The following is a 55851-nucleotide window of genomic DNA, read 5'->3' as shown; positions in this document are numbered from 1 at the left end:
CTCGCGGGCCTGCTCGACGGTCGGCGCCACGTAGACGCTGCGCGCCACCACCAGCTCGGCGCCGCCCGCGTGCCCCGCCTGGGCGGCGGTCTCCTGCCAGGTCTCGGCCGCCTTGACGACCTTGCGGAACGTCGCCGCCGGGTCGGCCAGGATGGGCAGCCCGCGCTCGCCGTACATGGTGACGGTCTCGGGGGAGACGGCGGCGACATGGATCGGCGGGTGCGGCGTCTGGAGGGGGCGCGGCGTCAGCGACACCTCGGCGCCGGTCTTGTAGAACTTGCCCTCGTGCTGGAACGCCTCCTGGGTCCACAGGCCCAGGATCACCTCCAGCGCCTCGTTGAACCGGTCGCGCGCCTCGGCCAGGTCGATGCCGAAACCCTCGAACTCGAAGCTCTGGTAGCCGCGCCCGATCCCGAGATCCAGCCGTCCGCCCGAGAGCACGTCCACCAGCGCGGCCTCCTCGGCCACGTGGATCGGGTTGTGCAGGGGCAGCACCACGATGCCCGTGCCCAGGCGGATGCGCGAGGTGCGGGCGGCCGCGTGGGCGAGCAACGTGAACAGGTTCGGCACGACGCCGTAGTCACGGAAGTGGTGCTCGGCCAGCCGTACCCCGTCGAACCCCAGTTCCTCGGCCAGCTCGATGAGCTCCAGGTGGTAGTCGTAGACGTCCTTGAAGCTCTGGCCGTCGAACCGGTGGAAGAGGTGGAAGGTCGAGAACTTCATGCGGCGGCCCCTCAGTGGTAAACCAAGCGCTCGCTTGGGACATTACCACGGGCCGCGTTTCCTAGGCGAGGGCCGTGAGCAGCCCCATCGTCAGTGCGGTGCGCTCGGGAATGTGCTCGACCAGCACGTGCTCGTGCCGCGCGTGCGCGCCGTCGCCGACCGCGCCCATGCCGTCGAGCACCGGCCGCCCCAGCGCGGAGATGAAGTTGCCGTCGCTGGCCCCGCCGACCGCCGTCTGCTCCAGTTCCCAGCCGAACCCGGCCGCGACCGCCCGCGCCTCCTTGAACAGCCACTGCGACAGCGGGTTGGGCGTCATGGGTGGCCGGTTCCAGCCGCCGGTGACCGTGACCGACACCCGCGGGTCCGAGGCGCGCAGGCCGGCGAACACCTCGTCGATGCGCGCCATCTCCGGCGCCCGCGCGACCCGGACGTCGATGCCGCAGGTGGCGCGGCCCGCGGCGACGTTGCGCCCGGTGCCACCGCTGATCAGCCCGACGTTCAGCGTGGTGCCGAGCTCCCGCGCGCCGGATCCGGCGAGCCGGGTGACGAGCTCGGCCAGCGCGTGAATGGCGCTCGCGCCCGAGTCGGGGTCGAGCCCGGCGTGCGCCTCGACGCCGGTGACCGTCACCTCGAACAGCCCGACGCCCTTGCGCGAGGTCTTGAGCACGCCGTCCAGCGACGCCTCGAAGACCAGGCTCGCCAGCGCGTCCGCGCTGGCGGCCTCGATGTGCCGCCGGGAGAACAGGCTGCCGATCTCCTCGTCGCCGTTGAACAGGTATGTCACGTTCGGGTGCGGCAGGTCGAGCTCGCGCAGCCCCCGCAGGGCCCAGATCGTCTGCACGAGCCCGGTCTTCATGTCGAACACGCCCGGCCCGGTGATCCTGCCGTCCGCTATGGCGAACGGCCACTCCGCGAGCGTCCCGATCGGCCAGACGGTGTCGTAGTGGCTGAGCATGAGCACGGTGCCGGGCGCGGTGCCCCGGTAGGTCAGCTCCAGGACGTCGCCGTACTGGCCGCCGTCGTGCGCGACCGCCTGGTCCGGTACGCCGAGCCGCTCCTCCACCAGGGCCCGGATGGCACCGAGCCCCTGGGTGAGCATGGCCTTGTCGTAGCTGTAGGTCTCCAGCTCGACGACCGTCCTGAGGTCGTCGAGCATCGCGGGCAGGGCTTGACGGGTCCAGCGTGTGATGGGCACGTAAATCCTTTATCCAGGGGACGAGACCCTGACACGCGAGACGAATATGAAAGTTGCCACGTCCCTGGCCCTTTACGCGGCCGGGGACGCGACCGCCACGGACTCGCGCAGCGGTAGCCGTACCTCGAACCAGGTGTCGCCGGGCGCCGACCGCGCCTTGAGCTCGCCGCCGTGCCGCCCGGCCACGATCCGGTAGGAGATGTCGAGCCCGAGACCGGTGCCCTGGCCGACGCTCTTCGTGGTGAAGAACGGCTCGAAGATCCGGTCCTTGATCGCGTCCGGCACGCCGGGGCCGGTGTCGCCGATCTCGACGATCGCCTCGTCCTCGTCGTGGGCGGTGCGGATGGTCAGCGTGCCCTCCTCGCCCATCGCGTCGAGGGCGTTGTGGATGAGGTTCGTCCACACCTGGTTGAGCTCGCCGGCGTAGGCGGGGATCGGCGGCAGCGTCCGGTCGTAGTCGGTGACCACGGTGATGCCGGGCGGGATCTTGCCGCGGAAGATGGCGATCGTGCTGTCCAGCAGGTCGTGCACGTCGCACACCTGGAACGGCGCGCGGTCCATCTGCGAGTACTGCTTGGCCGAGGCGAGCAGCGAGGTGATCCGCTCGGTCGCCTCGGTCACCTCGCCGAGCATCTGCGAGATCTCGATGGCCTCGGCCAGCCAGTGCAGCGCGGCGCCCGTGTGCTCCTCGCCCACCTTCTTGTGCACCTTCTCCAGGTGCACGCGGCCGAATCCGGCGTTGACCAGCGCCGGAGCCAGCTCCCACGCGTCCTCCACACCGAGTTCGTCCAGGGCCTCGCCCAGGTCGTCCTCCGCGTCGGAGATCTCCATCGGCGTGCGCGGGGGCAGCTTGCCGACGGCCGCGGTGCAGTTCTCCTGCATCTCGATCAGGGCCCGCAGCCGCTCCGGCGGTATGCCGTCCTCGGCGAGCTGGGCCAGCTGCATGCGGGAGGTCCTGATGAGCTTGCGCAGCTCGCTCACCGCCCGCACGGCCGCCGCCGACGGGTTGTTCAGCTCGTGGGTGAGCCCGGCGGTGATCGTGCCGAGCGCGGTCAGCCGCTGGCGCCGGTCGATGATCTCCCGCTGCAGGCGGCCGCCCGACATCATGCCGTCGAGCAGGTGCATCGCCATCGGGAACCACTCGGTCACGATGTGCGCGAACTTCTTGGCCGGCAGCAGGAACATCCGGGTGGGCGCGGTGGCCCGCAGGCTGTGCTGGTAGCGCTCCGGTGCCCGATCGCCGAGATAGGCGCTGGTGGCCCCGCCGTACACGCCCGGCTGGGAGCTCCGCGGCATGGCGACCATCCCGGCCGTGACCGTCTCCTGGATCATCTGGATCTCGCCCTCGACCATCACGGCGAAGCACTCCGCCGGGTCGCCCTGCCGGAGGATGGTCTCGTCCTGCGCGTAGGACCGTATGTCACCGCTGAGGGCCAGCTTGGTGAGTTGCTCGTCCGTCAGGCGCTCGAACAGGAAGAGCTTGCGGAGTTCGTCGATGTCGATGGTCATTGCTTCTCCAGATAGCGATGCACGAGCGCGACTGCCATCGCGCCTTCACCGACGGCGGAGGCCACCCGCTTGATCGACTCGGCCCGCACGTCACCCGCCGCCAGCACTCCCGGCACGTTCGTCTCCAGGAAGTACGGCTCGCGCCTGAGCGTCCAGTTGCGTGGCCGCTTGCCGCCCTGCACCAGGTCCGGCCCGGTCAGCACGAACCCCTTGGCGTCGCGTTCGACCGTGTCGCCGAGCCAGGAGGTGAAGGGCTCGGCGCCGATGAACACGAACAGCCACTGCGTCTCGACCACCTGCTCCTCGCCCTTCGTGGCGAGCGTGAGGCGCTCCAGGTGCCCTTCGCCGGCGGCGCCGGTGATCTGCGTCTGGTAGTGCACCTCGATGTTCGGCAGCGCGGTGATCTGCTCGATGAGGTAGTGCGACATGGACTTCTCCAAACCGTCACTCCTCACCAACAAATGGACCTTGCTCGCAAATCCCGCCAGGTAGACCGCTGCCTGACCGGCCGAGTTGGCCGCACCGACGATGTAGACCTCGTTGTCCTTGCACGAGGGCGCCTCGGTCAGCGCCGCGCCGTAGAAGACGCCCCGGCCGACGAATTCGTCCAGGCCCGGCGCGTCCAGGCGGCGGTAGGTGACACCGGTCGCCAGGATCACCGCGTGCGCGGCGATCTCGCCGCCCTCCTTGAACCCGACCACCCTGGCCTGCCCCCGGGGCTCCAGATGGCTGACCTTCTGCGCGCTCAGCAGCTCGGCCCCGAACTTCAGCGCCTGCCTGCGCGCCCGGTCGGTCAGTTGCTGGCCGGACACGCCGTCGGGGAAGCCCAGGTAGTTCTCGATCCTCGAGCTCTGGCCCGCCTGCCCGCCGGAGGCGTGCGCCTCGATCAGCACGGTGTTGAGCCCCTCGGAGGCGCCGTACACCGCCGCGCCCAGCCCGGCCGGGCCGCCGCCGATGACGATCAGGTCGTAGAAGTCGGTGGCCGGCGTGGTCGACAGGCCCACGGCCGCCGCGAGCGACGCCTGGTCGGGCGCCTGCATCGAGACGCCCGCGGCGGTGACCACGAGCGGCAGCCGGCAGTCCGTGCCGACCGCCGCCACGAGCTCGGCGCCCTCCGGCTCCTCGGCCAGCATCCACTGGTACGGCACATGGCTGCGGGCCAGGAATTCCCGCACCTTGTACGACGGCGCCGACCACCGGTCGCCCACCACACGCAGTTCGGCGACCTCGATGCGATCGGTGCGGTGCCAGGCGTCGAGCTGGCCGTCGATCACCGGATAGAACTTCTCCTCCGGCGGATCCCACGGCTTGAGCAAGTAGTGGTCCAGGTCCACCACGTTGATCGCCTGGATGGCGGCGTCGGTGTCCGCGTAGGCGGTCAAGAGCACCCGGCGCGCATAGGGATACATGTCCATCGCGGCCTCAAGGAACTCCACCCCGTTCATCTGCGGCATCCGGTAGTCGGCCAGGATCGCGGCCACGTCGTCGCCGCGCAGCCGCATTTCCTTCACGGCCTCCATGCCCTGGTCCGCGGCCTCCGCCCGGACGATTCTGTATTGCTGGCCGTAGCGGCGTCTCAGGTCACGGGCGACCGCCCGCGATACGCCTGGGTCGTCGTCCACCGTCACGATGACCGGCTTGTCCATGGCCCTGCCTTCCCCACGTTTGTCTCTAAAAAGAAGGATGTCATGTGCTGCCAAGTCAGTAAGCGCTCACTAATAAGATGCGCCCATGAACACGCGCGATCGCATCATCGACGCCGCCGAGCAGGCCATCCACGAGTACGGCCTGGCGGGGGCGACCACGAAACGCATCGCGTCGCAGGCCGGTTGCTCCGAGGCGCTGCTCTACAAGCACTTCCCCGGGAAGGAGGCGCTGGTGCTGGCGGTCCTGCTCGAACGGCTGCCCGCGCTCGCCCCGGCGCTGGCCGCGCTGCGGGAGCGCGTCGGGCAGGGCGACCTGGCGGACAACCTCACCGAGTTCGCGCTGGCGGCCGTCGACTTCTACAGCCGGGCCGCCGGCATCGCCTCGGGGATGATGTCCGATCCGTCGCTGCTGAGCGGCTTCAAGAGCATGCTGGCCAAGGGGGCCACCGGCCCGCAGGTGCCGATCGAGGCGCTGGCCGAGGCCCTGCGAGCCGAGCAGCGGCTCGGCCGGCTCGACGGCGCGATCGACGCCGGGGCCGCCGCCTCGCTGCTGATGGGCGCCTGCTTCCACCGCGCCAACCTGGCCTTCTTCACCGACCTCACGCAGCCGGCCGACGCGTGGGCCGCCGCGGTCGTGGCGACCCTGATCAGGCGATGACGTGGCTCTCGCCGCCGTCGACCAGCATCGAGATCCCGTTCACGAACGAGGCCCGCTCGCTGGCCAGGAACGCCACCACGTCCCCCACCTCCTCGGGCCGCCCGACACGCCCCACCGGCACCCCGCCGCCCCGCGCGGCCAGGCCCTCGTTGCCGCCCGCGAGCTCGCGTAGCCGCTCGGTGTCGATCGGGCCCGGCAGCACGTTGTTGACCAGCACCCCGTCGCCGCCGACCTCCCGGGCCAGCGTCCGTACGATCCCGGCGACGGCCGAGCGGGTCGCGTTGGACAGGGCCAGGCCGTCGATCGCCTCGCGCACCGACCGGCTGGTGATCGTGACGATTCGGCCCCAGCCGCGGGCGCGCATCTCCGGCAGCACGGCGTGCAGCAGGCGTACGGTGCCGAGCAGGTTGCGCTGCACCGCGATGTCCCAGTCGTCCAGGCGGACGTCGACGAACCGGCCCACGGGCGGTCCGCCCGCGTTGGCCACCAGGATGTCCACGGGGCCCAGCACGTCACGCGTCTCGGCGACCACCCGGACGGCGGCGTCGTGCTCCTCCACGTCCGCGAGCACGGCATGCACCACGCCACCGAACTCCTGCAGCTCGACCACCGCGTCGGCCAGCCGTTCCGGATTGCGCGCGCTGACGCAGACGGCGCAGCCCTCCCGCGCCAGGCTCTTGGCCGCGGCGAGCCCGATGCCCGCGCTGCCTCCGGTGACGAGTGCGACTCTGCCCTTGATGCCCAGATCCATGAAGGTGACTATAGGTCGTCAGGCGGTCCGTACCCGTGAGAGCTTGTCCGGGTTGAGCAGACCGTACAGGCCGTGGATGCGGCCGTCGCGGATCTCGATCGCGACGAGCTGCTCGTTGCCCGCGACGCTGGTCAGGACCGCGGGGTGGCCGTTGACCTCGACCAGCTTCGCCTCGCCGAAGTCGTAGTGCGACACCAGCCCGCTGACGAACGCCGCCACCTTCTCGCGGCCGATGATCGGGCGGAGCGCGGCGCGGACCTTGCCGCCGCCGTCGTTCCACGCCACGACGTCCTCGTGCAGCAGATCGGTGAGCGCGGCCAGGTCGCCGCCCGACGCCGCCGCCACGAACTTGAGCAGCAGCTCGGCATGCTGCTCCGAGGTCGGCTGGAACCGGTCACGACCCTCCGCCAGCCGCTGCGCGGCCCGGTGGTGCATCTGGCGGGCGTTGGCGAGCGAGGAGCCGACGATCTCCGCGATCTGGTCGTAGGGCAGCTCGAAGGCCTCCCGCAGCACGAACACCGCGCGCTCGGGCGGCGACAGGCGCTCCATCAGGTGCAGCGTGGCGTACGAGACGGTGTCGCGCAGCTCGGCCGTGTCGAGCGGCCCGGCCTCGGCCGTCGCGACCGGCTCGGGCAGCCAGGGGCCGACGTAGCTCTCGCGCTTGACCCTGGCCGAGCGGAGCTGGTCGAGCGCCAGCCGGGACACCACGGTCAGCAGGAACGCGCGCGGCTCCCTGATCTCGGCGTGATCCGTGGCCTGCCAGCGCAGCCATGCCTCCTGCACCACGTCTTCCGCGTCCCACATGCTGCCGAGCAGGCGATAGGCCAGCCCGAGCAGCATGGGGCGGTGTTCCTCGAAGTCCACCACGGCATCATGCCGCGACGTCGAAGACGGACGGATGCCGGGGCCGCCAGTTGAGCGCGAGCCGGGCGCGGCTGTTGTCGGCGCCACGCAGCCTGGTCATGTACGCGACGCCGAAGGGGCCGACGGCCAGCCGGGCCAGGAACGCCGGCACCCGCTTGGGCGCCGGAGCGCCCAGCGCGGCGGCGTAGGCGGGCAGCCAGTCGCCCATCCTGACCGGCGCGTCGTCCACCACGTTGAGCACGCCGGTGACGTCCCGGTCGAGCGCGGCGATGATCGCGGTGGCGGCGTCGTGCGCGCTGGTGAACGACAGCACCGAGCCGCTGTCGCCGACGATCGGCATCTTTCCCGCCCTGACCGCCTCGGTGGTGGCGCCGTCCTCGTCGTACGCCGAGCCGGGGCCGGTGAGATGCCCGAAACGGAGCACCAGCCCCCCGGCGTCGGCGGTCTGCCGCTCCAGCTCGCGCAGCGCCCGGACGACGGGCCCGTACGGTTTGGGCGGGTCCTGCCACAGCGGCGCGTCCTCGTCGGCCAGTCCCGGAGCCGGGTCGTAGGCGTAGGCGAGGCCCTGCGCGATGAACCTGGCGTTCGGTGCCGCGTCGATGAGGTTGCGGGTGCCCTCGACGCGCAGCCGGTTCGTCAGCTCGAACTGCTTGTCGATCCGCTTCGGGTCGATCGTCCGGGGGATCGCGGTCAGCAGGTGCACGATCGCGTCGGGGGCGGTCTCCCGGACGAACCGCCGGGTCGCCTCGCGGTCGAGCGCGTCGGCGTTCTTCGACCGGGACAGCTCGATCGCCTCATGGCCCACGGCGGCGAGCAGGGGGACCAGCCGGCGGCCGATGACACCCGTGGCGCCGGCGACGAGAACTCTCATGATGACTCCATTTCTCTCGTCATCAGGACGGGACACCCCCTGGCGATGTGACAGTCCGCGGGTAGAAATGCCGCGACAAGCATGATGAGGTTGGGGCGTGGCGAGAAATCTGATTCTTTCGGGAGGCTTGTTCCATGACTTCGAGGCCACATCGGCGGCACTCGCCGAGGTGCTCGCCGGGGTTGGGGTCGAATCCGAGATCACCGAGGACATCGCGGGCGCGCTGAGCGAGCCGTCGGAGGTCCAGCTCATCACCGTCAACGCGCTGCGCTGGCAGATGGACCACGACCGCTTCGACGACCTGCGTGACGAGTGGCGCTTCGAACTACCCGCCCAGGCCCGCACCACCCTGCTCGACCACCTCGACCGGGGTGGCGGGCTGCTCTGCATGCACTCGGCGTCGATCTGCTTCGACGACTGGCAGGGGTGGCCGCGCGTGCTGGGCGGCTGCTGGACCTGGCCCAAGTCCCACCACCCGCCGCTGGGCTGGACCGGGGTACGCGTGCACGGCGACCACCCGATCGTGGACGGTCTGCGCGACTTCGACCTGGTGGACGAGGTCTACAGCGACCTCGACGTGCTGCCGGACGTACAACCGCTCGCGTCGTCGGCCTCCGGGCAGCCACTGGTGTGGGCGCGGCCGGTGCGGCGGGGGCGGGTCGTGTACGACGCGCTGGGGCACGACGTCAGGTCCTACGAGAACGAGATCCACCGCACGTTGCTGCAGCGCTCCGCCCTGTGGCTGTTGAAACGCCCGGTGGCCGTGACCGACTGAGCCTTATGGGGCCTCGCCGGCCACGAAACTGCGGATGGCTTCGGCGAGTTCCTCCGGGACGTCCTCGGCCAGGTGGTGGCCGCTGTCCAGCGCGTGGCCGCGTACGTCGGACGCCCACGCGTGCCAGACCGCCAGCGGGTCGCCGTACAGGTCCTCCATGTCATCCCTGGTCGCCCAGAGGAAGAGCACCGGGCAGGCGACGCGCCGCCCGGCCGCCCGGTCCGCGTCGTCGGCCGCGCGGTCGACGCCCAGCCCTGCCCGGTAGTCCTCGCACATCGCGTGTACGGTCTCGGGGTCGTGGATCGCCCGGCGGAAGTCCTCGTACGCCTCGGCGCCCATCTGCTCGGCCCCCGTGCGGTACCAGGCGTCGGGGTCGGCGTTGATCACCCGCTCCGCGGGCTTGGCGGTCTGGCCGAGGAAGAACCAGTGCCACCACAGGGCGGCGAACCTGGCGTCACAACGGGCCAGGGCCTCCCCGATGGGCACGCTGTCGAGCACGACCAGCCGCGTGACCGCGCCGGGATGGTCGAGGGCCAGCCGCTGGGCCACGTACGCCCCGCGGTCGTGGCCGACGACGGCGAACCGGTCGTGGCCGAGCGAGCGCATCAGGGCGATCATGTCCCTGGCCATCACCCGCTTGGAGTACGGCGTGTGATCGGCGGTCGTCGGTGGCTTGGACGAGCGCCCGTACCCCCTGGTGTCGGGGCACACCACGGTGTGGTCGGGGGCGAGCAAGGGGGCCACCCGGTGCCAGGTGGCGTGGGTGCGCGGGTGGCCGTGCAGCAGCAGCACGGGCGGGCCGGTGCCGCCGTGCCGGACGAACAGCTCGGCCTCGCCCACATCGATCCGGTCGGTCGCGAAATCGTCGAACATCCGCCCGCGCCTACCCGGCCTGATCACTTCCACTCGGTTCTTCGCGGGCGGTGTCGTCGGAGCCGCCGAACCGGCGCGCCGACTCCGACTCGTGGGCCAGGCGGCGGAGGGCGTCGAACGCCTTCCCGTACAGGACCGTGCCCAGCACCAGCGCCTCGACGGCGGCCTCGCGCGGCCCGTCGAACGGCACCGTGTCCATCTCCGCCTCGGTCACCAGCTTCTGGGCCGTCTGGGCATAGACCATCAGATCGGTGGACATGCCGAGCTGGCCCATCCTGACGATGGTCTGGGTGAGCTCGTCCCGCGTGGGAGCATCGGGGCTGACGCCCCAGCCCAGCTTCGCGATGAGCACGTCGACCTGGCCACGAGCCGCGTCCCACTCCTCACCGGGCTCCGGCTCGATGGTCGGCCCGAGGGCGTACTGGGCGGTGCCGAGCATGAGGTGCACCGAGAGCGACTCGTCGTCCACCGCCTCGATGACCTTCTTGATGGAGGCGACGGGCAACCGGCCCACCTCGAGCAGCGCTCGGATGAGGCGGAGCCTGCGCAGGTGAGAATCGTCGTACTCGGCTCTGGTGGCCGCGATCTGCCGGCCCTGGTGCAGCAGGCCCTCGCGGAGGTAGTACTTGATCGTCGCGATCGCCACACCGGACTCGACACTCAGCTCCGAAACACGCATCGCTAGATAATAGCGCTATCCAGATCGCGCGAGATGCCGGGCCGCGTGCACCAGATCGTCCACGTCGGCCTGACGGTTCCAGAGAAACACCACCTCAAGGGGCGGGATCTCTTCGGCGACGGGGATGAACATGAGGCGTTCCGGCACGGGCAGGCCGCCGCGCACGCAGAGCGTGTAGCCGGCGCCCGACTCGACCAGGGCGACGGCCGCGTCGTGGGTGGCCGCCCCGGGCCCGAGGCGAGGATGCAGGCCGAGCCGGACGAACCCCTCCAGGAACCGCCGCGCGCCCGCCACCGCGTCGGACTCCGGCATCACGAGCGGCTCCGTCGCCAGATCGGCGAGCCGCAGCCTCTCGGACGAGGCCAGCCGGTGGTCGCGGGGGAGCAGGGCGAGTACCGGGGCCCGCTGGACGAGCATACGGGCCACGCCCCTGGGCAGCGAGCCGGGAGCGTACCCCAGCCCGGCCTGAAGGGTTCCGTCCGTGATGGAGATGATCTGCTCGGCCGTGCACATGGGCGCCACCCGGAGCCGCGCGCCCTGAACCTGCGACAGGAGACGGGCCACCACGTCCCCCAGTCCGTCGGCGACCCCCAGGCGTACCGTCTGTCCCTTCCCCCGGGCGGCGGTCACGGCCCGTTCGAAGGCGTCGACCGCCACCGTGGCCTGGGCCAGGAACACCTCACCCGCCTCGGTGAGCCGCATCCCGCTGGACGAGCGGGTGAACAGCTCGACGCCGATCTCCTTCTCCAGCGCCCTGAGCTGCTCGGACAGGGTGGGCTGGGCGATGTGGAGCACGGCGGAGGCGCGGCGCAGGCTGCCTGCGCGGGCGATGGTGATCGCGTTGCGTACGTGGCGTAGATCCATCGCTCACCTCGAGGTGATGGGGATGGGCTATCGGATGATCGCACCTCCGTATTACAAAACGGACTATCTGCTGTGAAGGGGTTCAGTTGCCGCAGGGTGACGATTTCCGTCGCGGCCTGCCGCCGGAAGGTCCACACGGCCCGCCGAAAGGTCCACACGGCCCGCCGGGAAGTCCACACGGCCCGCCGGGAAGTCCGCGCGGCCCGCCGGGAAGTCCGCGCGGCCCGCCGGGAAGTCCGCGCGGCGGCGCGCCGAGCAAGCGCTTGTGTATACCGCGTCGTCGCGTTAGCGTGACGGACGAACACCACATGCGTCACCCGCCGGGGTGGATCGCGCCCTGCCCCGGCGAGTGACCCGGCACCCGTGACCACGAACCCGTCCGTCCGTCCGTCCGTTCGTGAGGGCCTGGCAGGAGGTGGGCATGCAGCCCTTCGCCGGCAGGGCGGCCGTGGCCGGTGTCGGCATGACCGCGCTGACGCGAGAGTCCGGCCGCACCGAGCTGGACCTGGCGGTCGAGGCCTGTCGTACGGCGTGCGCCGACGCGGCCATCTCGCCCGCAGAGGTGGACGCGGTGCTGAGCTACCACATGAACGACTCGGCCCCCGTGACCCAGGTCGCCCGCGCGCTCCACATCGACCGCCTGGGCTGGCACAACGACATAGCCGGAGGCGGCACCCAGGCGGCCTCGATCCTGGGCGACGCAGCCATGCTGATCCACGCCGGTTTAGCCCGAAATATCCTGATTTACCGAGCGCTTAACGGCCGCTCAGGCAAGCGCATGAACACCGCCTCCACCGGCCCGCAGGAGCAGTTCACGTACGGCATGGCCGGCCCGATCCCGCTCTTCGCCCTGGCCGCGACCCGCTACCTGCACGACACCGGCCTCGGCCCCGAACACCTCCACGCCGTCGTCGCCCAGTCCAGGGACAACGCCAAGACCAACCCCCGGGCACTGCGCCGCGAGCCGCTGTCGTTCGAGGACTACCTGGCCAGACCGTACGTCTGCACACCACTCCGTACCGTCGACTGCTGCCAGGAGACCGACGGCGCATGCGCGTTGCTGGTCAGCGGCGTGCTCGACGGCCCGCGCATCCAGGCCGTGGTCCGCGGCGGCGGCCCCGGCTGCTCCTCGATGGACCGTGCCCCGAACGTGACCGCCATCTTCTCGGAGTACGTGGCCCCCATGCTGTGGGCGGCGTCCGGCATGCGCCCGTCCGACGTGAAGACGGCACTGCCGTACGACGCGTATTCATGGCTGGTCCCCCGCCAGTTGACGGACTTCGGCCTGGTCCGTAGCGAGGACCTGGGCCCGTACCTCCTGGAACGACGCCACGCCTGGCTCAACCCACACGGTGGCCTGCTCTCAGAGGGCTACGTACACGGCCTGAACAACGTGGCACAGGCCGTCCGGGAAGTACGGGGCGGCCGAGAGGTGGCACTGGTGACGGGCTTCGGCGGCAGCTACGGCAGCGCGGCGCTGCTGGTGGGGTGAACCGCCCAGCCTGAGTACGGTGAATCGCGCGGACTGGGTGCGGTGACCCGCCGGACAGAACGGCCCAGAACCGCAGCACCATCACGAAGCGCCGTCCCCGCGTAGCGAAGCGCCGTCCCCGCGTAGCGAAGCATCGTCCCGGCGTCACGAAGCGCCGTCTCCGCGTAGCGAAGGAGCGTCCCGCGACACGAAGCGCGGATGGCGCTGTTCGGCCTCTTGCGGGCTGAGGTACGCGCGAGCGGCCAGCCAGGCCGCCGCTCCCGCGCCGTCTCCGGCAATGCTCACCGTTTCGTCCCGTAGGAGTGCCAAGACGGCCTGCCGTACGGGGCCTTCTGTGGTGAGGACGCTACCCGCGAGCACGATGGGGAGGCCGGGCACATGCACCTCCATCACCGTCCTGACCAGCCGGATGGCGGCCTCGTTCACGATCTCCAGCGCCACCGGATCGCCGTCCGCCGCGGCCTCACTCACGAGAGGCGCCAACTCGGCCAGCGCGAGCGGCGCCTGTCCCTGCACCACAGCCGCCAGCTGCCCAACCGGATCGTCAAATGGCCCGTCGGATAACAGATGACAGATGACAAGCTCTGTCAGCCGCCCTTTTTGGGGGCTGGGTGTGTGCGGGGAGTGGGCGGCGTTGGTCGGATCGGGGGTGGGTGGGGCTGGGGAGCGAGTGGGGATGGGTTGGTTGCGGGCGGAGGTGTTCAGGGCGCGGATGGTGGCGCGGGCGGCGGCCCGGCCGAGCCAGAATGCTGAACCCTCGTCGCCCAGTTGCCACCCGTAGCCGTCTGCTGTGGCCACCTGGACGTGGTCGGTAATTTTTGCCGCGATCGCCCCCGTGCCTGAGATCAGCACCGTGCCCGATGGCGATGCCGTGCCTGCGGCGAATGCCGTGACGACGTCTCCAAGCGTGCGGGTCACGTCCGCATGCGTGTGGATCGCCGGCCCCTGTACGCCATTGTCGGCCGATCCGCCGAACACACGCTCCACCACGGCCTCACGCATCGACGCGTTCCCCGCCAGACCGACGACCACCGCCCGGACCAGCGCCTCAGCCGAATAGGCCGCCCCCGCCTCCGGCGAAGGCGCCGCCCCTGCTGGAGACGCCGCAGCTCCGTCCGCTGCCGTCGGAACGGCGTTCCCTGGCGCACCGGCCGCCACCTCACCGCTCGCCAGGACGCCGTCTGCCGCCATCAGCGCCCGCCGCACCGCTGTCGCCAAGTTGGCGCAAGCCGTCGGGAAGCCGACTGCGACCGCGTTGGCGCCGCCCGCGACCCCATAACCGACCCGCGTGCCCGCCAGCGTGAAGAGCGCGGCGCGCGACGAGGTGCCCCCCGCGTCGATGCCCAGTACCAGCTCCATGTCAAAAATTATTCCCCAACATCCTTGACGACGCCAGAATCTGAGCATAATTTTCACCGCGTGGAACTACTAGCCCGGATCAGGACCGAGCAGCACGACATGCCCGAGGCGCTACGAAAAGTGGCGGACGCGATTCTCGGCAGCCCGGCCGAGGCCGCGCGGCTGACAATCGTTGATCTGGCCGAGCGGAGCGGCACCTCCACCGCCACGATCACGAGGTTCTGCCGGGCGATGGGATTCACCGGGTACGCCGAGTTGCGCGTCGCCATCGCGACCGAGACCGGGCGGGTGGCGCAGCAGACCTGGCAGACCGACATCGGGCAGGAGATCCTGCCCGACGACAGCCTCGAACGGGTGCTGGGCGTCGTCTCCGGGAACGACATCCGGCTGATCCAGGAGACCGGCGACCAGCTCGACCTGGCCGTGGTGGGCAAGGTCGCGCAGGCCGTCGCGCGGGCCGGGAGGGTGCTGCTGTTCGGGGTCTCGAGCAGCGCGGCCGTCGCCAGCGAGATGGAATACCGGCTGCAGCGGATGCGCGTACCCACCTGGAGCAGGTCCGACGCGCACAGCGCGCTGACCGACGCGGCGCTGCTCGGGCACGGTGACGTGGCCATCGGCATCTCCCACAGCGGCCGGACGCGCGAGGTCATCGAGGTGCTCGCCGAGGCGGGCAGCCACGGCGCGATCACCGTCGCCGTGACCTCGCATCCCAGGTCGCCGCTCGCCGAGGTGGCCGAGCTGGTGCTGACCACGGCCAGCCGCGAGACGACGTTCCGGTCGGACGGGTTCGCGGCGATCCATTCGCAGTTGCTCGTGCTGGACGTGGTCTACGTCTCGGTCGCGCAGAAGACCTACGAACGTACCAAGGAGGCCTTCGACGTGACAGTCAGAGCGGTAGCCGGACACCGACTCCCAGAAGGAGATATATGACGTTAAATGCTGAGGACTACGTCGCCCACATCGCCACGCTCATCCAGGACATTCCGAAAGATCCGGAGATCGCCAGGGCCGCCACACTGTTCACGGCGGCGATCACTAAGGGCGGCGTCATCCAGGCGTTCGGTTCGGGCCACTCCGAGGCGGTCGCGATGGAGATCGCCGGGCGGGCGGGCGGTCTGGTGCCCACGAACCGGCTCGCGCTCAGGGACATCGTCCTGTACGGCGGAGCGCCACGCGACCAGCTTGACCGCTACGACCTGGAACGCGACCCGGCCGTCGCCCACACCATCCTCGACCATGCCCCCGTCCACGACGACGACCTGTTCGTGATCATCTCCAACTCCGGCGTGAACGGCGTGGTCGTCGAGCTCGCCACCCTCGTCAAGCAGCGCGGTCACGACCTGGTCGCGATCACCTCGCGCGCCCACAGTGACGCGGTCACCTCCCGCCATCCCTCGGGCCGCAAGCTGAGCGACCTCGCCGACGTGGTGCTCGACAACCGGGCACCGTACGGCGACGCGATACTCGCCCTGCCCGACGGAGGCGCCACCGGGGCCGTCTCCACCATCACCTCGGCCCTGCTCGCCCAGCTCGTCGTGACCGCGACAGTGGGCAACCTGCTCGACGCGGGCCAGGTCCCACCGGTCTACCTCTCGGCCAACGTCCCCGAGGGCGACGCCCACAACCTCAAGCTCGAAGCGCTGTACGCGGGCCGCATCCGCCGAGGCGCCTGAGCACCTTCCTGAGCACATCCCTGAGCACATCAGAGCACGACAGCACTGTTCGGCATGCAGGAAATTCGGGGGCCGTCGAAACAAGGAGAACCCCGCCATGACGCGAAATGCCGTGAGGATCCTCTTCAGCCTGACCCTTCCCCTCATCCTGGTAGCCCTGGCGATGACCGCCCCGGCCAACGCCCAGCAGGCCGTACGCCTCCAGTACAAGACCAGCTCCCCGGGCGCCACCACCGCCCAGGCCGAGCCCTGGTTCCAGCTCTACAACGACGGCACCACGTCGATCCCGCTCAACCAGGTCAAGATCCGCTACTACCTGACCGGCACGGAGACCTACCGCTTCGCCTGCTCCTGGGCAGTGGTGAGCTGTTCGACGGTGACGGGGCAGTTCGTCCGCCAGTCGGGTGCCGACCAGTACCTGGAGGTCGCCTTCACCTCCGGCACGCTCGCACCCGGCTCGAACACCGGCGACATGCAGCTCCGCTTCTACCGCGCCGACTGGCAGAACTTCACCCAGAGCGACGACTACTCCTACGGCTCCCAGACCACGTACGGCAACTGGGACAAGGTGACCGTCTACGTCAACGGCCAGCTCGCCTGGGGCCGGCCGACAGGCAGCGACCCGACGCCCACCCCGACGCCGACCGTCACCCCGCCCGGTTCGAAGGGCGTGCTGTTCGACGACTTCACCTACACCAACTCGGCCGACCCGCGCCTGTCCCAGCGCGGCTGGACGGTCCGCTCCAGCTCCGGCGGCCCCGGCGTGCCCGGTGCCACCTGGTCGCCGTCGGCGATCACGTTCCCCGGCGGCCTGCTCACGCTCGACTCCTCGACCAACGGCACCGCCTCGGGCACCGTCCAGACAGAGCTGTCCACCGCCGCCCGCAAGTTCCACGAGGGCACGTACGCGGCCAGGGTGCGTTTCAGCGACGCCCCGACGAGCGGCCCGGACGGCGAGCACCTGGTGCAGACGTTCTTCACGATCACCCCGCTCAACTTCAACCTGGACCCCAATTACGGCGAGCTGGACTTCGAGTACCTGCCCAACGGCGGCTGGGGCGAGCCGGGCAACATCCTCTACACCACGAGCTGGGAGACCTACCAGGCCGACCCCTGGCAGGCCGTGAACACCCACACCGAGGAGCGGACGAGCTTCAACGGCTGGCACGACCTGGTCATCCAGGTCAGCGGCGGGCGCATCAAGTACTACGTCGACGGGCGCCTGTTCGCCGACCACGGTGACATCTACTACCCCGAGACGCCCATGTGGATCATGTTCAACCAGTGGTTCATCGATCTGCAGGGCGGCACCACCCCGCGTAGCTACCGGCAGCAGGTCGACTGGGTCTTCCACAGCAAGAACGAGGTCGTCTCGCCCACCGACGTGCTCAGCCGGGTCAGCGCCTTCCGCACCGCCGGAACCGCTTTCCAGGACACGGTCCCCAACTCCTGACACCCCGCAACGAGGTACGGCCGGCGCCGCGCGTGCCGGCCGTACCGACACATACCCCCCACCAGAAGGTGAACGACGATGAAGTACCGCATCCTGGCTCTGGCGGCCGTCTTCGCGCTGGGCGCGTGCGGCTCCGATGCCAAGCCGACAGGCGGAGCGCCCGCGAGCAGCGGCCCGACCAAGCTGACCGTCTGGATCATGGACGGCAGCGTCACGAAGGAACTGCTGAAGAAGTTCGAGACCGGCTACGAGGCCGCGCACCAGGGGACGGACCTCGACATCCAGATCCAGGCCTGGGACGGCATCGGGGAGCGCGTGACCGCCGCGCTGGCCAGCACCGACGCCCCCGACGTGATCGAGGTCGGCAACACCCAGGTCGCCCAGTACGCGGCCAGCGGCGGCGTCCAGGACCTGACCGGCAAGGTGGCCGACCTCAAGGGCGAGGACTGGCTGCCGGGCCTGGCCCAGCCGGGCAACATCGACGGCAAGCAGTACGGCATCCCCTGGTACGCCGCCAACCGCGTCGTCGTCTACAACAAGGACATATTCGCCAAAGCCGGTATCAAAGCCCCAAAAACCAGGGACGAATGGCTAAATATCACGGCAAAGCTTAATAAAGGCCAGGACCAGGGCATCTACCTCACCGGCCAGACCTGGTACGCCCTGGCCGGATTCGTCTGGGACGAGGGCGGCGACCTGGCGATCCAGGAGGGCGGCAAGTGGAAGGGCGCCCTCGACACCCCGCAGGCCCTGGCCGGCATGGACTTCTACAAGCGCCTCCAAGCCCTCGGCAAGGGCCCCAAGGACGCCGACGAGGCCAACCCGCCGCAGCACGAGGTGTTCGCCCAGGGCAAGGTCGCCCAGATCATCGCCGTCCCCGGCATCGCCTCCCGGGTCCTGGAGGTCGAGCCGAAGATGAAGGACAAGATGGGCTTCTTCCCCATCCCCGGCAAGACGGCCGACAAGCCGGGCACCGTGTTCACCGGCGGCTCCGACCTGATCATCCCGGTCGCCTCGCAGCGCCAGGAGCAGGCGTACGAGGTCGTCAAGGCGCTGGCCGGCGAACAGTTCCAGACGGAGCTGGCCAAGGCGATGAGCTTCGTGCCCAACCGCACCTCGCTCGCCGGGGTGCTGGCCGGCGAGGAGGGCACCGCCGCCATGGCCACCGCCGCCGCCAACGGCCGGGCCACCCCCAACACCCCCAACTGGGCCGCCGTCGAGGCCACCTCGGTCATCAAGCAGTACATGACCGCCGTACTCACCGGCGCCGACCCGGCGGCCGAGGCGAAGAAGGTCTCCGAGAACATCACGACGACCCTGAACAGCAAGTGAGGTCGCGTTCGCTCTGGCCCTACCTGCTCATCGCGCCCACGGTGGCCGGTGGGGCCTTCCTCCTGCTCTATCCCCTGCTCAAGGCGGCCCTGATCTCGTTCCAGCACTTCCGCATGGGCGAGCTCATCAGGGGCGGGGCCGCGTTCGCCGGCCTGGAGAACTACCGGGAGCTCCTGACCGGCGCGGAGTTCTGGCAGGTGCTGCTGCGCACCCTCGTGTGGACCGCGATCAACGTGGTGCTCATCGTGGTCCTGTCGACCGGCGTCGCCCTGATGCTGGTCCGGCTCCGCCGTGGCCTGCGCCTGGCCGTGATGAGCGGGCTCGCCCTGGCCTGGGCCACCCCGGTCATCGCGGCCACCACGATCTTCCAGTGGCTCTTCCAGTCGGAGCTCGGCGTGGTCAACTGGCTGCTGGTCACGCTGGGCCTCGACTCCTTCCGCGGCTACACCTGGTTCGCGGACGGCACCGCCACGTTCGCCGTACTCGTCGTCCTGGTCGTCTGGCAGTCGGTGCCGTTCGCCGCGCTGACCCTCTACGCGGGGCTGACCACGATCCCGGCCGAGCTGTACGAATCCGCCAGGATCGACGGCGGCACCGGCTGGCAGGTCTTCTGGAAGGTCACGGTGCCCATCCTGCGGCAGCTCTTCGCGCTGATCACCTCCCTGGAGGTGATCTGGGTGGCCAAGTGCTTCCCGCAGATCTGGGTCCTCAGCCAGGGCGGGCCCGGCGGCGCCACCACCACCCTGCCCGTCTACGCGTTCAAGATCGCCAGAGTCCTGCACAGGTACGACCTGGGCTCCGCGGTCGCCATGCTCACCGTCGTCATCCTCGCCATCGCCCTGATCAGCAATCTGCGCAGAATGGTCCGCTCATGAAACGGCTCGCGCTCAACGCGGCGGCGCTGGCCGTACTCGGGATGACGATCTTTCCCGTGTACTGGATGTTCCTCACCGCGTTCAAGCCGACCAGCGACATTCAGGCGGCCACGCCCACGTTCTGGCCGGTGCACCCCACTCTCGAACACTTCGCCACGGCCATCTCCGCGCCCGGCTTCTGGACCTACTGGCGCAACAGCCTGGTCGTGACCGTGGTGGCCGTACTGCTCGCGCTGGTCGTGGCGCTGCTGGCGGCGTTCGCGGTGACCAGGATGCGCTGGCGGGGCAAGGGAGCCTTCGTGCTCGCCGTGTTCGCCGCCCAGATGGCGCCGTGGGAGGCGCTGCTGGTGCCGGTGTTCATCATCGCCAGGGACACCGAGCTGCTCGACTCGCTGACCATGCTGACCGGCGTCTACTTCATGATCACGCTGCCGTTCACGATCGTGACGCTGCGCGGGTTCCTGCAGGCGATCCCGCTGGAGCTGGAGGAGGCGGCGCAGGTCGACGGGTGCGGCCGGCTCATGGCGTTCCGGCGGGTGGTGTTCCCGCTGCTCGCACCGGGGCTGATGGCGACCTCGCTGTTCGGCTTCATCACGGCGTGGAACGAGTTCGCGTTCGTCAACGTGCTGATCATCAAGGATCAGGACCGGCGGACGCTGCCGGTGTGGCTGTCGTCCTTCCGCGACGTGTTCGGCACCGACTGGGGCGCGACGATGGCCGCGGCCAGCCTGTTCGCGCTGCCCGCGCTGCTGCTGTTCCTGTTCCTGCAGCGCCGCGTCGGCACCGGGATGACAGCGGGCGCCGTCAAGGGCTGAGCGTGAACGCCGCGTGCAGCGCCCGCCGGTCGGCCGCCGGCAGCAGGTCGCGCGCCGCCAGCCAGGCCGCCGCCCCCGCCGCGTCCCGCGCCGTGGCCACGGTCTCCCCGCCCAGCAGCTCCCGTACGGCCTGCCGTACCGGCCCCTCGCTCGTCAGCACGCTCCCCGCCAGCACCACCGGCCCTGACCGGTGCACCCGCCGGACCGTGGCGACGAGCTGCTCGGCGGCCTGGCGGGTGATGCCGAGCGCGAGCGGGTCACCCGCCTCGGCGGCCTGACTGACCAGCGTCGACAGGGCGGCCAGGCGCATGTGGTCGGCCTGCGCGAGCCGGACGATCCGATCGGCGTCCTTGCGCGGCGTGGGACCGCGCTCAGCCCCCAGGAAGTGCTCGACGACCAGCTCGACCAGCACACCCTCCGACGTGCCGCGATCCAGCGCGGCGACGACGGCCTTGGCGCCCGCGCGCCCGATCCAGAAGCCCGACCCCGCGTCGGCCAGCAGCCACCCGAGCCCGTCGGCGATCACGTCCAGCTCGTAGCCGGCGATCCTGGCCGCCACCGCCCCCGTCCCGGAGAGCAGCAGCGAGCCGTCCGGCTCGGGCGACCCGGCGACGTACGCGATCACCACGTCTCCCATGAGCCGCGGCCCCGAGGCGATGCCATGCCCCGCCCACACCTTGCCCAGCTCCGGCTCCATCGCGTCGACGACGCCCGAGACCCCGGCCAGGGAGACGACGACCGATGACGCGTCCTGCCCGGCGAGCGCCCGGCCGAGTGCGGTGTCGATCGCCGCCACCGCACTGGTCAGCCCGTGGGCGGTCGGATTGCCGGCACCTGCCCTGGCATAACCGACACGGGTCCCGTCGAGTGAGTGCACCGCGACGCGAGTTGAGGTGGCGCCGGCGTCGACCCCAATGGTGAGCGAATTGGTCACGGTCCGATTGTGGGACTTGACTCAGCGGAGAAGCAAGAATAATTTTCGGCGGAAGACCGGGTATCCGGAAGGAATATTCGTGACTTCAGGTGCCCTCGGGCGTGTGGAAACAGAACTACCCGGTTTGCCGGAGGCGTTGCGCAGGGTCGGCGAGGTGATCCTCGGTGATCCGGCCGAGGCGGCCCGGTCGACCATCATCGCGCTGGCCGAGCGCGCGGGCAGCTCGCCCGCGACCGTGACCAGGTTCTGCCGGGCCTTCGGCTTCTCCGGCTACGCGGAGCTGCGGGTGGCGCTGGCCACCGAGACCGGCCGGGCCGCGCAGGCGGGCTGGGGCGCGGGCGTGGGGCACGAGATCGGGCCCGACGACCCGCTCGACGCGGCGATCGAGGTGATGGCGGCGGCCGACGCCCGGCTCATCCAGGACACCGCCGCCCAGCTCGACTCGGAGATCGTCGCCCAGGTGGCCGACGCCATCGTCGCCGCGCCGCGGGTCCTCCTCGTCGGCGTCTCCACCAGCGGGAACGTCGCGGCCATGTACGAAGGCCGGTTCCGGCGCATCGGCATCCCGTGCTGGAGCGCGGGCGACGCGCACGTCGCGCTGTCGGACGCCGCGCTGCTCGGCTCGAGCGACGTCGCGATCGGCATCAGCCACCGGGGCCGGACCCGCGAGGTCATGGAGGCCCTGGCCGAGGCCGGCAGCCACGACGCCACCACGGTCGCCGTCACCTCGTTTGCCCGATCGCCGCTGGCCGACCTGGCCGACCTGGTGCTCACCACCGCCAGCAGGGAGACCACGTTCCGGCTCGGCGGGCTGGCGGCCGTCCACTCGCAGCTGTTCGTGCTCGACGCCGTCTACGTGGCGGTGGCCCAGCGCACGTACGAGCGCACCAACCAGGCGTTCGGGCTGACGATCAGCGCCGTGGAGAGCCACCGGGTGGAGAGAGGCTGAATGACGTTCGCAACCAAGGCCCTGGAGCTGGCACGCCAGGTCGTGGAGTCGCAGGCGGAGCCGGTACGCCGCGCCGCCGCCCTGCTCGTCACCTCGCTCAGAGCGGGCGGCGTGGTCAACGCGTTCGGATCGGGGCATTCCGAGGCCATCGCGATGGAGATCGCCGGACGGGCCGGCGGCCTGGTGCCCAGCAACCGGCTCACCCCGCGCGACCTCGTCCTGTACGGCGGGCAGCCGCCGAGCGTGCTCACCCCCGAGCTCGAACGCGATCCGGAGATCGCCCACCGGATCTACGAGCTGGCGCCCGTCGCGCCGCAGGACGTGTTCGTGCTGATCTCCAGCTCGGGCATCAACGGCGCCGTGGTCGAGCTGGCCACGATCGTCAAGGACCGCGGTCATCCCCTGATCGCGCTGACCTCGGTCAAGCACAGCAGCCAGATGACCTCGCGCCACCCGTCGGGCCGCAAGCTGCTCGACCTGGCCGACGTCGTGCTGGACAACGGCGCGCCGTACGGGGACGCGATCCTCGAACTGCCGGGCGGCGGCGGTTACGGCGCGATCTCGACGGTCACCTCGGCGCTGCTCGCGCAGATGGTGGTCACCGAGGCGGTGGACGGGCTCGTGGCGCTCGGCGAGACGCCGCCCATCTATCTGTCGGTCAACGTGGCCGGCGGCGACGAGCACAACAAGGCCCTGGAGAGCCGCTACGCAGGGCGGATCCGACGTGGAGCATGACTAGCTAGGAGTAGACATAATGCCGAACACCCCCCGCATCACCCGGCGCGAGCTCCTCCGGAGCGCCGCTCTGGTCCCCATGGCGGGCGCGCTCGCCGCGTGCGCGACCCCGGCCGCGAAGCCGTCGGCCTCGTCGGCCGCCCCGGTCGCGACCAGCGCGGCCAACCCCTTCGGCGTGTCGGACAGCAAGCCGCTGGAGGTATGGATCTTCGACGGCGGCTTCGGCCAGGACTACGCCAAGAACATCCACCAGCCGCTGTTCAAGTCGAAGTATCCCAAGGTGGAGATCAAGCACAACGCCACCAAGGAGATCACCAAGGTTCTCCAGCCGAGGTTCGCCGGTGGCAACCCGCCCGACGTGATCGACAACTCGGGCGCCAACGCCATGGACTTCGGCGCGCTCGCCCAGGACGGCCAGCTCCAGGACCTCACCCCGCTGCTCGACGCGCCCTCGTGGGACGACCCGGGCACCAAGGTCAGGGACACCATCGACCAGGCCGTCATTGACATCGGCACCTACGACGGCACGTTCAGCGTGCTCGGCTATGTGAACTACATCTTCGGCATCTGGTACTCGCAGAAGGCGTTCAAGGACAACGGCTGGGTGCCCCCGAAGACCTGGGACGAGTTCCTCAAGCTCAACGAAACAATCAAAAAGTCCGGCAAGATGGCCCCCTTCACCTACGCCGGAAAATTCCCGCAATATCTGTACGAAGTGCTGCTCACCATGGCCGCGAAGATCGGCGGCAACGAGGTCCTCGTCAACATCGACAACCTCGAGGACGGCGCCTGGAAGAGCGAGGCCATGAAGACCTCCGCCACTGCCTGGGCCGAGATCGGCGCGAAGTACCTCATGGAGGGCACCGCCGGCCTCGACCACGTCCAGACCCAGACCGCCCAGAACAAGTACAAGGTCGCCATGCTGCCCTCCGGCTCCTGGCTGGAGAACGAGCAGAAGACCACGACCCCGCCCGACTTCGAGTACGGCATGTTCCCCGTCCCCGACTTCACCAGCTCCGACAAGATGCCGTACGGCACGCTCCACAGCCAGCCGAGCGAGAACTTCATCGTCCCCGCCAAGGGCGCCAACCCGCAGGGCGGCATGGAGTACCTGCGCGCCATGCTGTCGAAGAAGGCGTCGGGCGACTTCAGCGAGATGGTCAAGACCGTCTCGACGGTCAAGGGCGCGGGCGAGGGCCGGCAGCTCTCGCCGGGCGCCGCGAGCGCGACCACGGCCTACACCGCCGCCGGCGCGAACATCGTCTACTACCGCTGGCAGACCTGGTACGCCCAGCTCAAGGACGAGGCCATCGCCGCCACCGGCCAGCTCATGACCGGTGGCCTCACGCCCGACAAGTACCTGGAGCGCCTGCAGAAGAAGGCCGACGAGATCAAGAACGACTCCTCGATCAAGAAGTACAAGCGCTGATGCTGTTCAACAGGTATCGCCGAGGGCTGTTCATCACCGCGTTCCTGGCAGCCCCGGTGACCCTCTATCTGGTTTACGTGATCTCGCCGTACATCCAGGCGTTCTACATGGCGATGACGGACTGGCGCGGCGTCTCGGCCACGCCGGCCTTCATCGGGCTGGAGAACTTCGTCCGTCTTCTGGGAGACGAGATCTTCTGGAAGGCGGTCACGCACAACGCCGGGCTGCTCGTCCTGCTGCCCCTGTTCACGATCGTCATCGCGCTGTTCTTCGCCTTCCTCCTCAACGTGGGCGGCGGCGGGCGGGCCGTGGGCGGGATCAGGGGCTCCAAGTTCTACCGGGTGGTGTTCTTCTTCCCGCAGGTGCTGGCCGTCGCGGTGGTGGCGGTGCTGTTCCAGCAGGTGTTCCGGCCGGACGGCAGCGGCATGCTGAACGCGCCGCTGATGGCGCTGGGCGCCAAGCCGATCGGCTTCCTGTCGGATCCGAACGTCGCGTTCTGGTCGGTGCTCGGTGTCCTGGTCTGGCAGGCGGTCGGGTTCTACGTGGTGCTCTTCTCCGCCGGGCTCGCCTCCATCCCGAAGGACATGTTCGAAGCGGCGCAGATCGACGGCGCCGGGCGGCTGAGCCTGTTCTTCCGCATCACGCTGCCGCTGCTCTGGGACACCGTCCAGGTGGCCTGGGTCTACCTGGGCATCATCGCTCTCGACGTGTTCGCGATCGTGTGGGTGATGACCGACCAGCACGGCGGCCCCGACTGGTCGACCACGGTCATGGCCGCCGAGATCTACCGCAACGCCTTCCAATACTTCCGCTTCGGATACGCCTCGGCCCTGGGCGTCGTGATGTTCCTCTTCACCGTCGGGTTCGCGATCCTTTCGCTGCGCCTCACGCGGCGCGAACGAATCGAGTACTGATGACAACGACCTCATGGACGGTGGCGAACTCCCGCAAGCTGGCCCGCCAGGAGAGCCGCAGGCGGCTCGGCCCCATGGCGATCCTGTCGCACGTCGCGTTGCTGCTGTGGACCCTGCTCACGGTTGTGCCGATCCTGTGGACGTTCCTGGCGTCGGTCAAGAGCGAGGACGAGATCTTCGGTGACGCCTGGTCGCTGCCGGCCAGTCTGCACTGGGACAACTTCGCCAGGGCCTGGGATCAGGCGCACATCGGCCAGTACATGCTCAACAGCGTCATCGTGGTCGCCTTCAGCGTGTCCGGCACCATGCTGGTCGGCTCGATGGCCGCGTACGTGCTGGCGCGCTATCCCTTCCGCGGCAACCGGGCCATCTACCTGCTGTTCGTGTCGGGCCTGGCCTTCCCGGTCTTCATGGCGCTGTCTCCGCTGTTCTTCGTCGTGCAGAACATGGGCAACCTCCCGCTGATCGGCCCGCTCATCGGCCTGAACACCCACGCGGGCCTCGTGCTGGTCTACATCGCCTACTCGATGCCGTTCACCGTGTTCTTCCTGGCGGCCTTCTTCCGTACGCTGCCCACGGCGGTGGCGGAGGCGGCCATGGTCGACGGCGCCTCGCACACCCGCGTCTTCTTCCAGATCATGCTGCCCATGGCCAGGCCGGGCCTGGTCAGCATCACGATCTTCAATATCCTCGGCCAGTGGAACCAGTACCAGCTCCCCCTGGTGCTGCTGCAGGAGCGCGACAAGTGGGTGCTCACGCAGGGCATCGCCGACATCTCGACGGCCGCGGGCTACGACCAGGACTGGTCGGCCCTGTTCGCCGCGCTGACGCTGGCGATCCTGCCCATGCTGGTCGTCTACACGGTCTTCCAGCGTCAGATCCAGTCGGGGCTGACCGCGGGAGCGCTCAAGTGAATATCCCTCGCGTACCGGTCGCGGCGGTTCTAAGCTGCGGGGTGTGATCGGCGACATCCGCGCGTTGCTGGCCCGCCACCTCCCCGACGTCGAGGTGCGCTCCCTCACCGAGTCCGGGCAGGGCCTGGACAACGAGGTGTACGAGGTCAACGGTGAGTTGATCGTCCGGGGCAGCAGGGCCGTCGATCCGGTGGCCACGCGGCGCGAGGTCGAGCTGCTGGCCGCGGTCCGGGCGCTGGCCACCGTGGCGGTGCCCGAGGTGGTCTTCGCCGACTACGAGCAGGGCGTGCTCGCCTACCGCAAACTGCCGGGCGAGCCGCTCAACCTGCACCCGGTGCCGGACCCCGCACTGCTGGCCGCCCCGCTGGGCCGCCTGCTCAGCGCCCTGCACGGCGCCGAGCCGGGGGAGCTGCGCGAGCTGGCGCCGCTCGACCTCTACCCGGCGCCCACCCTGCTGGTGGACGCCGGGCTCGACTACCGCGACGTCGAGCGGCACGTGCCGTACGAACAACGGCCGCTGGTGGAGGAGTTCTTACGCCGCAGGCCGCCCGACGAGCCGCGCTCCCTGCGCTTCTGCCACAACGACCTGGGCGGCGAGCATCTCCTGGTCGACGTCGCGACCAGCTCGCTGACGGGCGTCATCGACTGGACCGACGCCGCCGTCACCGACCCGGCGCACGACTTCGCGCTCATCTACCGCGACCTGGGTCCCGCGGTCTTCGAGCAGACCGTCTCGCACTACGACCTCGACTTCGACGAGACAGACCGGGCCAGGGCCCTGTTCTACGCCAGGTGCGCGCTCATCGAGGACCTCGCGTACGGCCTGAGCACCGGCCCGCGCCACTACGCCGACGCCGCCCTGGCCCACCTCACCCGGACCTTCAGCTGATCACGTAGCGTCGATCATGAAGTGCCGAGCTCGTCGCGCAGGCGCCTGGTCGCGCCGACCACGTTCGCCAGCGCCGCCTCCACCTGCTCGTAGGTACGGGTCTTCAGCCCGCAGTCCGGGTTCACCCAGACCCGCTCGGCGGGCAGCACCTTCAGCGTCTCGCGCAGCAGCCCCTCCACCTCGGCCTCGCTCGGCACCCGCGGCGAGTGGATGTCGTAGACGCCGGGCCCGAGCCCGCGCCCGAAGGAGCCCACCGCCCCCAGGATCCGGGCCCCGGAACGGGCCGACTCGATCGTGGTGACGTCGGCGTCCAGGCCGTCGATCGCCGCGAGGATCTGGTCGGCATCCGAATAGCACAGGTGCGTATGGATCTGGATGCGGTCACTCGCGCCCGAGGTGGCCCTCCGGTACGCGGCCACCGCCCACTCCAGGTAGTCGGCCTGCGAGGCCCGCCTGAGCGGCAGCAGCTCGCGCAGCGCCGGCTCGTCCACCTGGATGATCGACACGCCCGCCTCCTCCAGGTCGCGTACCTCGTCCCTGACCGCGTCGGCCACCTGGAACACGACGTCACGCAGCGGCAGGTCGTCACGGACGAACGACCAGGCGACGATCGTGACCGGCCCGGTGAGCATGCCCTTGACCGGCTTGTCCGTCAGCGACTGCGCGTGGCGGGCCCACCGCACGGTGATCGGCGCGGGCCGCCCGACGTCGCCGTGCAGGATCGGCGGCCTGGTGCAGCGCGAGCCGTAGGACTGGACCCAGCCGTTGGCGGTGACCGCGAAGCCGTCGAGGTGCTCGGCGAAGTATTGGACCATGTCGTTGCGCTCGGGCTCGCCGTGCACGAGGACGTCGAGCCCGAGCCGCTCCTGCAGCCGGATGACCCGCTCGATCTCCGCCTCGACCCGCCGGTCGTAGCCGGCCTCCTCCAGCGTGCCCGCCACCACGGCCGCGCGGGCCGCGCGCAGCTCGCCGGTCTGCGGGAACGACCCGATCGTGGTGATCGGCAGTGCGGGCAGCCGCAGATGCGCGGCCTGCGCCGCGGCTCGCTCCGCGTACGGACCGCGCCCCTCGAACACGACCGGGTCCGCCAGCGCCACCGACGCCGCCGGGGCCTCGGCGCCGCCGAAGTCGGCGCGCGCCAGCTCGACCACCTCGGCCACCTTCTGCTCGGCGAAGGCCAGCCGCGCCCGCAGCGCCGGGTCGAGCTCGTCCTCCCCCGCCACGTCGTACGGCACGTGCAGGAGCGAGCACGACGTGCTGACCACCACGTCCGCCGCGTGCTCCCGCACCGCCCGCAGCAGGCTCAGCGCCCGCCCCGGAGCGGTACGCCACACGTCCCGCCCGGACACCACGCCCGCCACCACGGTCTTGCCCGCCAGCGCCGCGAGCCGGTCCAGGCCGCCGCGCACCAGGTCCACCCCGATCGCCTCCACCGGCGTCGCGGCCAGGACGGGCAGCGCCTCGCCCAGATCACCGAAGTAGGAGGCGACGAACAGCCCGGGGCGCGAAGGAGCGGACCCGAGCCGCTCGTAGGCGGCCGTGACGGCGGCCAGCTCCTCGGGAGACCGGTCGGCCACCAGCGCGGGCTCGTCGAGCTGCACCCACTCCACACCCTCGGCCGCGAAGAGCGCCAGTAGCTCCTCATAGCAGCCGAGCACCTCCTCCAGCCGCTCCAGCGCCCCGGCCAGCAGCAGGAACGTCACCGGCCCTATCACCACGGGCCGCGTCTCGAAGCCCAGCTCCCGAGCCTGCCGCAGCTCGGCGAGCGGCTTGGCGGCATCGAGCTTGAACACGGTCTCGGCGTCGACCTCCGGCACGATGTAGTGGTAGTTCGTGTCGAACCACTTCGTCATCCGCAGCGGCGCCAGCCCGGCGGTGCCCCTGGCCATCGCGAAGTAGGAGTCCTCGGCCTCCAGGTAGCGCCGGGGCACCGCGCCGAGCAGCACGGCCGTGTCCAGCACCTGGTCGTATAGCGAGAAGGTGTTGGACGGCAGCCCGGCCAGGCCCAGCTCGGCGAGCCGCCGCCAGGTCCGCTCCCGCAGCTCGGCGCCCGTCTCCTCCAGCTCCGCGCGGGTCGAGCGGCCGTCCCAGTACGACTCCAGGGCCCGCTTCAGCTCCCTTCGCGGGCCGATCCTGGGATATCCGAGCACGGTGGACCGGGGAAATGACGACATCAGACTGCTCCCTGCGTTGACGACTTGATCGAACGCCGAGAATCCACCACACCCGCCGCCCCTGGTGCATCCTGTATTCGTGCTGCTTATGCTCAAGGAGGTCCAGTGCTTCACCCGCGTGGCCGCCCGGCTCAGCTTCTCGGTGGCCGCCGCGGACCTGGGCATGTCCCAGCCCGCCATGAGCCAGGCCATCACCAGGTTGGAGCGGGCCACCGGGACCAGGCTGTTCGACCGGACCGCCCGCGCGGTGCGGCTCACCGCCGCGGGCAAGGCCCTGCTCCCGCACGCCGACGAGCTACTGGCCGCCGCCACCGCGTTCGCGGCCGAGGCGGCCCGGCTGGCTCGGCCGACCATTCATCTCGCTTATCCACCGCTCGTCGGCGCGCTGGCGGCCCGGGTCGCCCGGCGGCTGGCGGGCCGTACTCCGGCCATCGGCGTGGAGCTCACGGTCGCCGGACGCGGGGTGGCGTCCGACGCGCTGGATCGGGGGGAGGTGTCGGCGGCGATCCTCACCACGCCCGCCCCGGCGCGGTTCGTCACCGCCGCCAGGTTTCACGTCTCCGTGGACCAGCTCGCGGTGCCGCTCGGGCACGCGCTGGAGTCGAGGGCCAAGGTCGTCCCCGGTGACGTCGCCGGGCAGGTGCTGCTCACGCCGGGCAGCCGGGCGTGGGCCGGGCTGCCGGGGCGCTCGCGCATGGTGGCCGACGACGACTTCGCCGCCGCGCTCGACCTGGTCGCGGCGGGGGCCGGGGTGCTGCCGATCCCGCAGCTGCTGGCCAGGACGATCCGCCGCGATGATCTGAGGTTCGTCTCGCTCGATGCGGGTGACCTGCGCATCACGTACGCGCTGGCGTGGGCGAGGGAGCGCGTCACGCCCGAGCTGATGGCCCTGGTGCAGGCCGTACAGGATGCTCTGTGGACTAGGTAGCCGGTAAGTTGCGCAGAGCCTCGCGGCGGCTCAGGCCCGAGATGCCCTTGGTCCGCACATAGCGGATGACCTCGGCCGGGTTGGTCTTGGCGTATTCGCGCAGCGCCCAGCCGATCGCCTTGCGGGCGAAGAAGTCGTTGTCCGACAGGCTCGGCTCGATGCAGGCGTAGAGCAGCGCCGTGTCGGTGCGGGCCTTGAACCTGTTCTGGCACAGGATCGCGGTGCGGCGTTTCCACAGGTCGCCGTCGCGCGCCCAGTCCAGCATGAGCGGGCGCATCGAGTCGGGGAACGCGGTGAGCAGGCCGCCGATCCGGTGCGTGGCCAGCTCGTCGACCAGGTCCCACCAGGCGCCGCTGACGATCATCTCCTCGTACATCGGCACCGTGTAGAGCGTCTGGAACTCCCGATAGAGGTGATAGCCGGTCAGCTCGATCGCCGCATAGCGCTCCTCGCGGTATTCGGCCTCGCGCCACAGGCCGAGCACCGCCCGGCGCCACTCCGGCGCCGTGCCGATGCGGTGCGCCGCGAACACGCGCCGCAGCGCGGCCCGTCTCGGCACCGCCTGGACGCCGAGGAACGGCATGTCGGACTTCATGTACGCACGCATCGTCGCGGCCTTCGCGGGCTCCGCCGCCTCCCGCAGTGCCTTTCGCACTGCCGTACCAAGGCTCATGCCTGCTGAGTGGTCCGCTCACCCGTGGCCAGGCCGTCGAAGAGCACGGTGATGTAGTGCTCGGCCAGACCGGTCGTGTTGAGCCGGCCGCCGGGACGGAACCAGCGCACCGCCACCCAGATCGTGTCGCGGATCATCCGGTAGGTGAGCTTCGGGTCGACGTCGGCGCGGAACTGCCCGGCCGCCTGGCCCGCCTTGATCTGCGCGACCCAGATCTGCTCGACCTCGTCCTCGGCTTTGACCAGGTAGTTGAACCGCTCGAACTGGCGCAGATAGTTCCAGTCGTTCTGCATCACGGTGATCGCGGCGCGGTGCGGCTCCAGCGTGCCGAAACCGATGCGCACCATCTCCGACAGGATCGAGCGCGGGTCGGCGCCCGAGCCGATCGCCGTGCGGTAGCGGGCGACCAGGTCGTCGAGGAAGGTGGAGAGCACCTCGTCGACGATCGTCTCTTTGGAGTCGAAATGATGATAGAGACTTCCCGAGAGGATGCCCGCCTCATCGGCGATCTCGCGTACGGTCGTGGCCTGGAAGCCCTTGCGGGCGAAGAGTTCCGCGGCGAGCTTGACGAGGTGGTCACGGCGCTCCGACGCCGGTCCCGACGATGTCGCGCGCTGACGCTTCGCCGGGGCGGTCGTGCTCTGCCCGGAGTTCTTTCGCGTTGTCACGTCTCCCATTATGAGCCCTCAGACAATCGCTTGTTCACCGAACCCGCCCAGCTCACCCGCCGTTCCGCATGCGACCAAGCGCTTGCTACGATGCGGGAGTGAACGAGGCATACATCGTCGGCGCGGTCAGGACCCCGGTCGGGCGCAAGAACGGCGGCCTCGCCCGGGCCCACCCCGCCGACCTGGGCGCGCGCGTACTCGAAGAGCTGATGACCCGCACGGGCGCCGATCCGGCGGCCGTGGCGGACGTCATTTTCGGCTGCGTCGACACCATCGGACCGCAGGCCGGCGACATCGCCCGCACCTGCTGGCTGGCCGCCGGGCTGCCGGAGGAGGTGCCCGGCGTCACGATCGACCGCCAGTGCGGCTCCTCACAGCAGGCGCTGCACTTCGCCGCCCAGGCCGTGCTCTCGGGCACGAGCGACCTCGTGGTCGCGGGCGGCGTCCAGAACATGAGCATGATCCCCATCTCCTCGGCGATGCTCGCCGGGCGCGCCCTCGGCCACGACACCCCCTTCGGCGGCTCCAAGGGCTGGCTCTCCCGGTACGGCACACAGGAGGTCTCCCAGTTCACCGGAGCCGAACAGATCGCCGCCAAGTGGGACATCTCCCGGCAGGACATGGAGGCGTTCGCCTACGCATCGCACCGGCGGGCCATCGCCGCCATCGACGACGGCCGCTTCGCGGAGCAGCTCACCCCCTTTGAGGGCGTCACCACCGACGAGGGGCCGCGCCGCGACACCACCCTGGCCAAGATGGCCGGGCTCAAGCCCCTGGTCGAGGGCGGGCGCCTCACCGCGGCCCTGGCCTCGCAGATCTCCGACGGCGCCGCCGCCCTGCTCATCGCGTCGCCGCGCGCCGTACGCGATCACGGGCTGCGCCCGCGCGCCCGCGTGCACCACCTGTCGGTGCGCGGCGGCGACCCGATCATGATGCTCTCCGCGCCGATCCCCGCCACGGAGCACGCGCTGCGCAAGGCCGGGATGACGATCGGCGACATCGACGTCGTGGAGATCAACGAGGCGTTCGCCTCGGTCGTGCTCGCCTGGCTGAAGGAGAGCGGCGCCGACCCCGCCAGGGTCAACCCGAACGGCGGCGCGATCGCGCTCGGTCACCCGCTCGGCGCGACCGGCGCGGTCCTGGCCGTGAAGCTGCTGCACGAACTGGAGCGGACCGGCGGCAGGTACGGCCTGCAGACGATGTGCGAGGGAGGCGGCCAGGCGAACGTCACCATCATCGAACGCCTATGACGTCCGAAAATGCCTCTAGCAAATAGGAAACTTTCCTATTAGATTTCGGGTCATGCTCAAGAGCGGTGACCTGTTGTGCCTTGCCGATGCCGTACTCCTGCCCGGGTTCGAGGGGCGGACCCCGCCCGACTGGGTCCGCCGCCGGCTGGGGGAGGGGCTGGCCGGGGTGGTGCTGTTCTCCCGCAACATCACGGGGCCGGCCCAGGTCGCCGAGCTGACCGCCGCCCTGCGCGCGGAGAACCCCTCCGTGCTGGTCGGCACCGACGAGGAGTCGGGCGAGGTGACCAGGCTGGAGGTCGCCACCGGCAGCAGCCGTCCCGGCGCCCACGCGCTCGGCGTCGTGGACGACGTGACGCTGACCGAGGCCCTGGCCAGGGACCTCGGCGGGGAGCTGGCCGCCGCGGGCATCACGATCGACTTCGCCCCCTCGGCCGACGTGAACTCCAACCCCGACAACCCGGTCATCGGCCTGCGCTCCTTCGGCGCCGACGCCGCCCTGGTCTCCCGGCACACCCGGGCGTTCGTCCGCGGCCTGCAGTCCGCCGGGGTGGCCGCCTGCGCCAAGCACTTCCCCGGCCACGGCGACACCTCGATGGACTCCCACCACGGCATGCCCATGGTCGCCACCGACGGGATCGAATCCGCGCTGGGCCCTTTCCGCGCCGCGATCAGGGAGGGCGTCAAGGCCGTCATGACGGGCCACCTGCTGGTGCCCGCGTACGACGCCGTCCTGCCCGCCACGCTGAGCCCCAAGGTCCTCACGGGGCTGCTCCGTGAGGAACTGGGCTTCGACGGCCTGATCATCACCGATGCCATCGAGATGGCCGCCGTCTCCGGGCCGTACGGCATCGGGGGCGCCGCCGCACGGGCGATCGCAGCGGGGGCCGACGCCATCTGCGTCGGCGGGGAGCACGCCGGCGAGGCGACCGCCGTCGAGGTACGCGAGGCCATCGCCCAGGCCGTACGCGACGGGCTGCTGCCGGAGGAACGCCTGGCCGACGCCGCGCGCCGGGTCAGCGAGCTGGCCGCCTGGACCGCCTCCGCCGGCGCCCCGGTGCCCGAGGACGGCTACCTCGGCCTCACCGCGGCCCGCCGCGCGATCAGGGTCACCCGCCGCACGAACGCCCCCATCCTGCCGCTGACCTCCGCGGCCCACGTGGTGGAGCTGACCCCCGAGATGAACCTGGCCATCGACAAGGGCACCCCGTGGGGGGTCGGCGAGCCGCTGGGCAGGCTGCTGCCCGGCACCGCCGTGACCCGGCTGGCGGCCGGCGAGGCGACCGGGGTCGCGATCGAGCGGCTCATCGCCGGCGCCGACGGACGCCCTCTCGTCGTCGTGGTCCGCGACGCGCACCGCCACCCCTGGCAGAGCGAGGCGCTACGGCACCTGCTCAGCGCCCGCCCCGACACCGTGGTGGTCGAGATGGGCCTGCCCGCCCGCTCCGACCTGGGCGCCGTGCACATCGCCACCTACGGCTCGGCCATGGTCTGCGGACAGGCCGCCGCCGAAGTGATCACCGGTACCCTTTGACACCGTGAACTTCGAAGACGAGGATCTCTCTCACACCACGCTGACCGACCGGCTCGCCCCGGACGAGACCCACGTCTTCCGCAACTGCGACCTGACCGAGGCCGACCTCCGGCGGGCGCCGCTGGCCGACGCCCGCTTCGAGTCGTGCGTGCTGGACCAGGCCGACTTCCGCCGGGCCGACCTCGACAGCGCGGTGTTCTCGAGCGGCGGCGGGATGCGGATCAGGTTCAACGACGCCGAGCTCATCGACGTGGCGTTCACCGACGTCGACCTGTCCTCCGCGCAGTTCGGCGGGGCGCTGGTGACCGACGTGACCTTCACCGGGTGCCGCATGATCGGCGCCTCGCTCACCGGGGCGCGGGGCACCGGCTTCAAGGTCTCCCGGTCCAACCTGACCATGGCCAACCTCGGCGGCTGCTCGCTGCGCGGGGAGTTCATCGAGGGGGTCCGCTTCGACGACGCCGACCTGTCGGGCTGCGACTTCACCGAGGCGACGTTCAGCGACTGCCGGTTGCGCGGCAGCAAGCTGCTCAAGACCGTGTTCGTCAAGGCCGACCTGCGCGGCGCCGACCTGGGCGAGCCCGACGACGCCAAGCTGCGCGCCTACGCGGGGGCGACGATCAACCAGGCCCAGGCGGCGGCCATCCTGGCCGCCCGCGGCATCACGGTGCTCTGAGCGCTTCCAGTACGACCGCTGCCTCTGACATGACCCGATCGATCAGCTCCCGGCAGGACGGCAGGTCGTCGAGCACCCCGACCACCTGCCCGGAGGCCATCACCCCCAGGTCGGCCCGCCCCTCGACCATGGCGGCCCGCAGCAGCACCGGCGTGTTGGCCGCCTGCAGCACCTGCGCCCAGGTCAGCTCGCGGCCGTGCCGCATCCGGCGCCCCTCGCGGAGCATCTGGGCCCACGTCAGCCCCGACAGCCGCTTGAACCTGGCGCCGTTGACCACGGCCCTGAGCAGCCGCGAACGCTCCAGCGACTCCACGAACGGAGTCCTGAGCACCCGGTGCGGCACCCCGTCGACCTTGGTGGTGACCAGCGTGTCGGCCGTCGCCAGGTAGACCTTCTTCACCTCGTCCGGCACCGGCGAGTCGCTCGTCAGCAGGAACCGGGTGCCCATCGCGATGCCGCACGCCCCGTACGCCAGCGCGGCCACCAGCCCACGCCCGTCGAAGAAGCCGCCCGCGGCGATCACCGGGATGTCCACCGCGTCCACCACCTGGGGGAGCAGCAGCGTCGTCGCGACCGGCCCGGTGTGCCCGCCGCCCTCGCCGCCCTGCACGATCACCGCGTCCACGCCCCAGGAGGCGACCTTCTCCGCGTGCCGGCGCGCGCCCACCGACGGGATCGTGACCACGCCCGCGTCCTTCAACCGGTCGATCAGCTCCCGCCGTGGCGCCAGCGCGAACGACGCCACGCGCACGCCCGCGCGGATCATCACCTCGACCCGTTCGGCCGCGTCGTCGGCATCGGAGCGGATATTGACCCCGAAGGGGGCGTCCGTGCGTTCCCGCACGCTGTTGATCGCCTCGGTCATCTTGCCGACGGACATGGTCGCGGCCGCGATGATCCCGAGCCCGCCCGCCTCGGACGTGGCCGCCGCGAGCCGCGCGCCCGCGACGTACCCCATTCCGGTCTGCACGATCGGATACCGGCACCCCACCAGCTCCGTCAGCGCGGTCTTCACGCCGCCACCTCGCGCTCGCGGGACCCGCGCGGGTCGAGCACCTCCTTCAGCAGCCGGCTCTCCTCGGCGGTCGGCTCCCGCGTCTCGGGTACGTCCTCGGGGATCACCAGCTCGAACCCGGTCGCCGCGACCACCTCCGCGACGCTCACCCCCGGATGCACCGAGGCCAGCCGCATCGACCCGTCCGGCGTGCGGAAGTCGAGCACGGCCAGGTTCGTCACCACCCGCCGCAGGTCGTAGGCCCCTCTGTCGGTGCCGAGACCGCTGACCACGTCCACTTGCGGCACGAACACCTTGGGGGAGTGCCGGGGGATCCAGTAGCTCGTCGGATCGCAGCGCGTGTTGCCCGGCGCGCCGCGCACGCCGAGGAGCTGCGCCTTGGGCCGCGCCCAGTCGCCGATGCAGGAGATGTTCGAGTTGCCGAAGCGGTCGATCTGGCTCGCGCCGAGCATCACGTGCCGCCGGCCGTTCAGCACCAGCCACAGGTGATCGCGGAACGGCAGCCAGCCCTCCACCACCTCGGGCCGCTCGCCCAGCGCGGGCACGTCGCCTGTCAGCAGGCAGACGCCGTCATGCGTGAGCAGCTCGGGCTCGAAGGTCAGCCTGGCCAGCCGGGCCGCCAGCACGGTGACCGCCCCGCCGATCCCGGCCGCGAGGATCTCCCCGTCACCCCTGAACGCCTCCGCGCAGGCCACCACGCACACGTCAGCCCTGCTCATGGAACTCCTCCCACGGCGTGTCCACGTACCGCCGCTGCTCCTGCTCGTCGCGGCCGTAGTCGGGTTCGCACACGGTGAAGCCCGCGCCGCCCGGCGTCTCGACCACGCCGGTCACCATCGACCGGCTGATCAGCAGCGACTGCACCGGCCCCTCCTTCAGCAGGTCGGCGGTGTCCACCAGCCGCTCGCACGACACGTAACAGCAGGTCGCCGCCTTGGCGTAGAGGTCGTCGAAGTACGGGTCGGGGCCCAGGTACTGCGCGTTGCCGCGCCGGTCCGCCCGGTTGAGGTGCACCAGCGCGACATCCATGGTCAGTGCGGGCACGGCGACCAGTTCCTCCCCGTCCTCGTACGGCGAGCGGACCGTACGCAGGCCCGGATTGACCCGCATGACGTCCGAGCCGAGCCCGGCCCGCGTGGGCAGGAACGGCAGCCGGTGCGCCGCCGCCAGCAGCCCGAACATGAACATGCCCTCGTCATACTCGGTGAACTCGATCGTGCCGCCCTGCCTGGCCCGCCTGAAGTGCGGTTCGAGCGGGATGGAGTCCAGCGTGACGAACGGCGCCACCACCCGGCGCACCTTCCCGGCGGCGCAGAGCATGCCGACGTCCGGGCCGCCGTACGAGATGAGGGTGAGGTCCCGGACGTTCGAGCGCAGCAGGCCGCCGACCAGAGCCATCGGCTTGCGCCGCGACCCCCAGCCGCCGATCCCGACCGTCATGCCGCTCTCGATCTCGGCCGCGACCTCCTCGACGGACATGACCTTGCTCACGAGCCCTCCACGAAGCGGTCTCGATGCCTGTCGCCCGCGCCCATCAGGTTCAGCTCGAACGTGAAGCCCTGCTCGAAGCGGTAGGAACGCTTCACGTCCACGGGGTCGATGCCGTTGAGCGACTCCTTCGCGCGGCGGATCACGTACGGGTCCTTGTCCGCGATCTGGCCCGCCACCTCCAGCGCCGCGTCCCGCAGCTTGTCGCGCGGCACCACCTCCAGCACCGAGCCGAACACGTGCAGCTCGGCGGCCGTCACGTTCCGGCAGGTGTAGACCATGGCGCGCATCAGATGCTGGGGTACCAGCCGGGCCAGGTGGGTGGCGGCGCCGAGCGCGCCCCGGTCCACCTCCGGCAGTCCGAAGTAGGCGTCCTCGCTGGCCAGCACGATGTCCGCGTTGCCCACCAGCCCGATCCCACCGCCGACGCAGTGGCCGTGCACGGCGACGATCACCGGCACCGGGCAGTCGTAAACAGCCGCGAACGCCGCAAAGCATCCTTTATTTGCATTTATCAGGGCAGTGTGGCCCTCTGTGGCCTGCATCTCCTTGATGTCCACGCCGGCGTTGAAGCCCCGGCCCTCGGCTCGCAGCACGACGACCCTCGTCTTCTCGTCCTGCCCGGCCTCCGTCACGGCTCTGGCCAGCTCGTGCCAGGCTCGCGCCGGCAGCGCGTTCACCGGTGGGACGTCCACGACGACCTCGGCGATCGGGCCGTCCCGCAGCGTGATTCCCATCCCGCTCCCTGGTTGCACCTAACGCTTGCTTGGTACGGTAGCACCCGTGACGGTGACTTACGACTACACGGGCAAGGTCGTCCTGGTGACCGGTGGGACCAGGGGGATCGGCGCGGGCATCGCCACCGCCTTCGCCACCGCCGGAGCCGAAGTGATCGTCTGCGCCCGCCACGATCCCGTACCTCCGCCCCCGGTGTCGCCGCCGAGTCCCCCTCCCCGCTCGGCGGGCACCGGGGTGCGGTTCGTGCGGGCCGATGTGCGGGACGCCGACGACCTGGAGCGGCTGTTCTCCGGGCTCGACCGGCTCGACGTGGTCGTCAACAACGCGGGCGGGTCGCCGTACGCACGGCTGGAGGGCACGTCACCACGCCTGCACGCGCGCATCGTCGAGCTCAACCTGATCGCCCCGCTGCTCGTCGCGCAGCGCGCGTACCCGCTGCTCGCCGCCTCGGGCGGTTCCGTGGTGATGATCGGGAGCTCCAGCGGCGTGCGGCCCTCCCCGGGCACCTCGGCGTACGGTGCGGCCAAGGCGGGACTCCATCACCTGGCGAACTGCCTGGCCGCCGAGTGGGCCCCCGGCGTACGGGTCAACACGGTCGTCGTCGGCCTGGCCGCCACCGAGGACTCCCTCGATCACTACGGCGGAAAGGACGTGGGGACCGCCATCCCGGCCGGGCGGATGGCGACGCCCGCCGACGTGGCCTCGGTCTGCCTGTGGCTGGCCGCGCCCGGCTACGTGACCGGGGCGCAGGTACACGTGCATGGAGGCGGGGAGATCCCGGCCTGGCAAAACCTGGCTTCCGACGACATTTCCTGATATCTCTGCTTGATCTTCTGGGAGGTCCGTGTGGGAATCTGTGACGGCCGCGTCGTGATCGTGACCGGCGCCGGGCGGGGCATCGGGAGGGAGCACGCGCTGGAGTTCGCCAGGCAGGGCGCCCGTGTGGTGGTCAACGACCTGGGCACCGCCCGCGACGGCGACGGCAGATCCGGCGGTCCCGCGCTGGACGTGGCCGAGGAGATCCGTACGCTCGGCGGCCAAGCGGTGGCCAACAGCGACGACGTGGCCGACTGGAACGGCGCGGCCCGGCTGGTGAAGACCGCCGTCAGCGCGTACGGCGGGCTCGACGTGCTGGTGAACAACGCCGGGTTCGTCCGCGACCGGATGCTGGTCTCCATGGGCGAGGACGACTGGGACGAGGTGATCCGGGTCCATCTCAAGGGCCACTTCCTGCCGCTGCGGCACGCGGGCGCGTACTGGCGCGAACGAGCCAAGTCCGGCGCCCCCGCCGCCGCCCGCGTGATCAACACCTCGTCGGGTGCGGGCCTGCTCGGCAGCGTCGGCCAGGCCAACTACTCGGCCGCCAAGGCGGGCATCGTCGCACTGACCCAGGTGGCCGCCGCCGAACTGGGCCGGTACGGCGTGACGGTGAACGCCATCGCCCCCGCCGCCCGCACCCGCATGACCGAGGAGGTCTTCGCCGAGACCATGGCCGCACCTGTGTCCGGCTTCGACCCGATGCACCCGGCGAACGTGTCGCCCCTGGTGGTCTGGCTCGGCTCGGTGGCGTCGGAGGCGGTGACGGGACGGGTGTTCGAGGTGGAGGGCGGAGTGATCTCACTCGCCACCGGCTGGACCCACGGCCCACACGCCGATCGCGGCGCCCGCTGGTCCCCTACTGAGGTGGGCGACGCCGTCACGAAGCTCCTGGAAGAGTCCCCCGACCCACTGCCCGTCTATGGCGCTCGGCCGTCTTCGGTATGAGGTCCTCTTCGCACGTCTGAGGCCCGTCTACGGCGCGCGAGGGCGGTCTACGCGGTCTGGGCTGTCTACTGCTTGAGCAGATAGGCGCCCTCGGACAGGCGGGTGCGGATCTCGGCGGCGGTCTGCTCGGCGGTCAGGCCGCTGGAGTCGAAGGCGTGCGACTCCAGCTCACCCAGGTCGACGAACTGCTGGTACATCTGCAGCACCGGCTCGGGATCCGTGAGCGCGTCGAGCCTCCGGCCCGTGGCCCTGAGCAGCGTCGTCTCCCGGTCCGGCCGGAGCACCACGTAGTGCAGCGGCGCACGCCGCACCTCGGCGAAGGCGCCGACGAACCACGGCCCCACAACACCATCCACCACCACGTGGTAGCCACCGTCCGCGTACCCGAACGCCGCGCCCGCCAGCACGCCCACGACGGTCTCGTTCTGCCGGCGAGCCTCCGCCAGGTATGGCGCGATCCCGCCCCGCCGGATGAATGCCCAGAAGTCATCCATATACAGATGCACGCTAGGCGTGACGGCATCGACCAGCAGCCGGGCCACGGTCGTCTTCCCCGCCCCCGGAGGCCCGGACACGATCACTACCTTCATGCCCACCATTGTCCGCGCCCGACCAGGCACCCCCACCTGCCAAATCACCTCAAAAGCCCTTCACCGGAGCCGAAATCCAGACACGACCGCCAGTACGGACCGCGACAGCCGGGCGGAGAAGCGGTCCTCCGACATCATTGAGCTGGTGTCTCTCCCACGGTCTCAATGAATCGCGGTGCCGCATGAAACCTCTGGCCGTCGTCGTTCTCTTCGCCGTGCTGGGTGTGACGGGGATTGGCGTGGGCGCCTTTTCGTTTTTCGCCTCTCATGGCTGCGGCAGCGGCGAAGACCGCCTGGCCCAGTCTCTCGCGGCGCACGGCATCTTCGCCCAGCGCCCGTCCGGCGCCCGACCACAAGGCGAGCGGACGGCGATCTGTGACGTGGATGACCGGATCGTGGATGTCGAGCAGGTCTATCGCCTTCCCGACGCGGGCAAGGACGTGTTCGATTTCTACCGCGAGGTCGCCGTGAGGGACGGGTGGGAGCCCTCGAGCGAGGAGGAGGACGCGAGCGGGTTCTGTTTCACCAAAGCCATCGCCGATAAGGACGTCGATTTGTCGGTTTCGGTTGATAAGCCGGACATGTTCTATGTGCGCATGAGTTCATCCGTAGACGGCGGCGGCTGGTGCTGAACGCGAGGCGAAGACCCTCAGCGGAGTGCTGATCGGGCCGTTGGGGCCAGGCAGAGACGTTGCGGGGGAGCGGTCAGCCGGGACTCCAGCCCGGGCAGCGCCACTTCACGCTCGTCCGAGGGCCGGTCGAACCGGGCGAACCACATGAACACCTGCTCCCCTGTACGTACGGGGAGCGCGGGGAAGGTGTTCTCGGCGGTCTCGGTCTCGAAGCACGCTATCGGCGGCACCCCGGCTTCCTTGAGCACGGGTACGGCCTCCCGGGCGAAGAACTCGGCGAACTCGTCCCCGACGTGGTAGATCATCGCGACGTACAGCGACTCGGGCAGGACGGTGGCGCCGACGGGCGGTCGCGCCGTACCCGGAAACGGATCGGCGGAGGGGACGGGCGCCGGGCGCAGCAGCAGCACGTTGTCGGAGTCGAGCAACGTCGCGTTGGCCGCGTCCCGGTTGGCCTTCCAGATGGGGCCGCTGTAGAAGGCCGTGAGCGCCGCTCGCCGAGCCTCCATGTCCGGAAATTTCCGCATCCACGGATACATGTTCGGATCGTCCAGATCCCGGAACTGGCCGGCCACCCCCATCCCGGCCGCCTCCTGCCCCTCGATGAACTCGCGCTCGAACAGCTCGATCAACGTGTCGCGCCGGCCAGGACGCAGCGTGTAGTTCCGAAACTCATAAATCATGCGGGGATGCTACGAGCGGACCACTGACACCGCCTGTCAGTAGGATAGGGCCAGAAGAATATTCTGATTACGTACAGCTACTTAATTACTACGCTTAGTATATGATCGCTTTGGCTTTGATCACGCAACGTCAAGGAAAGTCAACTGTCTCATGGTGACGCCCGCAGGTGGAGGAGCTGAAGTGATCAGGAAGTTGCGCGTCACCGGTGCCGTCGTGGCGGCGGCCGCCGGCGTCACCCTGCCGGCCGCACCCGCTCAGGCCGACGGCTGGAGCGACAACTGGAGCGGCAACACCTACTCGTCCCAGTCCGGAAACGGCTTCGGCGACATCGCGGCGCTCAACGAGGGCGCCGGCAGCTCGACCAACGTCAACAACATCAACGGCATAGCCACCACGGCGTCCTACGGCGGCACCACGGTGACGTACATCTTCTACTGACCCCGATCCCCCTTCCTCGCACACCGGTCGCCATCGTCCGACGGAGTCCCCAGCTCGCGAGAATCCTCCGGAAGGAAGTCGAAATGATCAAGAAGCTCTGCGCCACCGGCATCGTCGTCGCCGCGGGCACGGTCCTGATGGCCGCTCCCGCCCATGCCGACACCGACAACCGCAGCTCCAACTCCTCGTCCGCGCAGTCGGGCAACACCTTCGGCAACGTCCAGGTCAGAAACGCCGGTGGCGGTTCCAGCACCAACGTCACCAACGTCAACGGCAACGCCGCCACGGCCACCGGCGGCAGCGGCGTAGGCGTGAGCACCACCTCCGACTAGAGGCCGAGGTGCGGATCGGGCCCGGATGGCCGGACTCGCCGAGTACTAACATCTCCGGGTGCCTATCTGTGCGTACGCGATGTTCCACAATCCTGACGACCACGATGATGAGCGTGACGGGGCTCTGGCCGCGTGGCGCGAGGCGGGCATCGAGGGCCGTGCCGAACAATGGGACGATCCCACGGTCGACTGGAGCGCCTACGACGTGGTGGTGGTCCGGTCGGTCTGGGACTACCTCGACCGCCGGGCCGACTTCCTCGCCTGGGCCCGCCGGGTAGAGCGCGAGACCAAGCTGCTCAACCCGGCCGCCGTGCTCGAATCCAACACCGACAAGACCTATCTCCGGGAGCTGGGTGTGCCCATCGTGCCGACCCACTGGTCTCCGGAGCGCCTGCCGTACTGGGGGGAGTACGTCGTCAAGCCCGCCATCTCGGCGGGTGCCCGAGACACGATCAGGACCACCGACCGAGGCCGGGCCGAGGCGCACGCCGCCGCGCTGGCGGCCGCCGGGCGCGTCCCCATGGTCCAGCCCTACCTCGACATGGTCGAGTCGGAGGGCGAGACCTCGCTGCTGTACTTCAACCGCCGGTTCAGCCATGCGGTCCGGCGCACCCCTATGCTCACCCCGGGAAAGACGGGCGCGGACCAGGTACGGGCGGATCCGCGCACACCGGCCCCGGACCAGGTCGAACTTGCCAAGAAGGTGCTTGCCGCCATCCCCCAGGCCCTTCTTTACGCCAGGATCGACCTGGTCCGGCTCCCCGACGGCAGCCCGGTGGTCATGGAGGTCGAGCTCACGGAGCCGTACCTGTACCTGCGCTACGAGCCCCGCGCTGCCGCGAACCTCGCCACCGCGCTGCGCGAGCTGCTCTGAGATCCTCCAGGACTTACCGGCTGTGCGGGACTAGCAGGAAATGCCGCCGTCAACCGGAATGACCGTCCCCGTGAGGTAGGCGCCGGCGCGCGAGGACAGATAGATCGCCGCCCCGGCCATGTCGTCGGGGCGGCCGATGCGACCCATCGGCACGCTGGACACGACGGTCTCCCGGATGGCCGGATCATCCAGCGCGAACGCCATCATCTTCGACTCGAACGGTCCCGGCGCGATCGCGTTCACCGTGATGTGCTCGCGCGCCAGTTGCCTGGCCAGGTGCCGGGTCAGCATGTGCACGCCGGACTTCGACGCGGAGTAGGCGAAGTTCTCCACCGACGGCACCCTTATCCCGTCGATGGACCCGATGTTGATCACCCGCGCCGGATCCTCCGCGCTGGCCGCCGCCCGCAACTGCGGCAGGAACCGCTGGGTCAGGAAGAAGACCCCTTTGACGTTGATGTTCCAGAGCTTGTCGAAGGCGTGCTCCGGATACTCCTCCAGCGGCGCGCCCCAGGCCGCGCCCGCGTTGTTCACCAGCACGTCCAGCGGCCCCTCCACCGCGGCCACCAGCGAGTCCACCCCCTCGGTCGTGGACAGATCAGCCGGTACGGCGACACATCCCAGCTCCTTGGCGGTCTGCTCCACCTCGGCCGTTTTGCGGGCGGAGATGTACACGGTCGCCCCGGCCTCGACGAATCCGGTCGCGATCATGCGCCCGATGCCACGGGAGCCGCCGGTGACGACGACGGTCTTGCCTTCCACCGAGAACAGCGTCATGTTCCGGAAGCATGCCATACCGACTGGTCGGTAGCCAGCGCCGCCGCTCAGCCGGAGTCCTTCACCCACATCCCGAGCAGACCGCGGAAATGCTCCACGAAGCGGTCCCTCTCGTGCGCGGGATACGTGGCCGTCACCGTGTCGACCAGCAGCCGGTCGAAGTCCGGCCCCGCCACCCAGTCCAGCACGATCTCATCGAGGTGGCCCAGCCGGCTGTCGCAGAAGTCCTGGTAGCGGTCGGTCTCGAAGTAGTCGTCGGCCAGCCGCCGATAGGCCGCCAGCCGCTCCTCGTACGACCCGTTGACCGCGAAATACTCCCGCGTCTCCAGATCGAGCCGCGGCCGCCGCCCGGTGCCCACGCAGAACACACTCCACCGGACCAGCGCCTTGATCGCCCAGGGGAAGTAATAGTGCAGGCTCGTCAGCGCGACATCCGGGCAGGCGTTGGCGTAGTCGATCGGGTACACGTCCGCCCCCTTGACCAGCGTCTCGCAGGAGTTGAACTCCCATCGGAAGAACGCGTTCACCAACCGGCCGATCGTGACCACCTCCTCGCCCACACTCGGGGCGAGGAACTCGTGGTCCACGACGTACCGTGCGTGCATCGGCTCCTCGGGCCGGAACCGCATCACCATGGTCTCCGCCCCGATCGACAGAGACCGGGCGAACGCGTCGTACCCCTCGACCGCCTTCTGCAGATGCATGAGCATCTCGCCGCTCTCGTCGTAGGCCCGATGGAGTTCGTCGGGGTTGCGCACCAGCGACACCCCGCGCCACGCTCCGCCGTCATACGGCTTCATGAACAGCGGATAGCCGATCCCCTCCGCGACCGCGTCAAGATCGAACGACTGGTTGTAGCGGGCCGCCGTGTAGGCGTACTTGGTGTTGTCGGGCGGGTTCTTGTACGGCACGAGCACTGTCTTCGGGACCTTCAAACCGAGTCGCATCATGGCGCAGTAGGCGGCGTGCTTCTCCATCGACTGGAAGGTGAACGGGCTGTTCAGCAGATAGACGTCGTCCATCATGGCGATCTTCTTGAGCCACTCGCGCGGGTGGTAGTACCAGTAGGCCAGCCGGTCGATCACCAGATCGTGCCGGGGCTGATCGCGTAGGTCGAACGGTTCGATCGTGATGCGCTCCACATCGAACTCGCCGACCCCTTTGACCGGCCCCAGCCGCCGCAGCACCGTCTCGAACGCCGACGGCCAGTCCTCTTCCGTCCCCAGCAGCAACCCCACCAGATGCCTCACGATGCTCCTTTCGTAAAGCTCCACGCCGCGGGGACCAGGCGGTCACACTCCCGGAAGGCGGCCGTTGCGGAAGAGGTCGACGAACCGTTGGTGGTCTTCCCGGGCCTGTGCCCCATAGCGGTGCGCAAAATCCACCAACATCCCGATAAATCCGGGCCTGTCGCCATTGACCATGCCCACGATTGACTCCTCCGTCGAGAAGTTCACCAGGTCGTGGCTGGACTCGTCGTCGGCCACCGAGTGCATGCGCGCCACGGCCCGCCCCAGATCGCGCATGATCGAGCGCAGCTCCGCCGGCTCGTTGACGTCGTCCCAATCCAGGTCGGCGGAGTACGGCGAGACCTCCGCCACCAACTGCCCCACCCCGTTCAGCGTCGTGTAGCCCAGCCACGGATCGGCGTACGCCTGCAACGCCCGCTGCGACTCCGCGGTCCGGTGCCCCTGGTGGTGGAAGTAACGCGCGACCTTCTCGTCGGGAATGTGCCGCGCCACCGCAGGCACCTGCGCCTGCTTCATGTAGAGGATGACGTCGTTCTCCAGCGCCTGCGAGCGCCCCTCCAGCAGCAGGTTGTACGACGGCAGCCCCGCGGACCCGATCCCCACGCCCTTGCGCAGCGCCACGTCCTTGATCACGTGCTCGACCGGGTTCGACTGCGTGGGCAGGGTCGTCAGGTAGTCCTCGAACGCGGCCAGCACGGCCTCCCGCGTCGCCGCGTCGACGGGCTCGCGCCCGTCCATGAACGCGAACCGCCGGTCGTAGTCGTCGATCACGGTCTCGACGTCCAGCATCGCCACCCGCGTGCTCAGCCGGGCCGTCTGCAGCACCCGGTGCAGCACGCCGCTGGTGGTGTCGATCGTGAGCGACCCGATCGCGTCGTCCCCGCCGCGCGCGATGCCGCTCAGTTCGTCCAGGTACGCGCTCCCGAAGTCGCCCACGAGCCCGCTGATCGCGTCGTCCGACAGGGCCTTGGCGTACCCGATCAGCGCCACGCTGGCGGCGAACCGCTTGAGATCCCAGACGTACGGCCCCACGTACGCCTCGTCGAAGTCGTTGACGTTGAAGACCAGCACCCCGGAGGCGTTCATGTAGGTGCCGAAGTTCTCGGCGTGCAGATCGCCGTGGATCCATACGCGGCTGGTTGGTTCGTCAAGGTATGACTGGTCCGCGAATCCTTCGGTGAGGTCCGCGTAGAACAGGCAGGCGCTGCCCCGGTAGAACGCAAAAGGGGAGGCCGCCATCTTCCGAAATTTCCGCCTGAACGCCGCGGGGTCTCGCTTGATCGACTCGCCGAACTCCGTCATGAGGACATCTAGCAGGTGGGAAGCGCGTGTGCCCATGTCTCGGACACTAAGTCTTCCCAGCTCGCCCGCCTACCCTGGTCTTTCCCTGTCAGGGTGGAGCCCCGCCGATCTTCAGACGGTCTCCCGCCTCTGTCGTACGGCCGGCAAACCGCGGAAGCCCGCGACCGCGAGAAGCACCACCATGACGACCAGCGCCCCGCACTGGCCCACGCTGGAGGCCCACAGCACTGCCGGTCCCGAGCTCAGGTAGCTGTTGTCGACCACCGACAGCCGCGACGGCAGCATCAGCGTCCCGAGCATCGCCAGCGCGAGCGGTACGTACGCGGGCACGCGGCGCGCGAGGCAGACGATCCCGGCCGCCACGAGCACCACCGTGGCCAGACCCATCAGGTCCACCCACGGCCACAACAGCGGCACCTTTCCCAACACGGGAAGCAGGGCGAGGATGACGGCCTTCAGCAGCAGCCCGGCGGCCGGCGGCAGGACGGTCGGTCGCCACGCTCGCCGCACCGGCGGGACGTCATCGTGGAAGCCGGCCAGTAGGCCCGCCAGCGGCACCACGACGTTCAGTGCCTGTTGCACCACGTCCAGAGGCACGAACAGGCTGCCCAAGTTCTGCCAGACGGCGAGCTCGGCCAGGGCGGCCGCGCCGGCCGCGAGCGCCACCGGCTTGGCCGTCCGGACGTGCCCGCGCATCAGCAGCACGAACGCCGTCGCCCAGAGGGCCGCCGCGAGCACACCCAGTGTCCGCGTCGTCGAGCTGGGCGCCGTGAAGGGGAGGGAGGCGAGGGTGTAGGCGCCGGCCGCCGCGTGGAAGGCGAGCCCCAGCGTCGCCACCAGCCTGACGGCCGCGCCCCAGGCGACGAACCGGGGCGTCGCGCCCGCTCCGCCGAGCCGTACGCGCGTCGAGAGGGCGAGCACACTGGCGATCTCGCCCCAGCTGGGCCGGGGGTTCTCCTCGTCGGGCACGTCGCCCGAGTACTCCAGGAACGCGGCCACCATCTCCTCCTCCCGCTCGGCCCGGTACGAACGGGGGAGCAGCCGCAGGACGGTGCGGTAGCGCTGTTCGAGCAACTCGTTCACCCGGCACCTCCGGCATCGGCGGCGGTCTCGCGGAGCAGGCGGGCGAAGGCGGGGCCGGGGCGCAGGCGGGCGGTCCGCTCCCTGAGCCGGGCGGTCGCCGCGCGGGCGTTGGCCGTCAGGCGGGCCGCCTCCTCCTCCAGGGCCCCGGCTCCGGAGTCCGTCAGCCGGTAGTAGCGGCGCAGCCGGCCCTGGGCCACCTCTTCCCGGTCGAGCGCCACCAGCCCTTCCCCGGCCAGCCGGTCCAGCACGCCGTACAGGGAGCCGATCTTGAGCTGCACCCGCCCGCCGGACAGCCGATCGACCTCCTGGACGATCCCGTAGCCGTGCCGCGGCTCGTCCACCAGCGCGGTGAGCGCGAGGAACATGGGCTCCGTTATATTCACCCTCGCACTATATCTTGTCACTCAGGATATAGTCACGGGTGCTGCGAGGAGACGGAGACGACCTCGCCGGTCATGTACGAGGAGTAGTCGCTGGCCAGGAAGACGATCACGTTGGCCACCTCCCACGGCTCCGCCGAGCGCCCGAACGCCTCCGCCGCCGCCAGCTCCGCCAGCAGCTCCTCGCTCGTCACCTTCGCCAGGAACGGGTGCACGGCCAGCGATGGCGCCACCGCGTTGACCCGCACGCCGTGCTCGGCGGCCTCCAGTGCGACGCACCTGGTCAGCGCCATCACCCCGGCCTTGGCCGCCGCGTAGTGCGACTGCCCCCGCTGTGCCCGCCAGCCGATCACGGAGGCGTTGTTCACGATCACCCCGGAGCCTTGCGCGATCATCTGCTTCAGCGCGGCCCTGGTGCAGCGCATGGTGCCGTTCAGGGTCACGTCGATGACGGTGTGCCACTGGTCGTCGGTCATCTCGGCCAGCGACGCCGTACCGCCGAGCCCGGCGTTGTTGACCACCACGTCCAGCCGGCCGTGCGCCTCCACCACCGCGTCGAACAGCGCCAGCACCTGGGCCTCCGACGTCACGTCGCACGGCACCGCCAGCGGCTTGACGCCGGTGAGCTCGGTCAGCGAGTCGGCCGCGGCGGACAGGCGGCGCTCATGCCGGTCCGAGATGACGATCGTGGCGCCCTCCTCGGCGCAGCGCTTGGCCGTCGCGTACCCGATCCCGGCCCCCGCCGCGGCCGTGACCAGCGTGACCTTGCCGTCGAGCAGCCCGTGCGCGCTCGGATAAGGGGGTGCCATCGTGCTCCAATCAGCGGGGAAGTCCCAGGGTGCGCTCGGCGATGATGTTCCGCTGGATTTCGCTCGAACCCGCATAGATCGTGTCCGCCCGGCTGAACAGATACAGCCGCTGAAGGTCGTTGAGCTCACCGTCGCGGGCGACAAGTCCGGACTTGTGCTGTACGGCCTGCGCCAGCTCGCCCAGCCGGCGATGCCACTCCGACCAGTACAGCTTGGCGATCGACGCCACCGGCCCCGGATCGGCCCGCAGCGCGTTGAGCCGCATGATCTCCAGCTCCAGCCACGAGCGCACCAGCCGGTCGCGCAGCACCGGATCGTCGGCCGCGCCCGTGCGCCGGGCGACCTCGATCACCCGGGCCAGCTCCCGCCGGAACCCGATCTGCTGCCCCAGCGTGGAGACGCCCCGCTCGTAGCCGAGCGTGGCCATCGCGACGCGCCATCCGTCGCCGGGCGCGCCGAGCACGTGCCCGGCCGCGGTCCTGGCCCCGTCGAAGAACACCTCGTTGAACTCGGACGTCCCCGTCATCTGCACGATCGGCCGCACCTCGACGCCGGGCTGGTCCATGGGCACGAGCAGGTACGACAGCCCACGGTGCCGCTGGGAGCCCGCTTCCGTACGGCAGAGGGCGAAGCACCAGTCGGACACGTGGGCCAGCGACGTCCAGACCTTCTGCCCGGTGATGACCCATTCGTCGCCTGACAGGTACGCCTTCGTCTGGACGTTGGCCAGATCGGAGCCCGCCTCCGGCTCGGAGTAGCCCTGGCACCACAGCTCGTCGCCGCGCTGGATCGGCGGCAGGAACCGGGCCTTCTGCGCCTCGGTGCCGAACTCCAGGATTGTCGGCCCGATCAGTCCCTCACCGATGAGGCCCACGCGGGCGGGGGCGTCCGCCAGGGCGTACTCCTCGTGGAAGGCCACCTGGTCGGCGAGCGAGGCGTCGCGGCCGCCGTACTCGACGGGCCAGCCGAGGCAGGTCCAGCCCGCCTTGCCGAGGTGGCGCTCCCAGGCCAGCCGTACCTCGTGGCCCTCGTGCTCGCGCCCGGGACCGCCCAGGCCGCGGGCGTGCGCGAAGTCTCCGGTGAGGTTCTCGGCCAGCCAGGCACGCGCCTCCTCACGCAGGCTCAACGGAGGCCTCCTGAGAGACGGACTCGACGAGATCAGCCGGGCTCAACGAAGCCGCCGTAGCCGCCGCGGAAGAACAGCAGCGGGCCGCCGTCCGCGTGCGTGTCGAGCTGGAGCACCCGGGCCACCACGATCATGTGATCGCCCGCCATGTGCTCGGCCTCGATCGCGCAGTCGATCCAGGCCAAGGCGCCTTCGATCACCGGGTTGCCGCCGGGCGAACCGGTCCACCGCAGCCCGGCGAACTTGTCGCCGCCCCTGCTCGCGAGCTGGGCGCAGACGTGCTGCTGGTGCTCGGCGAGCACGTTCACCGTGATGACCTTGGCGCCGCGCACCTTGGGCCAGCTCGTGCTGGTGTGCGCCACGCAGAAGGCCACCAGCGGCGGGTCGAGCGACACCGAGGTGAAGGAGTTGGCCGCCAGACCGCACGGCTCGCGGTTCAGCGGGTCGAGCGCGGTGATCGCCACCACACCGGTGGCGAACCTGCCCAGCACCGACCTGAACCTCCGGCTGTCGAGCTGGCCGTTGCCGCTCTCGTGGGACTGGCCGTTCGGCATCGAGGCTCCGTTGAGAGTCCTGCGCTGGTACGGCGCCGGGGGGCCGCCACAGCCGTCCGGCGTGATCAGCCGGGCAGCGTGTGTGCTCATGGTCTCCTCCTCATCGCCGCTTGCATCGTATCTTACCAAGCGCTTGCTTGGACGGTAGGCGTGCGGCGGAAAAGGTGTCAAGCGAAATGCGGCGCAGGTTGGCATACCAGGCAGACCTCCCCGTTGACATACGTGGACGGTCGGGCCTAGCGTTTCAGGATGGCCAAGCGCTTGCTTGAGTTCCGGGACCGTACGGCCGTGGTGGGGGTCGGTTACACGCCCTTCACCAAGGACTCGGGGGTCAGCACGCTCACGCTGGCCTGTCGCGCGATCATGGCCGCCCTCGACGACGCCGGCCTCGGCCCCGGCGACGTCGAGGGCCTGGCCACCCATCGCGTGGGCGACTCGGCGGCGCCGTCCCTGGTGGGGCCCGCGCTCGGCATGGCCGATCCGACCTGGTATCTCGACCAGTTCGGCGGCGGCAGCGTCTCGCACGCGGTCGTGGCGCAGGCGGCGCTGGCCGTGGCGGCCGGCGTGGCCGAGACCGTCGTCTGTTACCGCGCCATCAATGCCCGGTCGGAGTTCCGCATGGGCGGCACCGGGCGGCGCCTTCCGGTGAGCCCCGAGGTGCAGTATCAAGCGCCATATGGCTATTTCGCGCCACCACAGCAATATGCGATGTACGCAAATGCCCATATGCAGAAATACGGCACTAAAGCGGAGCATTTCGGGCGGCTGGCCGTCACTCAGCGGGCGAATGCCGTCAAGAATCCGCGCGCTCTCATGCGCACCCCGATAACCCTCGACGACTACCTGGCCAGCAGGTGGATCGCCGAGCCGTTCCGCCTGCTGGACTGCTGTCTGGAGACCGACGGCGCGTGCGCCCTGGTCGTCACGACCGCCGAGCGCGCCCGCTCGCTGCGCCGCCCGCCGGTGCTGATCTCCGGCGCGGCCTGGGGTGGCGGCGACTCGCACCTGTCCGGCGGCCGGGCCGACCCCACCACCACGGCCGCCGCCGCGCTGGCCCCGCGCCTGTACGCCCAGGCCGGACTCGGCCCGGCCGACATCGACGTGGCGGAGCTGTACGACTGCTTCACCTACTCGGTGATTGTCCAGTTGGAGGACTACGGCTTCTGCGCCAAGGGCGAGGGCGGCCCGTACGTCGCTTCCGGCGCGACAGCCCTCGACGGAGCGCTCCCGGTCAACACGCACGGCGGCTTCCTGTCGGAGGGCTACGTCCACGGCATCAACCACATAGCCGAGGCCGTCTCCCAGCTACGCGGGGACGCGGGTGACCGGCAGGTCGCCGGCGCCGAGGTGGCTCTGTCGACCGCCCAGCCCGGCTACATCCTGCCCGCCACCTCGGCCCTCCTGCTCAGAAAGGGCTGACCCATGCCTGACCGGTACGGCAGGCCGCCCCGAGGCGTGCGGCCGACCCCTGATCGGGACTCCAAGGACTGGTGGGACCGGCTCGCCGGCCACGAGTTCACGGTCCAGCGCTGTGACACCTGTCACACCGACCGCTTCCCGGCCAGGGCCTTCTGCCCGGCCTGCCGTACCGAGAGGTGGCATTGGGAGGCGGTCTCGCCGGAGGGCACGGTGGAGAGCTGGATCGTCAACCGCCGGCCGTTCATGCCCGGCTCGACCGAGCCGTACGTCGTGGTGCTGGTGAGGCTCGCCGCCGTGCCCGGCTGCCTGATTCACGGCGGGTGGGACGGCGATCTCGAGCCCGAGTACGGTCAGGCGGTCCAGGGGGTGTACGCGGACATGGGCGATGACCTGGCACTGCTCAATTGGCGGCCAGCTGAGTAGCACGCATCCCCGGGAAATCCTTCGCGGCGCCACCAAGTCGGGAACGATAGGTACCAATGGGCCTGAAAGCCAATGCCGGTTTCGCGGTCTCGTCACCGCGGCCGGCCACGCACGCCGGGCGCCCGCCTCCGGGGCGGGGCACGCTCGGGGTCGGCGTATGGCCCGGGCCTGGCTAGGCGCGAAAAATGGCGGTAAAAGGCGCGAAGCGCCGCAAATGTTTGAGATAAAGGAGGAATGCGCGCCCTGGCGGGCGTGGGGGACCCGCCAGGACGCGCTTCCTGCCCCGTGTGCGGCGACACCAGGACTCCGGCGAGGGATGGAGTCCTAGGCCGAGTGTTCGCGCACGGAGTTCGTGGGGGAGCGACCCTCTTTCGAGGACTCCGGATGTTGGTAGTGGTCGACGATGCGTTGGGCCGCACCGACGGGGTCATCGATGGGATGTGAGACGGTGGCGCCCTCCTCATTCCAGATGAAGGAACCGTCCTTGCTCCACACAGTCAACTCAGTCAACACGGACATGCCGTTCCCATTGCTCTGGTAGGTGTGGCAGTGGCTCTGGTGACGCAACGCGTACCGCAGTAAACGTGCTGCTTCACGAGGGTCTTGCCAGGGCAGGTATGGCGTACCCGCGTGGACCGGTAACACCGGCCCTCACCCCCTCACCGACCTTTCGATGGATTTGTACCAACGAATGGATGATGCGGCTGGCAATGGCCATCGGTCAAGGGGTTGTGGCCTGTTAGAACCAGATCGTCTAAATTGTTGGAACAAAAGGGGTGAAAGTGGCAAGGTCGGTCCTGTACCAGCTGGTGGCCTCGGAGCTGAGGAGAGCCATCTACTCCGGTGTACTCGGCCCCGGGGCGCAGCTGCCGACCGAGGCGCAGCTCATGGAAGACCATGGGGTGAGTCGCAACACTGTCCGACTCGCCCTTGGGGAGCTGGTCAACGAAGGGTTGGTCACGCGAACCCCGCGGCGTGGCACGGTCGTCCGGGACCGTAGGCCGCTGCTGATCTATCCGCAGCGCGAGCTGGAGCCGCAACCGTCCGGCGAACTACGCGAGGCTTTCGCCTTCGCCGTGACGCAGGAAGGTCGTGCGCCCAGCCAGTACATAGAGGTCTTGACCGTCTCTCCGGTCGAGGAGATCGCCAGCCGGCTCGAGCTGGCCGAAGGGGAACTGGCCGTCGTCCGGCGGCGCCTGCGGTTCGTCGACGGCCAGCCGTACAACACCAATGATTCCTATTTTCCACGTGACCTGGTCGCCAGCACGGAGATCGCCCGGCCGGGCGATATTCCGCGGGGGGCGAACCGGGTGCTGGAGGAGCTCGGACACGAGCAGGTGCGGGTGGTGGACGACATCTGGGCGCGTATGCCCAACCAGGAAGAAGCCGAGCGTCTCCAGTTGGAGCTCGGCACACCGGTCATGGTTTACGTCCGGGTTGGTTACGACAACGGCGACATGCCAGTGCGTGTCGCGGTGTCGGTGCTCCCCGCCGACAAGCACTTGATCAGATACGAGCTCGACAGCCGCTGAGCGAGCTCGGTTGGGGGTGATCCCACCGGCCGCCTAAGACGAGCCTCCCGCCTCGCTGGGCAAAGGGAGTCCTGCGCACTCCCTTGATGCGCGATTTCTCGATAGATGTCGCCTCAAACCCCCCGTGCGAGCCAGCGCGCGCTCCTGTGATCACGTTCTGTGTTCGCATGGACACCCGATGTTATGAAGGGCTGAACCGTGCATTCGAACACCCTGCTCCATCCGCTCGCTCTCCGCCGCGCCGACGCCGCCGATCTCCCGGGCGTCCTGACCCTCCTCGCCGACACGTCCGAATGGCTGCACTCCCGGGGAGTGCGGCAGTGGCCCCGGGGAGGCTTCGGGCCCGAGCGGATCGAGCCACTCATCGCCGAGCGGGTGCTCTACCTCGTGGACGACGAGCTCCGGTACCTCGAGCTGGATGACGAGGCCCCGCCCGTCGCCACGATCGCCATCGACGACCACGCCGACCCGGAGTTCTGGCGCCTGGCCGACGACCCGGGCGCCGCGCTGTACGTGCACAAGCTCGCCGTCGCCCGGCCCTGGTCGGGCTTCGGCCTCGGGGACGCCCTGCTGGACTGGGCGGGCTCCATGGCGCACGCCTCCGGGTCGCGGTTGCTCCGGCTCGACTGCGCCAAGAACAACCCGCAGTTGCAGGACTACTACCGGCGGCGCGGCTTCCGGCACCTGCGTACGGTCGATCTGCCGCACCGCTCCTCGGGCGCCCTCTTCGAGCGGCCCGCGGAGGAGGCCGCGACGACGGCGTTCCGCGATCTCACGGTCGCCGAGTTGATCGGCGTCTGAGCACCTGATCGGCACCTGCCGGTACGACTGTGCCCTGCTTCCCCCAGTGGGGCACGGCCGGTGGGGATTTTTATCCCCCTTCACCCACGGAAATGGGCAGAGCACCATATAACCTCTCCAGCATGACCGGATCCCTCCTAGAGGTGATCGCGCTGAACGTGCGCGACGCCGTGGCCGCTGAGCAGGGCGGAGCCGACCGTCTGGAGGTCGTCGCCGACATGGGTGCCGACGGGCTGACCCCTGCGCCGGAGACGGTCGCCGCGATCGCCGCGGAGTGCCCGCTGCCCCAGATGGTGATGCTGCGCTGCGATGCGAGCTTCACCGCCGGCCCCGAGGTGCTCGACCGGCTCCGCCTCGACGTCAAGGCGCTGGCGCAGGCGGGTGCGGCGGGATTCGTGTTCGGCTTCCTCGACGACGCGGGCGCCGTCGACCTGGTGGCCACCGAGGCGCTGATCCACGCGGCGTCGCCGCTGCCGTGGACCTTCCACCGGGCCGTCGACCACGCGGCCGACGTCCAGGCGTCGTGGCGGGCGGTACGGCTGCTGCCCAACCTGGCCACGGTGCTCACGGCGGGCTCGCCCGCCGGGGTGCGCTCCGGGCTGCCGGTGCTCAAGAGCCGGGCCGACGCGGGCGACGGCTCCATCATCCTGGCGGGCGGCGGGCTCAAGCCCGCCTACGTGCCGTCGCTGCTGGACTACGGCATCCGCGCGTTCCACGTGGGCTCGGCCGTACGGGAGAACTGGTCCATGCCGGTCGACCAGCGCCGCGT

Annotated in this window: 59 protein-coding genes (2 of these 59 only partly in view); 30 read left to right on the top strand and 29 right to left on the bottom strand. The window is 70.0% G+C overall.

Annotated elements, in window-relative coordinates:
* The 4 genes from KLK06_RS50760 to KLK06_RS50745 all read right to left on the bottom strand — a co-directional run.
* Positions 1–723: the 5' portion of an LLM class flavin-dependent oxidoreductase gene (locus tag KLK06_RS50760; RefSeq protein WP_214643049.1), read on the bottom strand. The gene continues 333 nt to the left of window position 1, outside the view; only the first 723 of its 1056 coding nucleotides appear in the window; the start codon lies at positions 721–723; the stop codon falls past the left edge of the window.
* A 61-nt stretch (positions 724–784) separates the two neighbouring features.
* Positions 785–1918 (bottom strand): M20 family metallopeptidase, encoded by a 1134-nt coding sequence (locus KLK06_RS50755; protein ID WP_308168820.1) that lies wholly within the window; start codon positions 1916–1918, stop codon positions 785–787.
* Between the two features lie 72 nt (positions 1919–1990).
* On the bottom strand, positions 1991–3427 hold the full coding sequence (locus KLK06_RS50750) for an ATP-binding protein (RefSeq protein WP_214643048.1): 1437 nt from the start codon (positions 3425–3427) through the stop codon (positions 1991–1993).
* The gene (locus tag KLK06_RS50745; RefSeq protein ID WP_214643047.1) at positions 3424–5073 is read right to left on the bottom strand and encodes an FAD-dependent oxidoreductase; all 1650 of its coding nucleotides are present in this window, start codon (positions 5071–5073) and stop codon (positions 3424–3426) included. The genes KLK06_RS50750 and KLK06_RS50745 overlap by 4 nt, the downstream gene beginning before the upstream one ends.
* 85 nt (positions 5074–5158) lie before the next feature.
* On the opposite strand from KLK06_RS50745, the gene KLK06_RS50740 reads away from it, so the two are divergent.
* A complete protein-coding gene (locus KLK06_RS50740; RefSeq protein ID WP_214643046.1) occupies positions 5159–5731 on the top strand; it encodes a TetR/AcrR family transcriptional regulator in 573 nt (190 codons plus the stop codon).
* Here the strand turns inward: KLK06_RS50740 and KLK06_RS50735 are convergent.
* Genes KLK06_RS50735 through KLK06_RS50725 form a run of 3 tightly spaced genes read right to left on the bottom strand, consistent with a single transcriptional unit; the run spans position 5721 to position 8217 of the window.
* A complete protein-coding gene (locus tag KLK06_RS50735) occupies positions 5721–6482 on the bottom strand; it encodes an SDR family oxidoreductase (RefSeq protein WP_214643045.1) in 762 nt (253 codons plus the stop codon). The genes KLK06_RS50740 and KLK06_RS50735 overlap by 11 nt on opposite strands.
* Positions 6483–6500: 18 nt before the next feature.
* A complete protein-coding gene (locus KLK06_RS50730) occupies positions 6501–7346 on the bottom strand; it encodes an RNA polymerase sigma-70 factor (protein WP_308168819.1) in 846 nt (281 codons plus the stop codon).
* A 7-nt stretch (positions 7347–7353) separates the two neighbouring features.
* Positions 7354–8217: an NAD(P)-dependent oxidoreductase gene (locus KLK06_RS50725; RefSeq protein WP_214643044.1), complete on the bottom strand. Its 864-nt coding sequence runs from the start codon at positions 8215–8217 to the stop codon at positions 7354–7356.
* A 127-nt stretch (positions 8218–8344) separates the two neighbouring features.
* Here KLK06_RS50725 and KLK06_RS50720 point away from each other — a divergent pair, with 127 nt between their 5' ends.
* On the top strand, positions 8345–8992 hold the full coding sequence (locus KLK06_RS50720; RefSeq protein WP_214643043.1) for a ThuA domain-containing protein: 648 nt from the start codon (positions 8345–8347) through the stop codon (positions 8990–8992).
* A gap of 3 nt (positions 8993–8995) precedes the next feature.
* Here KLK06_RS50720 and KLK06_RS50715 read toward each other — a convergent pair whose 3' ends face one another.
* Genes KLK06_RS50715 through KLK06_RS50705 form a run of 3 tightly spaced genes read right to left on the bottom strand, consistent with a single transcriptional unit; the run spans position 8996 to position 11408 of the window.
* Positions 8996–9865, bottom strand: coding sequence for an alpha/beta fold hydrolase (locus KLK06_RS50715; RefSeq protein WP_214643042.1), 870 nt, complete (start codon positions 9863–9865; stop codon positions 8996–8998).
* Between the two features lie 10 nt (positions 9866–9875).
* Positions 9876–10544 carry a MerR family transcriptional regulator gene (locus tag KLK06_RS50710; protein ID WP_214643041.1) on the bottom strand — a complete coding sequence of 223 codons (669 nt, stop codon included), beginning with the start codon at positions 10542–10544 and terminating at the stop codon, positions 9876–9878.
* Positions 10545–10559: 15 nt separating this feature from the next.
* Positions 10560–11408, bottom strand: a complete 849-nt coding sequence (locus KLK06_RS50705) for a LysR family transcriptional regulator (protein ID WP_214643040.1) — start codon at positions 11406–11408, stop codon at positions 10560–10562.
* A gap of 415 nt (positions 11409–11823) precedes the next feature.
* On the opposite strand from KLK06_RS50705, the gene KLK06_RS50700 reads away from it, so the two are divergent.
* Positions 11824–12900, top strand: a complete 1077-nt coding sequence (locus KLK06_RS50700; protein WP_374197201.1) for an acetyl-CoA acetyltransferase — start codon at positions 11824–11826, stop codon at positions 12898–12900.
* Between the two features lie 144 nt (positions 12901–13044).
* Here the strand turns inward: KLK06_RS50700 and KLK06_RS50695 are convergent, their stop codons facing one another.
* Positions 13045–14259, bottom strand: coding sequence for an N-acetylglucosamine kinase (locus KLK06_RS50695; protein WP_214643038.1), 1215 nt, complete (start codon positions 14257–14259; stop codon positions 13045–13047).
* A 60-nt stretch (positions 14260–14319) separates the two neighbouring features.
* On the opposite strand from KLK06_RS50695, the gene KLK06_RS50690 reads away from it, so the two are divergent.
* The 6 genes from KLK06_RS50690 to KLK06_RS50665 all read left to right on the top strand — a co-directional run bounded on the left by KLK06_RS50690 (position 14320) and on the right by KLK06_RS50665 (position 20407).
* Entirely contained in the window at positions 14320–15189 is an 870-nt protein-coding gene (locus KLK06_RS50690) for a MurR/RpiR family transcriptional regulator (protein WP_308168816.1), read from the top strand.
* Positions 15186–15932: a sugar isomerase domain-containing protein gene (locus KLK06_RS50685; protein WP_214643037.1), complete on the top strand. Its 747-nt coding sequence runs from the start codon at positions 15186–15188 to the stop codon at positions 15930–15932. Before KLK06_RS50690 ends, KLK06_RS50685 begins: the two co-directional genes overlap by 4 nt.
* A gap of 97 nt (positions 15933–16029) precedes the next feature.
* A complete protein-coding gene (locus KLK06_RS50680) occupies positions 16030–17385 on the top strand; it encodes a cellulose binding domain-containing protein (protein WP_214643036.1) in 1356 nt (451 codons plus the stop codon).
* Between the two features lie 78 nt (positions 17386–17463).
* Entirely contained in the window at positions 17464–18717 is a 1254-nt protein-coding gene (locus KLK06_RS50675) for an extracellular solute-binding protein (protein ID WP_214643035.1), read from the top strand.
* Complete coding sequence (locus tag KLK06_RS50670) at positions 18714–19592, top strand: carbohydrate ABC transporter permease (protein ID WP_214643034.1); 879 nt, start codon at positions 18714–18716, stop codon at positions 19590–19592. Before KLK06_RS50675 ends, KLK06_RS50670 begins: the two co-directional genes overlap by 4 nt.
* Entirely contained in the window at positions 19589–20407 is an 819-nt protein-coding gene (locus KLK06_RS50665; RefSeq protein ID WP_214643033.1) for a carbohydrate ABC transporter permease, read from the top strand. The genes KLK06_RS50670 and KLK06_RS50665 overlap by 4 nt, the downstream gene beginning before the upstream one ends.
* Here the strand turns inward: KLK06_RS50665 and KLK06_RS50660 are convergent.
* The gene (locus KLK06_RS50660) at positions 20397–21341 is read right to left on the bottom strand and encodes a BadF/BadG/BcrA/BcrD ATPase family protein (RefSeq protein ID WP_214643032.1); all 945 of its coding nucleotides are present in this window, start codon (positions 21339–21341) and stop codon (positions 20397–20399) included. The two genes, KLK06_RS50665 and KLK06_RS50660, sit on opposite strands and share 11 nt — an antisense overlap.
* A gap of 103 nt (positions 21342–21444) precedes the next feature.
* Here KLK06_RS50660 and KLK06_RS50655 point away from each other — a divergent pair, with 103 nt between their 5' ends.
* Genes KLK06_RS50655 through KLK06_RS50630 form a run of 6 tightly spaced genes read left to right on the top strand, consistent with a single transcriptional unit; the run spans position 21445 to position 27171 of the window.
* Positions 21445–22290, top strand: coding sequence for a MurR/RpiR family transcriptional regulator (locus KLK06_RS50655; protein ID WP_214643031.1), 846 nt, complete (start codon positions 21445–21447; stop codon positions 22288–22290).
* Positions 22291–23025: a sugar isomerase domain-containing protein gene (locus KLK06_RS50650; protein WP_214643030.1), complete on the top strand. Its 735-nt coding sequence runs from the start codon at positions 22291–22293 to the stop codon at positions 23023–23025.
* Positions 23026–23044: 19 nt separating this feature from the next.
* Positions 23045–24454: an N-acetylglucosamine/diacetylchitobiose ABC transporter substrate-binding protein gene (gene ngcE / locus KLK06_RS50645; protein WP_214643029.1), complete on the top strand. Its 1410-nt coding sequence runs from the start codon at positions 23045–23047 to the stop codon at positions 24452–24454.
* A complete protein-coding gene (locus tag KLK06_RS50640; RefSeq protein ID WP_214643028.1) occupies positions 24454–25368 on the top strand; it encodes a carbohydrate ABC transporter permease in 915 nt (304 codons plus the stop codon). The genes ngcE and KLK06_RS50640 overlap by 1 nt, the downstream gene beginning before the upstream one ends.
* Positions 25368–26282: a carbohydrate ABC transporter permease gene (locus KLK06_RS50635; protein WP_214643027.1), complete on the top strand. Its 915-nt coding sequence runs from the start codon at positions 25368–25370 to the stop codon at positions 26280–26282. Before KLK06_RS50640 ends, KLK06_RS50635 begins: the two co-directional genes overlap by 1 nt.
* A 43-nt stretch (positions 26283–26325) precedes the next feature.
* Entirely contained in the window at positions 26326–27171 is an 846-nt protein-coding gene (locus tag KLK06_RS50630) for a phosphotransferase (RefSeq protein ID WP_214643026.1), read from the top strand.
* 14 nt (positions 27172–27185) lie between these two features.
* Here KLK06_RS50630 and metE read toward each other — a convergent pair whose 3' ends face one another.
* Complete coding sequence (gene metE, locus KLK06_RS50625; protein ID WP_214643025.1) at positions 27186–29345, bottom strand: 5-methyltetrahydropteroyltriglutamate--homocysteine S-methyltransferase; 2160 nt, start codon at positions 29343–29345, stop codon at positions 27186–27188.
* Positions 29346–29433: 88 nt separating this feature from the next.
* Between metE and KLK06_RS50620 the strand changes: the two genes are divergently transcribed.
* On the top strand, positions 29434–30273 hold the full coding sequence (locus KLK06_RS50620) for a LysR family transcriptional regulator (RefSeq protein WP_250907334.1): 840 nt from the start codon (positions 29434–29436) through the stop codon (positions 30271–30273).
* On the opposite strand, the gene KLK06_RS50615 is transcribed toward KLK06_RS50620, so the two are convergent.
* Together KLK06_RS50615 and KLK06_RS50610 are read right to left on the bottom strand one after the other, a co-directional pair.
* A complete protein-coding gene (locus tag KLK06_RS50615; RefSeq protein ID WP_308168815.1) occupies positions 30266–30928 on the bottom strand; it encodes a DNA alkylation repair protein in 663 nt (220 codons plus the stop codon). The two genes, KLK06_RS50620 and KLK06_RS50615, sit on opposite strands and share 8 nt — an antisense overlap.
* A 14-nt stretch (positions 30929–30942) precedes the next feature.
* Positions 30943–31623 (bottom strand): TetR/AcrR family transcriptional regulator, encoded by a 681-nt coding sequence (locus KLK06_RS50610; RefSeq protein WP_250907310.1) that lies wholly within the window; start codon positions 31621–31623, stop codon positions 30943–30945.
* 89 nt (positions 31624–31712) lie between these two features.
* Here KLK06_RS50610 and KLK06_RS50605 point away from each other — a divergent pair, with 89 nt between their 5' ends.
* The 3 genes from KLK06_RS50605 to KLK06_RS50595 are packed head-to-tail and all read left to right on the top strand — an operon-like array spanning position 31713 to position 35071.
* Positions 31713–32864 (top strand): acetyl-CoA C-acetyltransferase, encoded by a 1152-nt coding sequence (locus KLK06_RS50605; RefSeq protein ID WP_214643021.1) that lies wholly within the window; start codon positions 31713–31715, stop codon positions 32862–32864.
* Positions 32865–32916: 52 nt separating this feature from the next.
* Positions 32917–34395, top strand: coding sequence for a glycoside hydrolase family 3 protein (locus tag KLK06_RS50600; RefSeq protein WP_214643020.1), 1479 nt, complete (start codon positions 32917–32919; stop codon positions 34393–34395).
* A gap of 4 nt (positions 34396–34399) precedes the next feature.
* Positions 34400–35071: a pentapeptide repeat-containing protein gene (locus KLK06_RS50595; protein ID WP_214643019.1), complete on the top strand. Its 672-nt coding sequence runs from the start codon at positions 34400–34402 to the stop codon at positions 35069–35071.
* Here the strand turns inward: KLK06_RS50595 and KLK06_RS50590 are convergent.
* Genes KLK06_RS50590 through KLK06_RS50575 form a run of 4 tightly spaced genes read right to left on the bottom strand, consistent with a single transcriptional unit; the run spans position 35058 to position 38311 of the window.
* Positions 35058–36086, bottom strand: a complete 1029-nt coding sequence (locus KLK06_RS50590) for a nitronate monooxygenase family protein (protein WP_214643018.1) — start codon at positions 36084–36086, stop codon at positions 35058–35060. The two genes, KLK06_RS50595 and KLK06_RS50590, sit on opposite strands and share 14 nt — an antisense overlap.
* Complete coding sequence (locus KLK06_RS50585) at positions 36083–36805, bottom strand: CoA-transferase subunit beta (protein WP_214643017.1); 723 nt, start codon at positions 36803–36805, stop codon at positions 36083–36085. The genes KLK06_RS50590 and KLK06_RS50585 overlap by 4 nt, the downstream gene beginning before the upstream one ends.
* Positions 36792–37565: a CoA transferase subunit A gene (locus KLK06_RS50580; protein ID WP_214643068.1), complete on the bottom strand. Its 774-nt coding sequence runs from the start codon at positions 37563–37565 to the stop codon at positions 36792–36794. Before KLK06_RS50580 ends, KLK06_RS50585 begins: the two co-directional genes overlap by 14 nt.
* 8 nt (positions 37566–37573) lie before the next feature.
* Positions 37574–38311, bottom strand: a complete 738-nt coding sequence (locus tag KLK06_RS50575; RefSeq protein WP_214643016.1) for an enoyl-CoA hydratase family protein — start codon at positions 38309–38311, stop codon at positions 37574–37576.
* A 46-nt stretch (positions 38312–38357) separates the two neighbouring features.
* Between KLK06_RS50575 and KLK06_RS50570 the strand changes: the two genes are divergently transcribed.
* Positions 38358–39128 (top strand): SDR family oxidoreductase, encoded by a 771-nt coding sequence (locus KLK06_RS50570; protein ID WP_214643015.1) that lies wholly within the window; start codon positions 38358–38360, stop codon positions 39126–39128.
* A 30-nt stretch (positions 39129–39158) separates the two neighbouring features.
* Positions 39159–40076 (top strand): SDR family oxidoreductase, encoded by a 918-nt coding sequence (locus tag KLK06_RS50565; RefSeq protein WP_214643014.1) that lies wholly within the window; start codon positions 39159–39161, stop codon positions 40074–40076.
* A 65-nt stretch (positions 40077–40141) separates the two neighbouring features.
* Here the strand turns inward: KLK06_RS50565 and KLK06_RS50560 are convergent, their stop codons facing one another.
* A complete protein-coding gene (locus tag KLK06_RS50560; protein ID WP_214643013.1) occupies positions 40142–40666 on the bottom strand; it encodes an AAA family ATPase in 525 nt (174 codons plus the stop codon).
* 182 nt (positions 40667–40848) lie between these two features.
* On the opposite strand from KLK06_RS50560, the gene KLK06_RS50555 reads away from it, so the two are divergent.
* The gene (locus tag KLK06_RS50555) at positions 40849–41298 is read left to right on the top strand and encodes a hypothetical protein (RefSeq protein WP_214643012.1); all 450 of its coding nucleotides are present in this window, start codon (positions 40849–40851) and stop codon (positions 41296–41298) included.
* A gap of 17 nt (positions 41299–41315) precedes the next feature.
* On the opposite strand, the gene KLK06_RS50550 is transcribed toward KLK06_RS50555, so the two are convergent.
* Positions 41316–41981, bottom strand: coding sequence for an NIPSNAP family protein (locus KLK06_RS50550; RefSeq protein WP_214643011.1), 666 nt, complete (start codon positions 41979–41981; stop codon positions 41316–41318).
* Positions 41982–42162: 181 nt separating this feature from the next.
* Here KLK06_RS50550 and KLK06_RS50545 point away from each other — a divergent pair, with 181 nt between their 5' ends.
* From KLK06_RS50545 to KLK06_RS50535, 3 genes are all read left to right on the top strand, one after another.
* Positions 42163–42420: a hypothetical protein gene (locus KLK06_RS50545; RefSeq protein WP_214643010.1), complete on the top strand. Its 258-nt coding sequence runs from the start codon at positions 42163–42165 to the stop codon at positions 42418–42420.
* Between the two features lie 83 nt (positions 42421–42503).
* A complete protein-coding gene (locus tag KLK06_RS50540) occupies positions 42504–42752 on the top strand; it encodes a hypothetical protein (protein ID WP_214643009.1) in 249 nt (82 codons plus the stop codon).
* A gap of 58 nt (positions 42753–42810) precedes the next feature.
* The gene (locus KLK06_RS50535; RefSeq protein ID WP_214643008.1) at positions 42811–43626 is read left to right on the top strand and encodes a RimK family alpha-L-glutamate ligase; all 816 of its coding nucleotides are present in this window, start codon (positions 42811–42813) and stop codon (positions 43624–43626) included.
* A gap of 30 nt (positions 43627–43656) precedes the next feature.
* On the opposite strand, the gene KLK06_RS50530 is transcribed toward KLK06_RS50535, so the two are convergent.
* The 8 genes from KLK06_RS50530 to KLK06_RS50495 all read right to left on the bottom strand — a co-directional run bounded on the left by KLK06_RS50530 (position 43657) and on the right by KLK06_RS50495 (position 50907).
* Positions 43657–44403, bottom strand: coding sequence for an SDR family oxidoreductase (locus KLK06_RS50530; protein ID WP_214643007.1), 747 nt, complete (start codon positions 44401–44403; stop codon positions 43657–43659).
* A 47-nt stretch (positions 44404–44450) separates the two neighbouring features.
* Positions 44451–45653 carry a RimK family alpha-L-glutamate ligase gene (locus tag KLK06_RS50525; RefSeq protein WP_214643006.1) on the bottom strand — a complete coding sequence of 401 codons (1203 nt, stop codon included), beginning with the start codon at positions 45651–45653 and terminating at the stop codon, positions 44451–44453.
* Positions 45654–45695: 42 nt separating this feature from the next.
* A complete protein-coding gene (locus tag KLK06_RS50520) occupies positions 45696–46991 on the bottom strand; it encodes a DUF2252 domain-containing protein (RefSeq protein WP_214643005.1) in 1296 nt (431 codons plus the stop codon).
* A gap of 75 nt (positions 46992–47066) precedes the next feature.
* The gene (locus KLK06_RS50515) at positions 47067–48038 is read right to left on the bottom strand and encodes a hypothetical protein (RefSeq protein WP_214643004.1); all 972 of its coding nucleotides are present in this window, start codon (positions 48036–48038) and stop codon (positions 47067–47069) included.
* The gene (locus KLK06_RS50510; RefSeq protein ID WP_308168813.1) at positions 48035–48421 is read right to left on the bottom strand and encodes a PadR family transcriptional regulator; all 387 of its coding nucleotides are present in this window, start codon (positions 48419–48421) and stop codon (positions 48035–48037) included. The genes KLK06_RS50515 and KLK06_RS50510 overlap by 4 nt, the downstream gene beginning before the upstream one ends.
* Before the next feature lie 32 nt (positions 48422–48453).
* Positions 48454–49227 carry an SDR family oxidoreductase gene (locus tag KLK06_RS50505; protein WP_214643003.1) on the bottom strand — a complete coding sequence of 258 codons (774 nt, stop codon included), beginning with the start codon at positions 49225–49227 and terminating at the stop codon, positions 48454–48456.
* Between the two features lie 10 nt (positions 49228–49237).
* Positions 49238–50353: an acyl-CoA dehydrogenase family protein gene (locus tag KLK06_RS50500; protein WP_214643002.1), complete on the bottom strand. Its 1116-nt coding sequence runs from the start codon at positions 50351–50353 to the stop codon at positions 49238–49240.
* A 32-nt stretch (positions 50354–50385) separates the two neighbouring features.
* The gene (locus KLK06_RS50495) at positions 50386–50907 is read right to left on the bottom strand and encodes a flavin reductase family protein (RefSeq protein ID WP_250907327.1); all 522 of its coding nucleotides are present in this window, start codon (positions 50905–50907) and stop codon (positions 50386–50388) included.
* Between the two features lie 249 nt (positions 50908–51156).
* Between KLK06_RS50495 and KLK06_RS50490 the strand changes: the two genes are divergently transcribed.
* From KLK06_RS50490 to KLK06_RS50470, 5 genes are all read left to right on the top strand, one after another.
* Entirely contained in the window at positions 51157–52326 is a 1170-nt protein-coding gene (locus tag KLK06_RS50490) for an acetyl-CoA acetyltransferase (protein ID WP_214643000.1), read from the top strand.
* Positions 52327–52329: 3 nt separating this feature from the next.
* Positions 52330–52749 carry a Zn-ribbon domain-containing OB-fold protein gene (locus tag KLK06_RS50485; protein WP_214642999.1) on the top strand — a complete coding sequence of 140 codons (420 nt, stop codon included), beginning with the start codon at positions 52330–52332 and terminating at the stop codon, positions 52747–52749.
* Positions 52750–53531: 782 nt separating this feature from the next.
* Entirely contained in the window at positions 53532–54281 is a 750-nt protein-coding gene (locus KLK06_RS50480) for a GntR family transcriptional regulator (protein ID WP_214642998.1), read from the top strand.
* 198 nt (positions 54282–54479) lie between these two features.
* On the top strand, positions 54480–55082 hold the full coding sequence (locus tag KLK06_RS50475; RefSeq protein WP_214642997.1) for a GNAT family N-acetyltransferase: 603 nt from the start codon (positions 54480–54482) through the stop codon (positions 55080–55082).
* A 122-nt stretch (positions 55083–55204) separates the two neighbouring features.
* Positions 55205–55851 carry the 5' portion of a copper homeostasis protein CutC gene (locus KLK06_RS50470; protein ID WP_214642996.1) on the top strand. It continues 34 nt past the right edge of the window, so 647 of the gene's 681 nt are visible here — the first part of the coding sequence; the start codon lies at positions 55205–55207; the stop codon falls past the right edge of the window.

The sequence above is a fragment of the Nonomuraea sp. NEAU-A123 genome (assembly GCF_018603905.1).
GTDB lineage: Bacteria > Actinomycetota > Actinomycetes > Streptosporangiales > Streptosporangiaceae > Nonomuraea.
This window is presented reverse-complemented; position numbering and strand designations above follow the sequence as displayed.

Coding starts and splice junctions, on each gene's coding strand:
- KLK06_RS50750 (WP_214643048.1), bottom strand. CDS start 3,427: ATGACCATCGACATCGACGAACTCCGCAAGCTCTTCCTGTTCGAGCGC.
- KLK06_RS50745 (WP_214643047.1), bottom strand. CDS start 5,073: ATGGACAAGCCGGTCATCGTGACGGTGGACGACGACCCAGGCGTATCG.
- KLK06_RS50740 (WP_214643046.1), top strand. CDS start 5,159: ATGAACACGCGCGATCGCATCATCGACGCCGCCGAGCAGGCCATCCAC.
- KLK06_RS50735 (WP_214643045.1), bottom strand. CDS start 6,482: ATGGATCTGGGCATCAAGGGCAGAGTCGCACTCGTCACCGGAGGCAGC.
- KLK06_RS50725 (WP_214643044.1), bottom strand. CDS start 8,217: ATGAGAGTTCTCGTCGCCGGCGCCACGGGTGTCATCGGCCGCCGGCTG.
- KLK06_RS50715 (WP_214643042.1), bottom strand. CDS start 9,865: ATGTTCGACGATTTCGCGACCGACCGGATCGATGTGGGCGAGGCCGAG.
- KLK06_RS50710 (WP_214643041.1), bottom strand. CDS start 10,544: ATGCGTGTTTCGGAGCTGAGTGTCGAGTCCGGTGTGGCGATCGCGACG.
- KLK06_RS50705 (WP_214643040.1), bottom strand. CDS start 11,408: ATGGATCTACGCCACGTACGCAACGCGATCACCATCGCCCGCGCAGGC.
- KLK06_RS50695 (WP_214643038.1), bottom strand. CDS start 14,259: ATGGAGCTGGTACTGGGCATCGACGCGGGGGGCACCTCGTCGCGCGCC.
- KLK06_RS50685 (WP_214643037.1), top strand. CDS start 15,186: ATGACGTTAAATGCTGAGGACTACGTCGCCCACATCGCCACGCTCATC.
- KLK06_RS50680 (WP_214643036.1), top strand. CDS start 16,030: ATGACGCGAAATGCCGTGAGGATCCTCTTCAGCCTGACCCTTCCCCTC.
- KLK06_RS50675 (WP_214643035.1), top strand. CDS start 17,464: ATGAAGTACCGCATCCTGGCTCTGGCGGCCGTCTTCGCGCTGGGCGCG.
- KLK06_RS50665 (WP_214643033.1), top strand. CDS start 19,589: ATGAAACGGCTCGCGCTCAACGCGGCGGCGCTGGCCGTACTCGGGATG.
- KLK06_RS50650 (WP_214643030.1), top strand. CDS start 22,291: ATGACGTTCGCAACCAAGGCCCTGGAGCTGGCACGCCAGGTCGTGGAG.
- ngcE (WP_214643029.1), top strand. CDS start 23,045: ATGCCGAACACCCCCCGCATCACCCGGCGCGAGCTCCTCCGGAGCGCC.
- KLK06_RS50640 (WP_214643028.1), top strand. CDS start 24,454: ATGCTGTTCAACAGGTATCGCCGAGGGCTGTTCATCACCGCGTTCCTG.
- KLK06_RS50635 (WP_214643027.1), top strand. CDS start 25,368: ATGACAACGACCTCATGGACGGTGGCGAACTCCCGCAAGCTGGCCCGC.
- metE (WP_214643025.1), bottom strand. CDS start 29,345: ATGTCGTCATTTCCCCGGTCCACCGTGCTCGGATATCCCAGGATCGGC.
- KLK06_RS50620 (WP_250907334.1), top strand. CDS start 29,434: ATGCTCAAGGAGGTCCAGTGCTTCACCCGCGTGGCCGCCCGGCTCAGC.
- KLK06_RS50610 (WP_250907310.1), bottom strand. CDS start 31,623: ATGGGAGACGTGACAACGCGAAAGAACTCCGGGCAGAGCACGACCGCC.
- KLK06_RS50600 (WP_214643020.1), top strand. CDS start 32,917: ATGCTCAAGAGCGGTGACCTGTTGTGCCTTGCCGATGCCGTACTCCTG.
- KLK06_RS50585 (WP_214643017.1), bottom strand. CDS start 36,805: ATGAGCAGGGCTGACGTGTGCGTGGTGGCCTGCGCGGAGGCGTTCAGG.
- KLK06_RS50580 (WP_214643068.1), bottom strand. CDS start 37,565: ATGTCCGTCGAGGAGGTCGCGGCCGAGATCGAGAGCGGCATGACGGTC.
- KLK06_RS50575 (WP_214643016.1), bottom strand. CDS start 38,311: ATGGGAATCACGCTGCGGGACGGCCCGATCGCCGAGGTCGTCGTGGAC.
- KLK06_RS50560 (WP_214643013.1), bottom strand. CDS start 40,666: ATGAAGGTAGTGATCGTGTCCGGGCCTCCGGGGGCGGGGAAGACGACC.
- KLK06_RS50555 (WP_214643012.1), top strand. CDS start 40,849: ATGAAACCTCTGGCCGTCGTCGTTCTCTTCGCCGTGCTGGGTGTGACG.
- KLK06_RS50550 (WP_214643011.1), bottom strand. CDS start 41,981: ATGATTTATGAGTTTCGGAACTACACGCTGCGTCCTGGCCGGCGCGAC.
- KLK06_RS50540 (WP_214643009.1), top strand. CDS start 42,504: ATGATCAAGAAGCTCTGCGCCACCGGCATCGTCGTCGCCGCGGGCACG.
- KLK06_RS50530 (WP_214643007.1), bottom strand. CDS start 44,403: ATGACGCTGTTCTCGGTGGAAGGCAAGACCGTCGTCGTCACCGGCGGC.
- KLK06_RS50520 (WP_214643005.1), bottom strand. CDS start 46,991: ATGGGCACACGCGCTTCCCACCTGCTAGATGTCCTCATGACGGAGTTC.
- KLK06_RS50505 (WP_214643003.1), bottom strand. CDS start 49,227: ATGGCACCCCCTTATCCGAGCGCGCACGGGCTGCTCGACGGCAAGGTC.
- KLK06_RS50495 (WP_250907327.1), bottom strand. CDS start 50,907: ATGCCGAACGGCCAGTCCCACGAGAGCGGCAACGGCCAGCTCGACAGC.
- KLK06_RS50490 (WP_214643000.1), top strand. CDS start 51,157: ATGGCCAAGCGCTTGCTTGAGTTCCGGGACCGTACGGCCGTGGTGGGG.
- KLK06_RS50485 (WP_214642999.1), top strand. CDS start 52,330: ATGCCTGACCGGTACGGCAGGCCGCCCCGAGGCGTGCGGCCGACCCCT.